Origin of the sequence: Streptomyces sp. NBC_00385, from assembly GCF_035917155.1 — a bacterium.
Classification (GTDB): Bacteria; Actinomycetota; Actinomycetes; order Streptomycetales; family Streptomycetaceae; genus Streptomyces; species Streptomyces poriferorum.
In genome coordinates this window covers 1,980,103-2,036,473 of the sequence record NZ_CP107951.1, presented here as the reverse complement: position 1 = coordinate 2,036,473, position 56,371 = coordinate 1,980,103, and the positions used below count along the sequence as shown (strand labels likewise).

Annotated in this window: 56 protein-coding genes and 5 tRNA genes (3 of these 61 only partly in view); 47 read left to right on the top strand and 14 right to left on the bottom strand. The window is 70.3% G+C overall.

What is annotated here, in order from left to right:
* Position 1, top strand: partial view of a fumarylacetoacetate hydrolase family protein gene (locus tag OG959_RS08845; RefSeq protein ID WP_326657655.1) — a 1-nt sliver only. The gene continues 776 nt to the left of window position 1, outside the view; a 1-nt sliver of its 777-nt coding sequence is all that appears in the window; its start codon lies beyond the left edge, outside the window; only part of the stop codon is in view: it crosses the left edge, with 1 base visible at position 1.
* Positions 1–1,466, top strand: the 3' portion of a protein-coding gene (gltX, locus tag OG959_RS08840; RefSeq protein ID WP_326657654.1) for a glutamate--tRNA ligase. Its footprint begins 7 nt before the window's first position; the window shows 1,466 of its 1,473 coding nt (coding positions 8–1,473); its start codon lies off the left edge, out of view; it ends in the stop codon at positions 1,464–1,466. The genes OG959_RS08845 and gltX overlap by 8 nt, the downstream gene beginning before the upstream one ends.
* Before the next feature lie 92 nt (positions 1,467–1,558).
* Positions 1,559–2,278 (top strand): HAD family hydrolase, encoded by a 720-nt coding sequence (locus tag OG959_RS08835; RefSeq protein ID WP_326657653.1) that lies wholly within the window; start codon positions 1,559–1,561, stop codon positions 2,276–2,278.
* A gap of 86 nt (positions 2,279–2,364) precedes the next feature.
* A tRNA-Gln gene (locus OG959_RS08830) sits at positions 2,365–2,436 on the top strand.
* Between the two features lie 35 nt (positions 2,437–2,471).
* Positions 2,472–2,544: transfer RNA gene (locus OG959_RS08825), tRNA-Glu, on the top strand.
* A 60-nt stretch (positions 2,545–2,604) separates the two neighbouring features.
* Positions 2,605–2,677: transfer RNA gene (locus OG959_RS08820), tRNA-Glu, on the top strand.
* A 12-nt stretch (positions 2,678–2,689) separates the two neighbouring features.
* Positions 2,690–2,761 (top strand) — tRNA-Gln (locus OG959_RS08815).
* 28 nt (positions 2,762–2,789) lie between these two features.
* Positions 2,790–2,862 (top strand) — tRNA-Glu (locus OG959_RS08810).
* 95 nt (positions 2,863–2,957) lie between these two features.
* Here the strand turns inward: OG959_RS08810 and OG959_RS08805 are convergent.
* Positions 2,958–3,599: a MerR family transcriptional regulator gene (locus OG959_RS08805; RefSeq protein ID WP_326657652.1), complete on the bottom strand. Its 642-nt coding sequence runs from the start codon at positions 3,597–3,599 to the stop codon at positions 2,958–2,960.
* An 88-nt stretch (positions 3,600–3,687) separates the two neighbouring features.
* Between OG959_RS08805 and OG959_RS08800 the strand changes: the two genes are divergently transcribed.
* Complete coding sequence (locus tag OG959_RS08800) at positions 3,688–4,185, top strand: DUF4188 domain-containing protein (RefSeq protein WP_326657651.1); 498 nt, start codon at positions 3,688–3,690, stop codon at positions 4,183–4,185.
* Positions 4,186–4,247: 62 nt separating this feature from the next.
* Here the strand turns inward: OG959_RS08800 and ndgR are convergent, their stop codons facing one another.
* Positions 4,248–4,964 carry an IclR family transcriptional regulator NdgR gene (ndgR, locus tag OG959_RS08795; protein WP_003966003.1) on the bottom strand — a complete coding sequence of 239 codons (717 nt, stop codon included), beginning with the start codon at positions 4,962–4,964 and terminating at the stop codon, positions 4,248–4,250.
* A 174-nt stretch (positions 4,965–5,138) separates the two neighbouring features.
* Here ndgR and leuC point away from each other — a divergent pair, with 174 nt between their 5' ends.
* The 4 genes from leuC (at position 5,139) to OG959_RS08775 (ending at position 8,315) form a co-directional block, all read left to right on the top strand.
* Complete coding sequence (gene leuC / locus OG959_RS08790; RefSeq protein WP_326657650.1) at positions 5,139–6,563, top strand: 3-isopropylmalate dehydratase large subunit; 1,425 nt, start codon at positions 5,139–5,141, stop codon at positions 6,561–6,563.
* A 5-nt stretch (positions 6,564–6,568) separates the two neighbouring features.
* Positions 6,569–7,162 (top strand): 3-isopropylmalate dehydratase small subunit, encoded by a 594-nt coding sequence (gene leuD, locus OG959_RS08785; RefSeq protein WP_148021041.1) that lies wholly within the window; start codon positions 6,569–6,571, stop codon positions 7,160–7,162.
* Positions 7,163–7,266: 104 nt separating this feature from the next.
* Positions 7,267–7,494: a hypothetical protein gene (locus OG959_RS08780; protein WP_136330716.1), complete on the top strand. Its 228-nt coding sequence runs from the start codon at positions 7,267–7,269 to the stop codon at positions 7,492–7,494.
* Between the two features lie 143 nt (positions 7,495–7,637).
* On the top strand, positions 7,638–8,315 hold the full coding sequence (locus OG959_RS08775) for an HU family DNA-binding protein (RefSeq protein WP_326657649.1): 678 nt from the start codon (positions 7,638–7,640) through the stop codon (positions 8,313–8,315).
* Positions 8,316–8,398: 83 nt separating this feature from the next.
* On the opposite strand, the gene OG959_RS08770 is transcribed toward OG959_RS08775, so the two are convergent.
* Positions 8,399–8,602 (bottom strand): hypothetical protein, encoded by a 204-nt coding sequence (locus OG959_RS08770; protein WP_326657648.1) that lies wholly within the window; start codon positions 8,600–8,602, stop codon positions 8,399–8,401.
* Between the two features lie 10 nt (positions 8,603–8,612).
* Positions 8,613–9,296: a 2-phospho-L-lactate guanylyltransferase gene (gene cofC / locus OG959_RS08765; protein ID WP_326657647.1), complete on the bottom strand. Its 684-nt coding sequence runs from the start codon at positions 9,294–9,296 to the stop codon at positions 8,613–8,615.
* Between the two features lie 160 nt (positions 9,297–9,456).
* Here cofC and OG959_RS08760 point away from each other — a divergent pair, with 160 nt between their 5' ends.
* The 3 genes from OG959_RS08760 (at position 9,457) to OG959_RS08750 (ending at position 12,451) form a co-directional block, all read left to right on the top strand.
* A complete protein-coding gene (locus tag OG959_RS08760) occupies positions 9,457–10,209 on the top strand; it encodes a lysophospholipid acyltransferase family protein (protein WP_326657646.1) in 753 nt (250 codons plus the stop codon).
* Entirely contained in the window at positions 10,206–11,216 is a 1,011-nt protein-coding gene (locus OG959_RS08755; protein ID WP_326657645.1) for an NAD(P)H-dependent glycerol-3-phosphate dehydrogenase, read from the top strand. The genes OG959_RS08760 and OG959_RS08755 overlap by 4 nt, the downstream gene beginning before the upstream one ends.
* A gap of 77 nt (positions 11,217–11,293) precedes the next feature.
* Entirely contained in the window at positions 11,294–12,451 is a 1,158-nt protein-coding gene (locus OG959_RS08750; RefSeq protein ID WP_219571302.1) for a D-alanine--D-alanine ligase family protein, read from the top strand.
* 69 nt (positions 12,452–12,520) lie between these two features.
* On the opposite strand, the gene OG959_RS08745 is transcribed toward OG959_RS08750, so the two are convergent.
* Positions 12,521–13,009: a DUF3515 domain-containing protein gene (locus tag OG959_RS08745; RefSeq protein WP_326657644.1), complete on the bottom strand. Its 489-nt coding sequence runs from the start codon at positions 13,007–13,009 to the stop codon at positions 12,521–12,523.
* 20 nt (positions 13,010–13,029) lie between these two features.
* On the bottom strand, positions 13,030–13,263 hold the full coding sequence (locus OG959_RS08740; RefSeq protein ID WP_064070330.1) for an Lrp/AsnC family transcriptional regulator: 234 nt from the start codon (positions 13,261–13,263) through the stop codon (positions 13,030–13,032).
* Positions 13,264–13,571: 308 nt separating this feature from the next.
* Between OG959_RS08740 and OG959_RS08735 the strand changes: the two genes are divergently transcribed.
* Positions 13,572–14,543 carry a thiamine-phosphate kinase gene (locus OG959_RS08735; RefSeq protein WP_326657643.1) on the top strand — a complete coding sequence of 324 codons (972 nt, stop codon included), beginning with the start codon at positions 13,572–13,574 and terminating at the stop codon, positions 14,541–14,543.
* 10 nt (positions 14,544–14,553) lie between these two features.
* A complete protein-coding gene (gene thiD, locus OG959_RS08730) occupies positions 14,554–15,363 on the top strand; it encodes a bifunctional hydroxymethylpyrimidine kinase/phosphomethylpyrimidine kinase (RefSeq protein ID WP_326657642.1) in 810 nt (269 codons plus the stop codon).
* 91 nt (positions 15,364–15,454) lie between these two features.
* Here the strand turns inward: thiD and rpmB are convergent, their stop codons facing one another.
* Positions 15,455–15,640 (bottom strand): 50S ribosomal protein L28, encoded by a 186-nt coding sequence (gene rpmB / locus OG959_RS08725; RefSeq protein WP_003965989.1) that lies wholly within the window; start codon positions 15,638–15,640, stop codon positions 15,455–15,457.
* Between the two features lie 257 nt (positions 15,641–15,897).
* On the opposite strand from rpmB, the gene OG959_RS08720 reads away from it, so the two are divergent.
* The 9 genes from OG959_RS08720 (at position 15,898) to mutM (ending at position 26,096) form a co-directional block, all read left to right on the top strand.
* Positions 15,898–17,532 carry a DAK2 domain-containing protein gene (locus OG959_RS08720; protein ID WP_326657641.1) on the top strand — a complete coding sequence of 545 codons (1,635 nt, stop codon included), beginning with the start codon at positions 15,898–15,900 and terminating at the stop codon, positions 17,530–17,532.
* Positions 17,533–17,637: 105 nt separating this feature from the next.
* On the top strand, positions 17,638–20,877 hold the full coding sequence (locus tag OG959_RS08715) for a helicase-related protein (RefSeq protein WP_326657640.1): 3,240 nt from the start codon (positions 17,638–17,640) through the stop codon (positions 20,875–20,877).
* A gap of 118 nt (positions 20,878–20,995) precedes the next feature.
* Positions 20,996–21,580, top strand: a complete 585-nt coding sequence (rsmD, locus tag OG959_RS08710; RefSeq protein WP_326657639.1) for a 16S rRNA (guanine(966)-N(2))-methyltransferase RsmD — start codon at positions 20,996–20,998, stop codon at positions 21,578–21,580.
* Positions 21,581–21,606: 26 nt separating this feature from the next.
* A complete protein-coding gene (gene coaD / locus OG959_RS08705) occupies positions 21,607–22,086 on the top strand; it encodes a pantetheine-phosphate adenylyltransferase (protein WP_187285416.1) in 480 nt (159 codons plus the stop codon).
* Positions 22,087–22,184: 98 nt separating this feature from the next.
* Entirely contained in the window at positions 22,185–23,297 is a 1,113-nt protein-coding gene (locus OG959_RS08700) for a cell division initiation protein (protein ID WP_326657638.1), read from the top strand.
* 214 nt (positions 23,298–23,511) lie between these two features.
* Positions 23,512–24,120, top strand: coding sequence for a YceD family protein (locus OG959_RS08695; RefSeq protein WP_326666283.1), 609 nt, complete (start codon positions 23,512–23,514; stop codon positions 24,118–24,120).
* 2 nt (positions 24,121–24,122) lie between these two features.
* The gene (gene rpmF / locus OG959_RS08690; RefSeq protein ID WP_003965982.1) at positions 24,123–24,296 is read left to right on the top strand and encodes a 50S ribosomal protein L32; all 174 of its coding nucleotides are present in this window, start codon (positions 24,123–24,125) and stop codon (positions 24,294–24,296) included.
* A 19-nt stretch (positions 24,297–24,315) separates the two neighbouring features.
* Entirely contained in the window at positions 24,316–25,137 is an 822-nt protein-coding gene (gene rnc / locus OG959_RS08685) for a ribonuclease III (protein ID WP_148021055.1), read from the top strand.
* Between the two features lie 104 nt (positions 25,138–25,241).
* Positions 25,242–26,096 carry a bifunctional DNA-formamidopyrimidine glycosylase/DNA-(apurinic or apyrimidinic site) lyase gene (mutM, locus tag OG959_RS08680; RefSeq protein ID WP_326657637.1) on the top strand — a complete coding sequence of 285 codons (855 nt, stop codon included), beginning with the start codon at positions 25,242–25,244 and terminating at the stop codon, positions 26,094–26,096.
* Here the strand turns inward: mutM and OG959_RS08675 are convergent.
* Together OG959_RS08675 and OG959_RS08670 are read right to left on the bottom strand one after the other, a co-directional pair.
* On the bottom strand, positions 26,093–26,494 hold the full coding sequence (locus OG959_RS08675) for a winged helix-turn-helix transcriptional regulator (RefSeq protein WP_148021057.1): 402 nt from the start codon (positions 26,492–26,494) through the stop codon (positions 26,093–26,095). The two genes, mutM and OG959_RS08675, sit on opposite strands and share 4 nt — an antisense overlap.
* 126 nt (positions 26,495–26,620) lie before the next feature.
* Positions 26,621–27,586, bottom strand: coding sequence for a CAP domain-containing protein (locus OG959_RS08670; protein ID WP_326657636.1), 966 nt, complete (start codon positions 27,584–27,586; stop codon positions 26,621–26,623).
* A gap of 144 nt (positions 27,587–27,730) precedes the next feature.
* On the opposite strand from OG959_RS08670, the gene OG959_RS08665 reads away from it, so the two are divergent.
* Positions 27,731–28,012, top strand: a complete 282-nt coding sequence (locus OG959_RS08665) for an acylphosphatase (protein ID WP_326657635.1) — start codon at positions 27,731–27,733, stop codon at positions 28,010–28,012.
* A gap of 439 nt (positions 28,013–28,451) precedes the next feature.
* A complete protein-coding gene (locus OG959_RS08660) occupies positions 28,452–28,664 on the top strand; it encodes a hypothetical protein (RefSeq protein WP_018551753.1) in 213 nt (70 codons plus the stop codon).
* Positions 28,665–28,712: 48 nt separating this feature from the next.
* Here OG959_RS08660 and OG959_RS08655 read toward each other — a convergent pair whose 3' ends face one another.
* Positions 28,713–28,853, bottom strand: coding sequence for a hypothetical protein (locus OG959_RS08655; RefSeq protein ID WP_326657634.1), 141 nt, complete (start codon positions 28,851–28,853; stop codon positions 28,713–28,715).
* A gap of 157 nt (positions 28,854–29,010) precedes the next feature.
* Between OG959_RS08655 and OG959_RS08650 the strand changes: the two genes are divergently transcribed.
* Together OG959_RS08650 and OG959_RS08645 are read left to right on the top strand one after the other, a co-directional pair.
* Positions 29,011–32,778 carry an AAA family ATPase gene (locus OG959_RS08650; protein ID WP_326657633.1) on the top strand — a complete coding sequence of 1,256 codons (3,768 nt, stop codon included), beginning with the start codon at positions 29,011–29,013 and terminating at the stop codon, positions 32,776–32,778.
* 209 nt (positions 32,779–32,987) lie between these two features.
* Positions 32,988–34,406 carry a sugar porter family MFS transporter gene (locus tag OG959_RS08645; RefSeq protein WP_326657632.1) on the top strand — a complete coding sequence of 473 codons (1,419 nt, stop codon included), beginning with the start codon at positions 32,988–32,990 and terminating at the stop codon, positions 34,404–34,406.
* A 71-nt stretch (positions 34,407–34,477) separates the two neighbouring features.
* Here OG959_RS08645 and OG959_RS08640 read toward each other — a convergent pair whose 3' ends face one another.
* Complete coding sequence (locus tag OG959_RS08640) at positions 34,478–35,443, bottom strand: LLM class flavin-dependent oxidoreductase (RefSeq protein ID WP_326657631.1); 966 nt, start codon at positions 35,441–35,443, stop codon at positions 34,478–34,480.
* Between the two features lie 63 nt (positions 35,444–35,506).
* Positions 35,507–36,898, bottom strand: coding sequence for a purine-cytosine permease family protein (locus OG959_RS08635; protein ID WP_326657630.1), 1,392 nt, complete (start codon positions 36,896–36,898; stop codon positions 35,507–35,509).
* Between the two features lie 113 nt (positions 36,899–37,011).
* On the opposite strand from OG959_RS08635, the gene ftsY reads away from it, so the two are divergent.
* The gene (gene ftsY, locus OG959_RS08630; protein ID WP_326657629.1) at positions 37,012–38,208 is read left to right on the top strand and encodes a signal recognition particle-docking protein FtsY; all 1,197 of its coding nucleotides are present in this window, start codon (positions 37,012–37,014) and stop codon (positions 38,206–38,208) included.
* A gap of 87 nt (positions 38,209–38,295) precedes the next feature.
* On the opposite strand, the gene OG959_RS08625 is transcribed toward ftsY, so the two are convergent.
* The gene (locus OG959_RS08625; protein ID WP_326657628.1) at positions 38,296–38,955 is read right to left on the bottom strand and encodes a bifunctional DNA primase/polymerase; all 660 of its coding nucleotides are present in this window, start codon (positions 38,953–38,955) and stop codon (positions 38,296–38,298) included.
* A gap of 423 nt (positions 38,956–39,378) precedes the next feature.
* Here OG959_RS08625 and nsdA point away from each other — a divergent pair, with 423 nt between their 5' ends.
* From nsdA to ftsH, 6 genes are all read left to right on the top strand, one after another.
* Positions 39,379–40,854, top strand: coding sequence for a transcriptional repressor NsdA (nsdA, locus tag OG959_RS08620; protein ID WP_326657627.1), 1,476 nt, complete (start codon positions 39,379–39,381; stop codon positions 40,852–40,854).
* A gap of 370 nt (positions 40,855–41,224) precedes the next feature.
* Positions 41,225–42,577, top strand: coding sequence for an ammonium transporter (locus tag OG959_RS08615; protein WP_326657626.1), 1,353 nt, complete (start codon positions 41,225–41,227; stop codon positions 42,575–42,577).
* Positions 42,574–42,912: a P-II family nitrogen regulator gene (locus OG959_RS08610; protein ID WP_136330688.1), complete on the top strand. Its 339-nt coding sequence runs from the start codon at positions 42,574–42,576 to the stop codon at positions 42,910–42,912. Before OG959_RS08615 ends, OG959_RS08610 begins: the two co-directional genes overlap by 4 nt.
* A gap of 31 nt (positions 42,913–42,943) precedes the next feature.
* Positions 42,944–45,397, top strand: a complete 2,454-nt coding sequence (locus tag OG959_RS08605; RefSeq protein ID WP_326657625.1) for a [protein-PII] uridylyltransferase — start codon at positions 42,944–42,946, stop codon at positions 45,395–45,397.
* A gap of 131 nt (positions 45,398–45,528) precedes the next feature.
* On the top strand, positions 45,529–47,082 hold the full coding sequence (ffh, locus tag OG959_RS08600; protein ID WP_219569196.1) for a signal recognition particle protein: 1,554 nt from the start codon (positions 45,529–45,531) through the stop codon (positions 47,080–47,082).
* Between the two features lie 185 nt (positions 47,083–47,267).
* Positions 47,268–49,184, top strand: coding sequence for an ATP-dependent zinc metalloprotease FtsH (ftsH, locus tag OG959_RS08595; RefSeq protein ID WP_326657624.1), 1,917 nt, complete (start codon positions 47,268–47,270; stop codon positions 49,182–49,184).
* Positions 49,185–49,243: 59 nt separating this feature from the next.
* Here the strand turns inward: ftsH and OG959_RS08590 are convergent, their stop codons facing one another.
* On the bottom strand, positions 49,244–50,098 hold the full coding sequence (locus OG959_RS08590; RefSeq protein WP_326657623.1) for an SAM-dependent methyltransferase: 855 nt from the start codon (positions 50,096–50,098) through the stop codon (positions 49,244–49,246).
* A 594-nt stretch (positions 50,099–50,692) separates the two neighbouring features.
* Between OG959_RS08590 and OG959_RS08585 the strand changes: the two genes are divergently transcribed.
* The 9 genes from OG959_RS08585 to lepB (OG959_RS08545) form a co-directional block, all read left to right on the top strand.
* The gene (locus tag OG959_RS08585) at positions 50,693–51,286 is read left to right on the top strand and encodes a hypothetical protein (protein WP_073739095.1); all 594 of its coding nucleotides are present in this window, start codon (positions 50,693–50,695) and stop codon (positions 51,284–51,286) included.
* A 158-nt stretch (positions 51,287–51,444) separates the two neighbouring features.
* Entirely contained in the window at positions 51,445–51,888 is a 444-nt protein-coding gene (gene rpsP, locus OG959_RS08580; RefSeq protein WP_148021156.1) for a 30S ribosomal protein S16, read from the top strand.
* Positions 51,889–51,890: 2 nt separating this feature from the next.
* A complete protein-coding gene (locus OG959_RS08575) occupies positions 51,891–52,130 on the top strand; it encodes an RNA-binding protein (RefSeq protein WP_003980229.1) in 240 nt (79 codons plus the stop codon).
* A 79-nt stretch (positions 52,131–52,209) separates the two neighbouring features.
* Complete coding sequence (gene rimM / locus OG959_RS08570) at positions 52,210–52,815, top strand: ribosome maturation factor RimM (protein ID WP_326657619.1); 606 nt, start codon at positions 52,210–52,212, stop codon at positions 52,813–52,815.
* A complete protein-coding gene (gene trmD / locus OG959_RS08565) occupies positions 52,815–53,636 on the top strand; it encodes a tRNA (guanosine(37)-N1)-methyltransferase TrmD (RefSeq protein WP_148021158.1) in 822 nt (273 codons plus the stop codon). Before rimM ends, trmD begins: the two co-directional genes overlap by 1 nt.
* Positions 53,637–53,762: 126 nt before the next feature.
* Positions 53,763–54,113, top strand: a complete 351-nt coding sequence (gene rplS / locus OG959_RS08560; RefSeq protein ID WP_136329605.1) for a 50S ribosomal protein L19 — start codon at positions 53,763–53,765, stop codon at positions 54,111–54,113.
* Positions 54,114–54,158: 45 nt separating this feature from the next.
* Entirely contained in the window at positions 54,159–54,929 is a 771-nt protein-coding gene (gene lepB / locus OG959_RS08555) for a signal peptidase I (RefSeq protein ID WP_326657618.1), read from the top strand.
* Complete coding sequence (gene lepB, locus OG959_RS08550; protein ID WP_326657617.1) at positions 54,922–56,001, top strand: signal peptidase I; 1,080 nt, start codon at positions 54,922–54,924, stop codon at positions 55,999–56,001. The genes lepB (OG959_RS08555) and lepB (OG959_RS08550) overlap by 8 nt, the downstream gene beginning before the upstream one ends.
* Positions 55,898–56,371 carry the 5' portion of a signal peptidase I gene (gene lepB, locus OG959_RS08545; protein ID WP_326666282.1) on the top strand. 447 nt of this gene lie beyond the right edge of the window, so the window shows 474 of its 921 coding nt (coding positions 1–474); the start codon lies at positions 55,898–55,900; its stop codon lies off the right edge, out of view. Before lepB (OG959_RS08550) ends, lepB (OG959_RS08545) begins: the two co-directional genes overlap by 104 nt.

Sequence of the window (56,371 nt, the reverse complement as noted above, 5' to 3'; positions counted from 1 at the left end):
ACGCACCAGTCCGCGTACGTTTCTGTCCCTCCCCGACCGGCAACCCCCACGTGGGCCTGGTCCGGACAGCTCTCTTCAACTGGGCCTTCGCCCGGCACCACCAGGGCACCCTGGTCTTCCGCATCGAGGACACCGACGCGGCGCGCGACTCCGAGGAGTCGTACCAGCAGCTCCTCGACGCGATGCGCTGGCTCGGCCTCGACTGGGACGAGGGCCCCGAGGTCGGCGGCCCGCACGCCCCGTACCGCCAGTCGCAGCGCATGGACATCTACAAGGATGTCGCCGAGAAGCTCCTCGCCGCCGGCCACGCGTACCACTGCTACTGCACCACCGAGGAGCTCGACGCCCGCCGTGACGCCGCCCGCGCCGCCGGCAAGCCGTCGGGCTACGACGGTCACTGCCGCGACCTGAGCGCGGAGCAGAAGGCCGCGTACGAGGACGGGGGCCGTACGTCCATCGTCCGCTTCCGGATGCCCGACGAGGCCCTCACCTTCACCGACCTGGTCCGTGGCGACATCACCGTCCAGCCGGAGAACGTGCCGGACTACGGCATCGTCCGCGCCAACGGCGCCCCGCTCTACACGCTGGTCAACCCGGTCGACGACGCGCTGATGGAGATCACCCACGTCCTGCGCGGCGAGGACCTGCTCTCCTCCACCCCGCGCCAGATCGCCCTGTACGCGGCGCTCACCGAACTGGGCATCGCCAAGCAGACCCCCGCGTTCGGCCACCTGCCGTACGTCATGGGGGAGGGCAACAAGAAGCTCTCCAAGCGCGACCCCCAGGCCTCGCTGAACCTCTACCGCGAGCGCGGCTTCCTGCGCGAGGGGCTGCTCAACTACCTCTCGCTGCTCGGCTGGTCGATCGCCGAGGACCGGGACATCTTCGACATCGACGAGATGGTCGCGGCGTTCGACATCAAGGACGTCAACGCCAACCCGGCCCGCTTCGATCTCAAGAAGTGCGAGCACATCAACGCCGAGCACATCCGCAAGCTGGATGTGAAGACGTTCACCGAGGCGTGCGGCCCCTGGCTGCAGGCCCCGTTCGCCCCCTGGGCCCCGGAGGCCTTCGACGCGGACGTGTTCGCGGAGATCGCCCCGCACGCCCAGACCCGGGTCACGGTCCTCTCCGAGATCACGGCCAACGTCGACTTCCTCTTCCTCGACGAGCCGGCGACCGACGAGGCGTCCTGGGCCAAGGCGATGAAGGAGGGCTCCGACGCCCTGCTCGTGACGGCCCGCGCCAAGCTGATCGCCGCCGAGTGGAACGCGGAGGCCCTGAAGGCCGCCATCCTCGCCGCCGGCGAGGAGCACGGCCTGAAGCTCGGCAAGGCGCAGGCCCCGGTCCGCGTCGCCGTCACCGGCCGCACGATCGGCCTGCCGCTCTTCGAGTCCCTGGAGATCCTGGGCCGCGAGCGCACCATCGCCCGGATCGACGCGGCACTGGCGAAGCTGGCCGCGTAACGACGCGGACGGACAGGACAGGGACGGGCCCGGCGGCCGCGCACAGCGGCCGCCGGGCCCTCCGTCCGTTCCGGCGCGCGTAGAGTCGGATCATGCCGATCAGAGCTGTCCTCTGGGACGTGGACGACACACTCTTCGACTACACGACGGCCGCAGCCACCGGCATGTCCCGGCATCTCGCGGCCGAGGGGCTGCCCGAGGGATACGCCACCGCCGACGAGGCCCTCGACGCCTGGGGGCGGCTCACCCGGATCCACTGGCAGCGGTTCTCCGACGGGGAGACCGACTGGCAGGGCCAGCGCCGCGACCGGGCCAGGGACTTCCTCGCGCGCCCCCTGGACGACGCGGCGGCCGACGCCTGGTTCGAGCGCCACATCGCCCACTACGAGGCCGCCTGGGCGCTCTTCCCGGACACCGTGCCCACACTCGACGCGCTGACCGGGGTCTACCGGCACGCCGTGCTGTCCAACTCCGCCCTGGAACAGCAGCACCACAAGCTGACCGTGCTCGGGGTGCGCGACCGCTTCGAGACCGTCCTGTGCGCGGCGGAACTGGGCGTCTCCAAGCCTGCCGCCGAGGCGTTTCTCGCCGCCTGCGAGGCGCTGGACCTGCCGCCGGCGGAGGTCGTCTACGTGGGGGACGAACCCGACATCGACGCCCGCGGCGCGATGGCCGCCGGTCTCGCGGGCATCTGGCTGGACCGGTACGGACGGGGCGGACGGCCCGAACTCGTCCGGATCACGGCCCTCGACCAGCTGCCCGGCCTGCTGGCAGGCAATACCCGTTTTGGAGCGCCGGACACCTTCGGGTAATGTTCTTCCTGCGCCGCCCAAGCGGAACGAAAGATCCGGACGGGAAGCGCAGACAGAGACAACACCCCTCAGGGGTTGCGTTTCAGTGGGCTATGGTGTAATTGGCAACACTACGGTTTCTGGTACCGTCATTCTAGGTTCGAGTCCTGGTAGCCCAGCGCAAGACAGCAAGACAAGTAAGTTGCAGGAACAAGCCCCCGTTGTGTAGCGGCCTAGCACGCTGCCCTCTCACGGCAGTAGCGCCGGTTCGAATCCGGTCGGGGGTACAGATCCTTCCCGCGAGAACACCTGGGTCGCACCCACGTTTTCGATGCAGGATCGCTAGGGCCCCCGTTGTGTAGCGGCCTAGCACGCTGCCCTCTCACGGCAGTAGCGCCGGTTCGAATCCGGTCGGGGGTACTTGTAACACCATGGGCTATGGTGTAATTGGCAACACTACGGTTTCTGGTACCGTCATTCTAGGTTCGAGTCCTGGTAGCCCAGCGCAAGGCAAGCAAGTCGCAGTATCCAAGCCCCCGTTGTGTAGCGGCCTAGCACGCTGCCCTCTCACGGCAGTAGCGCCGGTTCAAATCCGGTCGGGGGTACAACAGAGCAGCAGACGAAGGCCCTTCACTCCGGTGAAGGGCCTTCTGCTTGTCCGCGCGGGTCGTTGGCGGCCCGGAATCCGTACAGCGTCGACTCAGAGCCCGTACCGCCGGGCGGACTCCTCCTCCTGGGCCAGCCGGCGCAGGGACGCCAGCAGCGGCTCGTAGAGCACCGCGGCGGCGACCGCCATCTCCACCTGCTCCGACTCGGTCGGATAGGTCTCCATCATGTCCAGGTCGCGGACCGCCACTTCGTGCATCAGGCGCGCGTGGTCCGCCAGGTAGTCGCCCTCGCACGGGTAGCCGAGGCGGATGAGGGTGGCCAGGGACGCGACCAGTGACCGGTGCGCGGGGGAGAGGGAGCCGATCTCCCGCGAGGTCGACCATCCCAGCCGGTCCAGCAGCCGCTCGACCTCGGCGGTGGCGGCCACCGTCTCCGGCGCCTCCTCGTCCGGGTCCGGACCGTGCGGCAGAGACCACAGGGCCGCGCCCAGCCGGATCGTCCGGCCCAGGGACTCGTCGTCCGCGTGGTTCAGCACCTCGCGGGCCGTGGCGACGGGCAGGCGGCCCACCTGGAGCAGTGCCCGGATCAGCCGCAGCCGGCGCACATGGCTGTCGTCGTACTCCGCCTGCGTCGCGCTCACCCGCTGTCCCGGCGGCAACAGTCCCTCGCGCAGGTAGTACTTGATCGTCGCCGTGCTCACGCCGCTCTGCTCACTCAGTTCCGAGAGCCGCATTCCGTCCCCTCCCTTGCGCCGCCTCTTGGGCGGTGCCACGATCCAACCATTGGATAGTTCCACTCTCCAACGAAGCCAGGGGGCCCGCATGTTTGCGAAACCGATTCCGGGACGGACGACCGCGGCGGCCGAAGGGGACGTGGTGATCCTGCTGATCGGCATGCGGATCAACCACTTCCGGGGGGTGCACCACTGGCTCCCGGTCCTTCTCGCGATGCCGCGCCTGCTGCGGGAGTTGAGCCGGGACAAGAGCCGAGGGCTGCTCGGGTACAACCTGCTGACCGGCTCGCCGAGGACGTACTACGTCGTCCAGTACTGGGAGTCGAAGGAGAAGCTCTACGCGTACGCCGCGGCGCCGGACATGCTGCACCGCAAGGCGTGGGCGATGATCAACCGCAAGGAGAAGAAGTCCCGGCAGCACGTGGGGCTGTGGCACGAGACCTATGTCGTGCCCGAGGGCGGCCACGAGTCCATCTACGCGGATATGCCGGCGTACGGACTGGCCGCGGCGACCGGGGCGCTGCCGATCGAGAAGCGGGGCCGCCGTGGGGCGGACCGGTTCGCGCACCGTTCCGGCGCGCAGTGAGGTTCTGGAGGAGGGCCGCCACGACGCTGGGGCGGCTCTGGTGAAGGGGTACGGAGCGAGGCTCAGCCGGTGCGGCGGAGTGCCTCGCTCAGCCGGGCGGCCGAGTCGATGACGGCCTGGGCGTGCATCCGGCCCGGGTGGCGGGTCAGCCGTTCGATCGGTCCGGAGACCGAGACCGCGGCGACCACCCGGTTCGAGGGGCCGCGCACGGGAGCGGAGACCGAGGCGACGCCCGGTTCGCGCTCGCCGATCGACTGGGCCCAGCCCCGGCGCCGTACGCCGGAGAGCGCCGTCGCGGTGAAGCGGGCACCCTGGAGACCGCGGTGGAGGCGCTCGGGCTCCTCCCAGGCCATCAGGATCTGGGCGGAGGAGCCCGCCTTCATGGTGAGCGTGGAGCCGACCGGCACGGTGTCCCGCAGACCGGACAGCCGCTCCGCCGCCGCCACGCAGATGCGCATGTCGCCCTGCCGGCGATAGAGCTGAGCGCTCTCGCCGGTGATGTCGCGGAGGTGGGTGAGCACCGGTCCCGCCGTGGCGAGCAGCCGGTCCTCGCCCGCCGCGGCGGCGAGCTCCGACAGACGGGGGCCGAGAATGAAACGGCCCTGCATGTCCCTTGCCACCATGCGGTGGTGTTCCAGTGCCACGGCCAGCCGATGAGCCGTGGGTCGTGCGAGCCCGGTCGCCGCTACCAGCCCGGCGAGGGTGGCCGGTCCGGACTCCAGGGCGCTCAATACCAGAGCTGCCTTGTCGAGAACGCCGACGCCGCTAGAGTTGTCCATACGACGATACTCGCGTCTCACTCTGTGAAACGCAAGTTCAATTTTCCAGGGAAGTTGCGAACCTGTACGGGCGGCCCCACAACGGCCCGTAGCCACCGCCCCGCACGGGGGTCCGGACGGGGGCGCACCGAATCTCTAGTTGGGCCGGCGACGACGCCGGCCGGAGGGAAAGCGATGGGTAGGACACTCGCGGAGAAGGTTTGGGACGACCATGTCGTCCGGCGCGCCGAAGGTGAGCCCGACCTCCTCTACATCGATCTGCACCTGCTGCACGAGGTGACCAGCCCGCAGGCCTTCGACGGTCTGCGGCAGGCCGGACGCCCGGTGCGGCGCCTCGACCTCACCATCGCCACCGAGGACCACAACACCCCGACCCTCGACATCGACAAGCCGATCGCCGACCCGGTCTCCCGCGCTCAGCTGGAGACCCTGCGCAAGAACTGCGCGGAGTTCGGCGTCCGGCTGCACCCGCTGGGCGACATCGAGCAGGGCGTCGTGCACGTGGTCGGCCCGCAGCTGGGCCTGACCCAGCCCGGCACCACGGTCGTCTGTGGCGACTCCCACACCTCCACGCACGGTGCGTTCGGCGCCCTCGCGTTCGGTATCGGCACCAGCCAGGTCGAGCACGTGCTCGCCACCCAGACGCTGCCCCTGGCCCGCCCGAAGACGATGGCGATCACCGTCGACGGCGAACTGCCCGACAGCGTCACCGCCAAGGACCTGATCCTCGCCATCATCACGCGGATCGGCACCGGCGGCGGCCAGGGCTACATCCTCGAATACCGCGGCTCCGCCATCGAGAAGCTCTCGATGGAGGCCCGGATGACCATCTGCAACATGTCGATCGAGGCCGGTGCGCGGGCGGGCATGATCGCCCCCGACCAGACCACCTTCGACTATCTGCAGGGCCGGGACCACGCCCCGCAGGGCGAGGACTGGGACGCGGCCGTCGCGTACTGGAAGACGCTGCGCACGGACGACGACGCGGTCTTCGACGCCGAGGTGGTCATCGAGGCCGCCGAACTGGCGCCGTTCGTCACCTGGGGCACCAACCCGGGCCAGGGCGCGCCGCTGTCGGCCAACGTCCCCGACCCTGCTTCGTACGAGGACGCATCGGAGCGCAACGCCGCCGAAAAGGCCCTGGAGTACATGGGGTTGACCGCCGGCCAGCCGCTGCGCGAGATCAACGTCGACACCGTCTTCGTAGGCTCCTGCACCAACGGCCGGATCGAGGACCTGCGGAACGCGGCCGCGATCCTGGACGGCCGCAAAGTCGCCGACGGCGTACGGATGCTGGTCGTCCCGGGTTCCGTCCGGGTCGCCCTGCAGGCCGTGGAGGAGGGCCTGGACAAGGTCTTCACCGCCGCCGGCGCCGAATGGCGGCACGCGGGTTGCTCGATGTGCCTGGGTATGAACCCCGACCAGCTGGCCCCCGGCGAGCGCTCCGCCTCGACCTCGAACCGCAACTTCGAGGGCCGGCAGGGCAAGGGCGGCCGTACGCACCTGGTCTCCCCGCAGGTCGCCGCCGCCACCGCCGTGCTGGGCCATCTGGCCTCGCCGGCCGACCTGTCCGACGTCCGTACGCCCGCCGGAGTCTGAGAATCATGGAAGCTTTCACCGCACACACCGGCCGGGCCGTCCCGCTGCGCCGCAGCAACGTCGACACCGACCAGATCATCCCCGCCCACTGGCTGAAGAAGGTCACCCGGGACGGCTTCGAGGACGGACTCTTCGAGGCCTGGCGCAAGGACGAGAACTTCGTCCTCAACCGCCCCGAGCGCAAGGGCGCCTCGGTCCTGGTGGCCGGCCCCGACTTCGGTACCGGCTCGTCCCGCGAGCACGCCGTCTGGGCGCTCCAGAACTACGGCTTCAAGACCGTCATCTCCTCCCGGTTCGCCGACATCTTCCGCGGTAACTCGCTGAAGAACGGGCTGTTGACCGTGGTCCTGGACCAGCAGGTCGTCGACGCCCTCTGGGACCTGGCCGAGGCCGACCCGACGGCCGAGATCACCGTCGACCTGGAGAAGCGGCAGGTCCTCGCCGAGGGCATCACCGCCGACTTCGAGCTCGACGAGAACGCCCGCTGGCGGCTGCTGAACGGTCTGGACGACATCAGCCTCACCCTTCAGAACGAAGCGGACATCGCGGCCTACGAGGCGGCCAGGCCGGCCCACAAGCCCCGTACAATTAACGCCTGAGCAGCGCGTTTCCCGTACTGCGCCCCCTGCCTTCTGGTAGGGGGCGCAGTCGCTTGTTGAGACCCCGTCGGGCGACAACTCGCCCCAGATGGCACAATCGGTGCATGGAACGCGACAGCCAACTCAAGCTTTACGGCCAAGTCGCCGACCAATTGAAGGAAGCGCACTCACGAGTGCGTGCACTGCAAGTCCCGGAGGGCGTACGGATGGCGCTGAACCGGAAGCTGTTGGTCGTCACGGCCGCGGCAAAGCACGATCTACCGGATGCGGCAAGGCGTCTGGACCGGTTGATGAAGGACCTCGATGAGGGCCGATTCCCCGAAGGTGACTGACTCTGCGGAACTGCGCAGCGGTCGACTTCGTTGCGGCACTAGGGTGATTAGCCCGTTTCGTGTTTGATTTGCGGTATATATCTGCCTAACGTGCGAAAAAGCCTGAACAGTTTCGTTCGGGCGATGTCTCCGAAGGGGAAGACGTGAACAAGGCGCAGCTCGTAGAAGCGATTGCCGACAAGGTCGGCGGCCGTCAGCAGGCCGCGGACGCCGTCGATGCGGTGCTCGACGCGATCGTTCGTGCGGTTGTCGCAGGTGACCGGGTTTCGGTCACCGGCTTCGGCTCGTTCGAGAAGGTCGACCGCCCCGCCCGCTACGCCCGCAACCCGCAGACGGGTGAGCGCGTACGGGTCAAGAAGACCTCGGTGCCCCGCTTCCGTGCGGGACAGGGCTTCAAGGACCTGGTGAGCGGCTCGAAGAAGCTCCCCAAGAACGACGTGGCCGTGAAGAAGGCCCCCAAGGGCAGCCTCTCGGGCGGTTCTTCCACCCGTACGACGGCCAAGGCCGCCGCCAAGAAGGCCACCGCGAAGAAGGCCGTGGCCAAGAAGGCCGCCACCGCCAAGAAGGCGGTGGCTCCGGCGAAGAAGACCACCGCCACCGCCAAGAAGGCCACCGCGAAGAAGACGTCCGCGGCGGCGAAGAAGACCACGGCGGCCGCGAAGAAGGCGACCCCGGCGGCGGCGAAGAAGACGGCGACCGCCAAGAAGGCCGTCGCCGCGAAGACCGCGCCCGCCAAGAAGACCACGGCGAAGAAGGCGCCCGCGAAGAAGACCACAGCGCGCAAGACCACGGCCAAGAAGGCCACTGCACGCAAGAAGTGAGGACCGGAACCTCAGGGCTCCTCACACACGCGCCGGGCCGGGCTCCCCTCGGGGAGCCCGGCCCGCGGGCTGTTCCGGGACGCTCAGAACGTCTGCAGCGTGACCAGGGTGATCCGCAGCGCGGCACCCTCGCCCTGTCCCTCGATCCGCACCCGTTGCCCCGGACGCAGCAGCCGCAGGCCGCCGGCGTCGAAGGCCGGGGCGTCGAACTCCACCGGGGTGCCGTCGTCGAGCAGCACACTGCCGGTGCGGGTCTCGGGGTCGTACGTGTACGAGGTCGCCTGCATGGGCGGCAGCCTATCGGTCCGCCGCCCGGACCCCCGCGGCCCAGCGCCCCGCCGTGTACGGGCCGACCCCCAGCGCCAGAGCCGCCCGCAGATCGTCGCCCGTGTCCACGTCCTGGCGCACCGAATCGATACCGGTCAGGGGGATCTCCACCGCCCCCGACGCGAGATGCCGGGCCCTGGACGGGCCGCCGAAAGACGGGCGCAATTCCACGCCCGGCCCAGCGGCGAGAAATGTCGTTCCGATTCCTGCGGCATCGCACACGAAAGCCCGGGGAAAAGCGCCAGAAAATTCGAGTACACGGGACAATTCCGCCGGCCGGAGTGCGGGCAGATCGGCGTTGAGCGCGGCGACGGCCGCCCGCGGCCTGCCCGTGCGCACCACGCGTTCACCGTGTGCGAGCGCGGCGTTGAGCCCGGCCGCCGGGGCGTCGGCCACGATCCGGGCCCCGAGCGCCGCCAGCGCCGCCCCGGCCGTCGTGTCGTCCGTGACGACCACCACATCGGCGACCTCCGGGCAGGACAGCGCGGCCGACACGGTGTCCCGGGCGAACGCCAGGGCCAGCCGGGGCCGCAACAGGGCGCCGGAAGCGGGCGTCAGCCTGCTCTTCGCCCGCGCCAGGGGCTTCAGCGGGACGACCAGTGACCAGGGGCCGGTCGGGTCGGTGTTCGTGGCGGTCTCCCCCTCGGTGCGCATGGCCGCCTATTCTCGCCTGCCGGTGCGACAACCCGGAGGGTCGGTCCGGAAGGTGAGGCGTACGGTGTTCTCGACAGAGCAGGGGCCTGGGGCGAGACTTGACCGTCGGTAGTCGGTCAGGAGTCGGCTCCACAGTCAGGCCATAGAGGAAGGTGTCCGAGTGTCCCGCCGCAGAATCGGCTTCTGGTACCGCCTGGCAGCGGTCATCGCGAAACCGCCGCTGGTGATTCTGTTCAAGCGCGACTGGCGGGGAATGGAACACATTCCGGCCGACGGCGGATTCATCACCGCGGTCAATCACAACTCGTACCTGGACCCGCTTTCGTACGGGCATTTCCAGTACAACACCGGACGGGTGCCGCGGCTCCTTGCCAAGGCGGGCCTCTTCAAGACCCCCTTCGTCGGGATGATGCTGCGCGGCACCGGCCAGATCCCCGTGTACCGCGAGACGACGAACGCGCTGGACGCCTTCCGGGCCGCCGTCGACGCCATCGAGCGCGGCGAGTGCGTCGCCTTCTACCCCGAGGGCACCCTCACCCGTGACCCCGACATGTGGCCCATGGCCGGCAAGACCGGCGCCGCCCGCGTCGCGTTGATGACCCGTGCCCCGGTCATCCCGGTCGCGCAGTGGGGCGCCAACCTGGCGGTGCCGCCCTACGCCACGGAGAACAAGTTCCGCCTCTTCCCCCGCAAGACCCTCCAGGTCCAGGCAGGACCGCCCGTCGACCTCTCCCGGTTCTACGACCTGGAGCCGACGCCCGACGTGCTGCGCGAGGCGACCGAGGTCATCATGCTCGCGGTCACCGCACAGCTGGAGGAGGTGCGCGGCGAGAAGGCGCCCGCCGAGCCCTACGACCACCGCAAGGCCCGAGCACAACAACGGCGCAAGGCCGAAGGAGAGGGACCCAAGTGACGCACCCCGTAAAGGCAGCCGTCTTCGGAACCGGCTCATGGGGTACGGCCTTCGCCATGGTCCTCGCCGACGCGGGCTGCGACGTCACCCTCTGGGCGCGCCGGGCCGAGGTCGCCGAGGCCGTCAACACGACCCGTACCAACCCCGACTACCTGCCGGGCATCGAACTTCCCGCGTCGGTCCGGGCCACCACGGACGCCGCCGAAGCGCTGCGCGGGGCCGACTTCGCGGTCCTCGTCGTGCCGTCCCAGACGCTGCGCGCCAACCTCGCCGACTGGGCCCCGCACCTGGAGCCGCAGACGGTCCTGGTCTCGCTGATGAAGGGCGTCGAACTCGGCACCGCGAAGCGGATGAGCGAGGTCATCGAGGACGTCACGAAGGTCTCCGCCGACCGTATCGCCGTCGTCAGCGGCCCCAACCTCGCCAAGGAGATCGCCGAACGCCGCCCCGCGGCAGCGGTCGTCGCCTGCCAGGACGAGTCCGTCGCACGCCGCCTCCAGGCCGCCTGCCACACCCCGTACTTCCGCCCGTACACGAGCACCGACGTGGTCGGCTGCGAGCTCGGCGGCGCCGTCAAGAACGTCATCGGGCTGGCCGTCGGCATCGCCGACGGCATGGGGCTCGGCGACAACACCAAGGGCTCGCTCATCACCCGCGGCCTGGCCGAGACCATCCGCCTCGGTGTGGCCATGGGCGCCGACCCGCTGACCTTCTCCGGACTCGCGGGCCTCGGCGACCTGGTGGCGACCTGCTCCTCGCCGCTCTCGCGCAACCACACCTTCGGCACCAACCTCGGCCGCGGCATGACGCTCCAGGAGACCATCGCCGTCACCAAGCAGACCGCCGAGGGCGTCAAGTCGTGCGAGTCCGTGCTCGACCTGGCCCGACGGCACGGAGTCGAGATGCCTCTCACCGAGACGGTCGTCGGCATCGTCCACGAGGGCAAGCCGCCCATGGTCGCGGTCAAGGAACTCATGTCGCGCAGCGCCAAGGCCGAACGGCACTGAGAAGCTGACCCCGTTCGGCCCCGGACGGCCCCGGCCGCGCTGACGTGACCCGTACCAGCAGGTACGCTCATCGCGATATGAGCAGCGAGAACCTCCCCCAGAGTACGGAGCAGCAGCTCCGCAAGCCGCGTGTGGCCGTCGTGTTCGGCGGCCGCAGCTCCGAACACGGCATTTCGGTGGTCACGGCCGGTGCGGTCCTGAACGCGATCGACCGGACGAAGTACGACGTCCTGCCGATCGGCATCACGACGGACGGACGCTGGGCGCTCACCGCCGACGAACCCGAACGCATGGCCATCACGGACCGGAAGATGCCCGACGTGGCACAACTGGCCGAGTCCGACGAGGGCGGCGTGGTCCTCTCCGTCGATCCCGGCAGCCGTGAAGTGGTCTACAGCGAGCCCGGATCGGTCCCCAAGGCGCTCGGCGAGGTCGACGTCGTCTTCCCCGTCCTGCACGGTCCCTACGGTGAGGACGGCACGCTCCAGGGCCTCCTGGAGCTCTCCGGCGTACCGTACGTGGGCGCCGGTGTCCTCGCCTCGGCGGTCGGCCAGGACAAGGAGTACATGAAGCGCGTCTTCACCTCCTTCGGGCTCCCCGTCGGGCCGTACGTGGTCGTGCGCCCCCGGGAGTGGGACAACGACCCCCAGGGCGCCCGCAAGCGCATCACGGACTTCGCCGGCGAGCACGGCTGGCCGCTCTTCATCAAGCCCGCCCGGGCCGGCTCCTCCATCGGCATCACCAAGGTCGACGACGCCTCCGGCCTCGACGAGGCGATCGAGGAGGCCCGCCGCCACGACCCCAAGTTCCTTGTGGAGTCGCTGCTGCGGGGCCGCGAGATCGAGTGCGGGGTGCTGGAGTTCGAGGACGGTCCGCGCGCCAGCGTGCCCGCCGAGATCCCGCCGGTCACCTCGCACGACTTCTACGACTTCGAGGCCAAGTACATCGACGCGGCGTCCGGCATCGTGCCCGCCCCGCTCACCGACGAGGAGACCGCCGAGGTCCAGCGGCTCGCGGTCGAGGCCTTCGAGGCCGCCTCCTGCGAGGGGCTGGTGCGTGCCGACTTCTTCCTCACCGAGGACGGCGGATTCGTCATCAACGAGATCAACACCCTGCCGGGCTTCACCCCGATCTCCATGTACCCGCGCATGTGGCAGGAGAGCGGCGTCAGCTACCAGCAGCTGGTGGACCGGCTCATCCAGGCGGCGCTGGACCGGCCGACCGGCCTGCGCTGAGAGGCACCGGCACAGCACAGGGAGTGCCGCCCCGGGCGGAGCGGCACTCCCTGTGCCGGCTGCACGGCCCTAGAGGCTGCTGGGAACCGTCTTCTTGACCGATGCGGCGAAGGCGGCCAGCGGGGTCGCGTCGTGCGCGTACGCCGCCGAGAGCGTGACCTCCACATACGCCTTGCGCAGGGTGGTCGTGAACCGGGGGCCGTCGTCCTCCCGTTGCTCCAGCAGCCAGTTGACGCCGTCGGCCTCGGCGGCCTTCGACTGTGAGTCGTCCATCTTCGCGGGGCGCGCGACACCGCAGCGCAGTACGATCGCCCCGTCCCCCCACCCGGCGGTCAGATCCGAACGGGGCGCGGGATCAGTGCGCTCCAGACCGGCTACGGAACGCGGCAGCTCCTTGTGCAGGGCGCGGCAGTAGGCTGCGGCTTCCGAGGAGGGCGTGGGCACCGTGACCGATGCCGACGGATCCGTGGAAGTGCAGCCCACCGCGGCCAGGAGCACCAGGGCGGCGGACGGACCGAGGAGCACGGGGTGGGGGAGCCGGCGGCAGGAAGATGTCACCGGCCCAGCGTAGACGGGGGCTACAGGTGAACGACCGGACAGGTCAGGGTTCGGGTGATGCCGTCCACCTGCTGGACCTTGGCGACCACCATGCGTCCGAGTTCATCGACCGTGTCGGCCTGGGCCCGCACGATCACGTCGTAGGGGCCGGTGACGTCCTCTGCCTGGATCACTCCCGGAATCTTGGCGATGGTCTCGGCGACTGTCGACGCCTTGCCCACCTCTGTCTGGATAAGGATGTACGCCTGTACCACGGAACCTCCAGGGCGGCCACGAGGATCATGTGGGGGAAAGGGACGCCACGTTATCGCGTTGCCGTGGGCCGCGGGGAGACCTGCGGGCCGGATGACGCCCACAGCGTGGCGTACACAACACACAAGTTGACGTATCTCTTGACAGTACCGACAGCAGTGAAAGCCCGCGACCGCAAGCTCAGCGGCGCGGACGGGGGACAGGCGGGACAGGTGTGCCCGTGACCACCAGGGCGGTGCACGGTCCGGACACCCGGCCGCCGAAGCAGGCCGGACGCGCGTCCGGCCCCATAGATGAGAGGTGAGACTCGGTGAAGGGAACCGTGGGCGAGTTGGGGGAGTTCGGGCTCATCAGGGAACTGACCTCCCGGCTCACCACCACTCCGGCGGTACGGCTGGGCCCCGGCGACGACGCCGCGGTCATCACCGCCCCCGACCGCAGGGTCGTGGCCAGCACGGACATCCTGCTGGAGGGACGGCACTTCCGGCGTGACTGGTCGACGGCGTACGACGTCGGCCGCAAGGCCGCCGCACAGAACCTCGCCGACATCGCCGCCATGGGCGCCGTGCCCACCGCACTGCTCCTCGGCCTCGTCGTCCCCGCCGAACTCCCGGTCACCTGGGCCGGGGAGCTGATGGACGGCATCCGCGACGAGTGCCAGGTCGCGGGGGCGGCCGTGGTCGGCGGCGACGTGGTGCGCGGTGACACCATCACCGTCGCCATTACCGCGCTCGGTGATCTGCGCAACCACGAACCCGTCACCAGGGCGGGCGCCCAGCCCGGCGACGTCGTCGCCGTCACGGGCTGGCTCGGCTGGTCCGCCGCCGGGTACGCCGTGCTCTCGCGCGGATTCCGCTCGCCCCGCGCGTTCGTGGAGGCCCACCGCCGCCCCGAACCGCCGTACCACGCGGGCCCCGCGGCGGCCGGACTCGGCGCCACCGCGATGACGGACGTCAGCGACGGGCTCGTCGCCGACCTCGGCCACATCGCCGAGGCCAGCAAGGTCCGCATCGACCTGCGTTCCGGGCTGATCGACATCCCGTCCCAGATGTCCGACATCGGGCAGGCCGTCGGCGTGGACCCGCTCCAGTGGGTGCTCACCGGCGGCGAGGACCACGCGATCGTCGCGACGTTCCCCCCGGACGTGAAGCTGCCGGCCCGCTGGAAGGTGATCGGAGAGGTCCTCAACCCGTCCGCGCTGCCGCAGGTGACGGTCGACGGGGCGCCCTGGACGAGCAAGAGCGGCTGGGACCACTTCGGTGACATCGAGGACGCCCAGTAGATTGCTGCGTATGCCGATACCTACCGCCGTACCGCCCCGTGTGCTCACCGTCGCCGGATCCGATTCCGGCGGCGGTGCGGGCATCCAGGCCGACCTGAAGACGATGCTGGCGTTCGGCACCCACGGCATGAGCGTGCTGACCGCCGTCACCGCGCAGAACTCGCTGGGTGTCCAGGGCGCCTGGGAACTGCCCGCCGAAGCCGTACGCGCCCAGTACCGCAGCGTCGTGGACGACATCGGGGTGAACGCGGTCAAGACCGGCATGCTGGCGTCGGCGCTGCTCGTCGAGACCGTCGCCGCCCTCCTCGCCGGTACGGACGCCCCCGTAGTCGTCGACCCGGTCGGCGTCTCCAAGCACGGTGACCCGCTGCTGGCCGCCGAGGCGCTCGACTCGGTGCGCACGAAACTACTGCCCGTCGCTACCGTGGCGACCCCGAACCTCGACGAAGTGGCACAGCTCACCGGCATCACGGTCACCGACGAGGCCGGAATGCGGCAGGCCGCGGCCGCCCTGCTCGGATACGGGCCCCGCTGGGTCGTCGTCAAGGGCGGTCATCTGCCGGGCGAACCCGTCGACCTGCTCACGGACGGCGCCGAGGAGCACTGGCTGCGCGCCCCCCGTCACGACAACCGCCACACCCACGGCACGGGCTGCACCCTCGCCTCCGCCATCGCCTGCGGACTGGCCCTGGGCCAGGACGTGCCCACGGCGGTACGGGCCGCGAAGACCTATGTCACCGGCGCGATCATGGCGGGCTTCCCGCTGGGATCGGGGATCGGCCCGGTCGACCACGGGTGGCGGCTGCGGGACGCCCGCTGACCCGCTCCTCGCCACAGCACAGCAAAAAGCCGGTCCACCGAGGTGGACCGGCTTTTTGGGCAACCGGTAGGGCTGCGCTACGACGGGAACGTCAGCGCGCGACCTTGCCGGCCTTGATGCACGAGGTGCAGACGTTGAGCCGCTTCGGCGTCCGCCCGACCACGGCACGCACGCGCTGGATGTTGGGATTCCAGCGACGGGACGTACGGCGGTGCGAGTGCGAAATGCTGTTGCCGAAGCTCGGCCCCTTGCCGCAAACGTCGCAGTTGGCAGCCACGGGTCACTCCAAAACTTCAGATGCACTTACAGTGAATTCCGGCACGCCGGATTCATTGACTGAAGTGGCGGTACCGGGGGATGTTCCCGACTCTCGCCGGGCAACCGAAGCAGCATACAACGGCTGCGTCGGAGATACGAAACTACCATGGGTGCACAGCCGCCCGCCCCGCCCCGGCCGTCGGCCGGAGCCGGTGCCGCGCACTAGTCTGCGGTGCAGCCCGCCGTCCCGGTACGCGTTTCGAGGAGGACCATCAGGTGCCGCAGACCGCCGACGACCTGGACGCCGTCGCGGTGCGTACCTGGTGCTCACTGGCGCTGGACGCACTGGGCCGGGAACGCGAGGCCATCGACGCGATCAACGTGTATCCCGTCGCCGACGGCGACACCGGCACCAATCTCTACCTGACCGTGGAATCCGCGGCGGCGGCCGTCGAGGCGGTCTTCGCCGCCCACGAGACCGGCACCTCGGTCCCCTCCACCGCCGACGCGGTACGCGCCATGGCGCACGGGGCGCTGATCGGGGCCCGCGGGAACTCCGGCACGATCCTGGCGCAACTGCTGCGCGGCATGGCCGAGGTACTGGGCGAGGGAGCGGGCGCCGGGCGGCTGTGCCTCGCGCTGACCAGAGCCGCCGCCTCGGCCCGCGAAGCGGTCGCACACCCCGTCGAGGGCACCGTCCTGACCGTGGCGGCCGCGGCCGCCACCGCCGCGGAACGGGTGGCGGACGGCGCCGGAGCGCCCGCGGTGGTGCGGGCGGCGTACGAAGGGGCGCGGACGGCCCTGGACGCGACCCCGGGACAGCTTGCCGTCCTCGGCCGGGCCGGGGTCGTCGACGCCGGCGGACGGGGGCTGGTGGCGGTGCTCGGCGCGCTGGTCGAGGCGGTTTCGGGCCGGGCCCCGGAACGGGCGTACGAGACTCCGGCCGCTCCGGCTCCGGCCCTCGCGCCCGCCGGGGACTGCTCCGCGGGCGACGGTCCGCAGGACGGGCCGGCCTTCGAGGTCATCTATCTGCTGGAGGCCGGGGACCAGGCGGTGGAGCGGCTGCGCACCCGGCTCGACGGGCTGGGCGACTCCCTCGTGGTGGTCGGCGGCGACGGGCTGTGGAACGTCCATGTGCACGTGGACGACGCGGGAGCGGCGGTGGAGGCCGGTGTCGAGGCCGGGCGGCCGTACCGCATCCGGATCACCCACTTCGCCGCGGACCGGCTGCACGCCCGCCCCGAGCCCGCCCAGCGCGCCGTCGTCGTGGTCGTCCCGGGCGACGGCCTCGGCGGCCTGTGCGCGGAGGCCGGGGCGACGACGGTGCTCGCGCGGCCGGGGGAGCCCCCGGCCAGCGGTGAACTCGTGGACGCCATCCGCCGCGCGCACGCCCGCGAGGTGGTGCTCCTGCCCAACGACGGGGACCTGCGCCACACCGCGGCGGCCGCCGCCGAGCAGGCCAGGACCGAGGGCATCCGGGTCGCCCTCATCCCCACCCGGGCCGCGGTCCAGGGCATCGCGGCCCTGGCCGTCCACGAACCGGACCGCAGCTTCGACGAGGACGTCGTCGCGATGACCGCGGCGGCCGGCGCCACCCGCTACGCCGAACTGGCCGTCGCCGAACGGCAGTCCTGGACCATGGCGGGCATCTGCCAGGCCGGCGACATCCTCGGCCTGATCGACGGTGATGTGGCCGTCATCGGCGAGGACGTCCCCGAGACGGCACGGAAGGTGCTGGACCGGATGCTGGCGGCGGGCGGTGAACTGGTCACCCTGGTCCTCGGGGAGGACGTCCCCGACACCCTGGCCGACACGCTGGAGGAACACGTCCGCGAGGGCTACCTGGCGGTGGACACGGTGGTCTACCGCGGCGGCCGCCAGTGCGCTCCGCTGCTGATCGGCGTGGAGTAGCACCGCCGCGGGCCGCGGGAATCCGGCATCGAGCAGTGCCGCCGCACGCGGGATTCCGGGGTTCCGGCGCTGCCCGGCGGACAACTGTCAGTGGCGTGGTGTGCAATGGATCGCGTGTCTGCGTTCGACGAACCCCTCAAGAAGCTGCTCGGTGGCGCCACCGCGAAGGTGATGGCCGAGCACCTCGACCTGCACACGGTCGGTGATCTCCTGCATCACTACCCGCGGCGGTACGAGGAGCGCGGCCGGCTCACGGCGCTGACCGACCTTCCGCTCGACGAGCACGTGACGGTCGTGGCGCAGGTCGACGACGCCCGCGTGATGACGTTCAACGGCGGCCGGGGCAGGCGCCTCGAAGTGACCCTCACCGACGGCCACGGCCGGCTCCAGCTGGTCTTCTTCGGCCACGGCGTCCACAAGCCGCACAAGGAACTGCTCCCGGGCCGGCGGGCCATGTTCGCCGGCAAGGTGTCCGTCTTCAACCGCAAGATGCAGCTGGCCCACCCCACGTACCAGCTGCTGGACGCCGAGGCCACCGACGAGGCCGGTGCGACCGAGGCCGTCGACGCCTTCGCCGGGAAGCTGCTTCCGATCTACCCCGCCTGCAAACAGCTCGACTCCTGGCGCATCGCCAAGGCGGTCGACGCCGTACTGCCCAGCGCCCAGGAGGCCGTGGACCCGCTCCCGGCCACGCTGCGCGAGGGCCGCGGCTTCACCCCGCTGCCCGAGGCCCTCCTGAAGATCCACCGGCCGCAGACCAAGGCGGACGTCGCCGCGGCCAGGGACCGGCTGAAATGGGACGAGGCCTTCGTCCTCCAGGTCGCCCTGGCCCGCCGCAGGTACGCGGACACCCAGCTGCCCGCCGTCGCCCGCAAGCCGGTCCCCGGCGGACTCCTCGACACCTTCGACGCCAAGCTGCCGTTCACCCTCACCGACGGCCAGCTCAAGGTCTCCAAGGAGATCTTCGACGAGCTGGCCACCGAGCACCCGATGCACCGGCTGCTCCAGGGCGAGGTCGGATCGGGGAAAGCACAGCCGCTCGACTCGCTGGTTCTGACCCCCGAGGGCTACAAGGCTATGGGGAATGTCGTACGGGGCGACGAGGTAGTGGTTCCTACCGGCGAGGTAGCGACGGTCGACGGGGTCTTTCCTCAGGGCGAAAGGGATGTCTGGCGGCTTGTCCTGTCCGATGTCACGGTGGTCGAAGCCGATGACGAGCATTTGTGGATCGTCGGGACCAGTTGTGCATGGGCCCGGGGGGAAACACCCAAGGTGATGACGACGCGCGAGATCAGGATGGACACATACGAGGCCAACGGGTCGTCCAAGTGGTATCTCCCCTCCGCCGCACCGGTCGATCTCACATCGGGGTCGGAACTGCCCCTTGATCCCTACGTTTTCGGACTTCTGCTCGGGGACGGCTCATTCCGCCACAACCTCCGTCTGTCCACGGCCGATGACGAGATCCTGGACGCAGCGCGATCCGCACTCGGACCTGACTGCGAACTGGTGCCCGTGCCCGGCTCTACGTGCGACTACACGATCCGGATGACGGGGCCGAGGAGCGGATCACAAGGGAACCCGCTGATCAGCGTGTTGCGTGCGCTGAAACTGTGGGGTTCCACGGCGCACCACAAATTCATCCCGCCCGTATTCAAGAACACGTCGATCAAGCATCGGCTTGCTGTCTTGCAGGGGCTCATGGACACGGACGGGACCGTGGACGCTCAGGGTGTGTGTGTCTCGTTCAGCTCGGCCTCTCGGCAGTTGGCCGATGACGTGGCCTGGCTCGTTCGTTCACTCGGTGGACGTGCCAGGGTGCATCCGAAGCAGGCGGCTTTCGACGTGTCGATTGCCATGCCCGCCGAGTACGTGCCGTTTCGGCTTGCTCGCAAGGCATCTCGCATGCGGACTCGGCCGGAATACCACACGTTCCGGCGTGGAATTCGCTCGGTCGAGTACGTCGGTCGCAAGCCGGTCCAGTGCATCAGCGTCGCGCACCCCAGCCATGCGTACGTCACCGACCACTTCACGGTCACGCACAACACGATGGTCGCGCTGCGCGCCATGCTCGGCACCGTCGACGCCGGCGGACAGGCCGCCATGCTCGCGCCCACGGAGGTCCTCGCGCAGCAGCACCACCGGTCGATCACCGAGATGATGGGGGAGCTGGCCGAGGGCGGCATGCTGGGCGGCTCCGACCAGGGCACGAAGGTGGTGCTGCTCACCGGATCGATGGGCATGGCCGCCCGTCGGCAGGCTCTCCTCGACCTGGTCACCGGCGAGGCCGGGATCGTCATCGGAACGCATGCGCTGATCGAGGACAAGGTGCAGTTCCACGACCTGGGACTGGTCGTCGTCGACGAGCAGCACCGCTTCGGCGTGGAACAGCGCGACGCCCTGCGCTCCAAGGGCAAGCAGCCGCCGCATCTGCTCGTCATGACCGCCACCCCCATTCCGCGAACGGTCGCCATGACCGTCTTCGGCGACCTGGAGACCTCGGTCCTGGACCAGCTGCCGGCCGGCCGCTCGCCGATCGCCACCCATGTCGTCCCCGCCAAGGACAAACCCCACTTCCTCAGCAGGGCCTGGGAACGGGTCCGCGAAGAGGTGGAGAACGGCCACCAGGCCTACGTGGTCTGCCCCCGCATCGGCGACGACGAGGACGACGCCAAGAAGAAGGGGAAGAAGAAGGCCGACGAGGAGAAGGCCGGGAAGGAGGGGGACAAACGCCCTCCGCTCGCCGTCCTGGAGATCGCCGAGCAGCTGGCCAAGGGCCCGCTCACGGGTCTGCGCGTCGAGGTGCTGCACGGCAGGATGCACCCCGATGCCAAGGACGACGTGATGCGGCGCTTCGCCGCGGGCGAGGTGGACGTCCTGGTGGCCACCACCGTCATCGAGGTCGGGGTCAACGTTCCCAACGCCACCGCGATGGTGATCATGGACGCCGACCGGTTCGGCGTCTCCCAGCTCCACCAGCTGCGCGGCCGGGTCGGCCGGGGATCCGCCCCCGGCCTGTGCCTGCTGGTCAGCGAGGCCCACGAGGCGAGCCCCGCCCGCGCCCGGCTCTCCGCCGTCGCCGCCACCCTCGACGGCTTCGAGCTCTCCCGGATCGACCTCGAACAGCGGCGCGAGGGCGACGTCCTCGGCCAGGCCCAGTCCGGGGTCCGCTCCTCGCTCCGGGTCCTTAGCGTCATCGACGACGAGGAGGTCATCGCCGCCGCCCGGCAGGAGGCCGTCACGGTCGTGGCGGCCGACCCGGACCTGGAGCACCTGCCCGAACTGCGGATCGCGCTCGATGCCCTGCTCGACAAGGACCGCGAGGAGTACCTCGACAAGGGGTGACGTGCCGGGGGAGGGGTGGGCGCCCGGGGGAGCTCCGTCCGCCCCGACGCCATATCGTGGGTGGCACGGCGCCCGCAGCACCCTGCGCGCCGCCCCCCGACCCGAGGAACAGACACCCATGACCCGCGTGATCGCAGGCGTGGCCGGCGGACGCCGCCTGGCCGTCCCGCCCGGCACCGGCACCCGCCCCACCTCGGACCGGGCGCGCGAGGGCCTGTTCTCCACCTGGCAGGCGCTCCTCGGCACCCTCGACGGCATCCGGATCGCCGACCTCTACGCGGGCTCGGGGGCCGTCGGCCTCGAAGCGCTCTCCCGCGGAGCGGTCCACGCCCTGCTCGTCGAGGCCGACGCCAAGGCCGTCCGCACCGTCCGCGACAACGTCCGCACCCTGGGCCTGCCCGGCGCCGAGGTCCGCGCCGGCAAAGCGGAACAGATCGTGACAGGACCGGCGCCCGCGGACCCGTACGACGTGGTCTTCCTCGATCCTCCCTACGCCGTCACCGACGACGATCTTGGCGAGATCCTGCTCACACTCCGTGCCCAGGGGTGGCTCACAGGCGATGCGCTCGTCACGGTAGAACGCAGCACCAGAGGCGGAGAATTCAGCTGGCCCAAGGGATTCGAGCCATTGCGGGCCCGTCGCTACGGCGAGGGAACGCTTTGGTACGGTCGCGCCGCCGCTACGTGCGAAGACGCACGATGACCGGACCGGAGAGCGAGGGAATCAAGTTGCGCCGCGCCGTCTGCCCGGGGTCGTTCGACCCCATCACCAACGGACATCTCGACATCATCGGCCGTGCCTCGAAGCTGTACGACGTCGTACATGTCGCGGTGATGATCAACCAGTCCAAGAAGGGCCTGTTCACGGTCGACGAGCGGATCGAGCTGATCCGTCAGGTCACCGCGGACTTCGGTAACGTCCAGGTCGAGGCCTTCCACGGGCTGCTGGTCGACTTCTGCAAGCAGCGCGACATCCCGGCGATCGTGAAGGGCCTGCGGGCCGTCAGCGACTTCGACTACGAACTCCAGATGGCCCAGATGAACAACGGGCTCTCGGGCGTCGAAACGCTCTTCGTGCCGACCAACCCGACCTACAGTTTCCTGTCGTCCTCCCTGGTCAAGGAGGTGGCGACCTGGGGCGGAGACGTCTCGCACCTGCTGCCTCCGCTGGTCCACGAGGCACTGACCGAGCGCCTCGCTCAGCAGTGAGGCGCTGACAGTCCGTCACCAGGTGTCGGGCGGGGGCCGACTGGCCGTACAGTCGTCCCGTCCGTCTCCAATCGGCAGTAGAGAGTGGCGAGCACACGGTGGACGTGCAGAAGAAGCTCGACGAGATCGTCGAAGCGGTCGGGAACGCCCGGTCCATGCCCATGTCGGCGTCCTGCGTGGTCAACCGCGCCGAACTGCTCTCGATGCTCGAAGAGGTGCGCGAGGCCCTGCCCGGCTCGCTCGCACAGGCCGCGCAGGTCATCGGCGGTCACGAGCAACTCGTCGAGCAGGCCCGCCAGGAAGCGGGGCGGATCATCGAGAGCGCCCACGCCGAGCGCGGCTCGCTCATCTCCGGCACGGAGATCGCCCGGCAGTCCCAGGCGGAGGCCGACCGGATCCTCGGTGAGGCCCGCAAGGACGCCGAGGAGGTCCGCGCCGAGGCCGACGAGTACGTCGACAGCAAGCTCGCCAACTTCGAGGTCGTCCTCACCAAGACGATCGGCTCGGTCGACCGGGGCCGCGAGAAGCTCCTCGGCCGGGGCCAGGGCTTCGACGAGCAGGGCTACGAGGACCCGGACTTTGCCGAGGCCCCCGAGCGCAGCGCCGACCCGGCCACGCTCCAGCGCCGGGCCGACGAGTACGTGGACACCAAGCTCGGTGCCTTCGAGGCGGTGCTCGCCAAGACCCTGGAGGCCGTCGGCCGCGGCCGGCAGAAGCTGCACGGCCGGGTCGCCACCGACGACCTCGGTGCGCACATGGCCGCGCAGGACGCCGCGGGCGCCCAGGGCCGCACCAGCGACGAGGACCACTGGGCCGGCCTCGCCGAGATCGCCACTCCGGAGCCGCTTCCCGTGCCCCAGCAGCACAGCGAGCCGCAGTACCCGGCGCAGCCGGAGCCGCAGTACGCGCAGACGTACGCGTACCAGGAGCAGCCGCAGGACGCGTACCAGGGCCAGGCCCAGCAGCCCGACCCGTACGCCGGCTATCAGCAGCAGCCCGACCCGTACGCGGGGTACCAGCAGCAGGGCTACGACCCCAGCCAGGTCCAGGTGCCCATGCCGGCGCAGGGTTACGACGCCTGGCAGCAGCCGGTACAGGCCCAGCAGCAGCCCCTCCAGCAGCACGGCGAGGGCGCACTGGACGAGACCAGTCTGTTCGACACCAGCATGATCGACCTGGAACAGCTCCGACGGTACGAACAGGAGCGCTGAGCGCTCCCGGGGCCGGGTCCCGGCCCCGGATCAGGGGCGGATTGGGAGCTGGGCGGTGTGTCCAGTATCCTGGCTCTTCGGTCGCGCGTATGTCCGCGATCCCGGCTGCCCGCTTCGATTCCGAACCGGTCGGCCCACCCCCACCACGCGTGATGCGCATGATTCGAAAGCAGGAAAAGCCCTGAACGGCCACCTCGACCACCGAAACCCTCTCGTGTTCGATACGCACGAGCTGGGTCGGCGTCCCGGTGCCCTCAAGCGGCTGACCCGCTCGGCGGACGCCCCCAAGGATCTCGGTATCGACGGGGTCATCGGTGTGCCGGAAGGCGCACCGGTGGAGCTGGACGTCCGCCTCGAATCGGTCATGGAAGGTGTGCTTGTCACAGGCACCGCCCGTGCATCCGCCGAGGGGGAGTGCGTAAGGTGTCTGGAGCCGCTGAGCCTTCAGGTGGAGGCGGACTTCCAGGAGATGTTCTCGTACCCTGACGCCGATGACCGGAACCGCAGCAAGACCGCGGACCCGGTCGACGACGCCGAGGACGACGAGGACAGGTTCTTCCTCGAGGACGGCTTGTTCGACCTCGAGTCAGTGCTGCGTGATGCGGTGGTGCTCGCACTGCCGATGCAGCCGGTGTGCACGGAGACCTGTGCCGGTCTGTGTTCCGAATGCGGAATCAGGCTGGACGAGAATCCGGGCCACCACCACGATGTCGTCGATGCTCGATGGGCGGCATTGCAAGGACTCGCCGAGACCGTTCAGGACGGCGAGAAGGACAACATGGGCGGCGCCGATCCCGGCGTCGACGAGAAGCAGGAGAAGTAGCCGTGGCTGTTCCGAAGCGGAAGATGTCGCGCAGCAACACGCGCCACCGCCGGTCGCAGTGGAAGGCTGCGGTCCCCACCCTGGTTTCGTGCGAGCGTTGCCAGGAGCCGAAGCTGCAGCACATCGCGTGCCCCAGCTGCGGCACGTACAACAAGCGCCAGGTCCTCGAGGTCTGAGCGGCTGGTGAGAGGCCCGATGTCTGAGTTGTCCCACGCCAAGAAGCAGGCAGACAACGTCAACACAGCCTCGTCCCACACGCTTCTGGAAGGGCGGCTCGGGTACCACCTCGAGTCCGCCCTTCTGGTGCGTGCGCTGACCCATCGTTCGTACGCGTACGAGAACGGCGGTCTGCCCACCAACGAGCGGCTCGAATTCCTCGGGGATTCGGTGCTCGGCCTGGTGGTCACGGACACGCTGTACCGCACTCACCCCGACCTGCCTGAAGGCCAGCTGGCCAAATTGCGGGCCGCGGTGGTCAACTCGCGTGCGCTTGCGGAAGTGGGCCGCGGCCTCGAACTCGGCTCCTTCATCCGGCTCGGCCGCGGTGAAGAGGGCACGGGTGGCCGGGACAAGGCGTCCATCCTCGCCGACACCCTTGAAGCGGTGATCGGTGCGGTCTATCTCGATCAGGGCCTCGACGTGGCCTCGGAGCTGGTTCACCGGCTCTTCGACCCGTTGATCGACAGGTCCTCGAACCTCGGTGCCGGCCTGGACTGGAAGACCAGTCTCCAGGAGCTCACCGCGAGCGAGAGCCTCGGAGTCCCCGAGTACCTCGTCACGGAGACCGGCCCGGACCACGAGAAGACCTTTACTGCTGCTGCTCGCGTCGGTGGTGTCTCGTACGGCACCGGCACCGGCCGTAGCAAGAAGGAAGCGGAGCAGCAGGCGGCAGAATCCGCCTGGCGCGAGATCAGCGCCGCCGCGGAAGCACGGGAGGCCGCGGAGAAGTCCGCTGCCGACGGAGGGGCCGCCGACACCCCTGCCGACCCGGCGTCCACGGACGTTGCTCCTGCCTGACCCCGAGAAACCCCTCGGTGCCCAGCGCACCGGGGGGTTCTCTCTGTTCCGACCCGCTTCCGAACCGTCCTGCGGGCGCTTCGGACCACTCTTCAGGAGCGCCCGTGCCCGAGCTGCCCGAGGTCGAAGTCGTCCGGCGGGGTCTTGAGCGATGGGTCGCCGGGCGCACGGTCGGCCAGGTCGAGGTCCTGCACCCCCGTGCGGTCCGCCGGCATCTCGCGGGCGGTGCGGACTTCACGGCCCGGCTCGGCGGCGTCCGTCTCGGGACGGCGATGCGCCGCGGCAAGTATCTGTGGGTGCCGCTCGACGACGCGGCCACCTCGCTCCTCGGCCACCTGGGCATGAGCGGCCAACTGCTCGTACAGCCCGCGGGCGCACCCGACGAGAAGCATCTGCGGATCAGGATCCGCTTCGACGACACCGTCGGCACCGAGCTGCGCTTCGTCGACCAGCGCACCTTCGGCGGGCTCTCCCTCCACGAGAACACCGCCGAGGGACTGCCCGACACCATCGCGCACATCGCCCGCGATCCGCTGGACCCGGCCTTCGACGACGCCGCGTTCCACACCGCGCTGCGGCTGCGCCGTACGACGGTCAAGCGCGCCCTGCTCGACCAGTCGCTGATCAGTGGCGTCGGCAACATCTACGCGGACGAGGCGCTCTGGCGCGCCAGGCTGCACTACGACCGGGCGACGGCGACTCTGACCCGCCCCAAGTCGGCCGAGCTGCTCGGCCACATCCGCGACGTGATGAACGCGGCGCTGGCGCAGGGCGGCACGAGCTTCGACAGCCTCTACGTGAACGTGAACGGCGAGTCCGGCTACTTCGACCGCTCGCTCGATGCCTACGGCCGCGAGGACGAGCCGTGCCACCGCTGCGGTACGCCGATGCGACGCCGCGCCTGGATGAACCGGTCGAGCTACTTCTGCCCCCGCTGCCAGCGCCCGCCGCGCGTCTAGCGGATCTCGTGGGCCCGGTCGTACCGTTCCCGGGCCACCAGGACCTCGGACATCCTGCTCTCGACGAGCCCGATGAGGCCGAGCAGCCGTTCGGCCACCTGCCGCCCCAGGGCGGTGAGCTCGTAGTCGACCCGTGGCGGATTGGTCGGCTGTGCCTCGCGGTGCACCAGACCGTCGCGCTCCAGCGCGTGCAGTGTCTGGGAGAGCATCTTCTCGCTCACCCCGTCGACGCGGCGCCGCAGGGCGTTGAACCTGAGGCTGCCCTCGTACAGGGCGCCGAGCGTCAGGCCGCCCCAGCGGCCGGTGATGTGCTCCAGCGTGCCGCGCGAGACGCACTGCTTGGAGAACACGTCGAAGGGGAGTGCGGCGTCCGGGCCGCTCTCGCCGGTCTCTTCCATGAAAACCAGCGTACGCCCGCACAGCGCTGTCCACGGGGTTGCGCATTCCGTGGGTGAGCGAGTGGGGCGTACGGGATTGGTGCGGGACGGGCGGGGTCAGAGGTCGTCAGGGAACCTGAGGAGACCTCAGAAGCCGAAGTCCTGGGTCCACCAGGGGCCGCCGGAACCGAAGTGGACTCCGACGCCGAGCGTCTTGTAGTCGCAGTTGAGAATGTTTGCGCGGTGGCCTTCGCTGTTCATCCAGGCCTCCATCACTGCCTCGGCGTCGGCCTGGCCGCGGGCGATGTTCTCGCCGCCGAGACCCGAGACGCCGGCCTTGGCGGCACGGTCCCACGGGGACTGTCCGTCCGGGTCGGTGTGGTCGAAGAACCCGCGGGCAGCCATGTCGTCGCTGAAGCTCTGGGCGAGCGAGGCCAGCGAGGAGCTCGCGGTCACCGGGCTGCAGCCGACCTTGGAACGCTCCTGGTTGACCAGGGCGAGCACGGCGGCCTGGGCCGAGGTGGGGGCGGCCGGTGCGGTGGTCTTGCGGGCGGCCGGCGCGGAGGTCGATGCCTTGGCCGTCGGCTTGGCCGGGCTCGACGCGGAAGCCGGCGCCGAGCTCTTCGTGGTTCCGGCCGTGGGGGTCTTCGAGGCGGAGCGCCGCGCCTGCTCCGTGGCGGTGGCCGCCGCTGCCTTCGTCTTCGTCGGCTCGGACGTCTTCGAGGGGGACGCGGACGGCGTGCCGGCCTTGGAGGAGGCCGACTTCGTGGGTGCCTGGGGGCGCTCGGTGCCGCGGCTCGCGGGGGTCGAGGCGGAAGCGCGGCCGGCGGGTGCGGTCGTGGAGCCGCCCTGCGTCAGCAGGTCCGGGGCCCCCTCGGAGCGCACCTGGTCGGCGGCCGGGCCGCCACTCACGTTGTAGTTGTCGCCGCCGGGCAGCAGTCCGGAGGCGACCGCCACCGCTCCGACGGCCATGGCCGCGGAGACGCCGATCAGTCCCGTACGTACCGGCAGGCCGGACCGCTTCCTGCGGCGCGCCCCCCGGTTCTGGCCTGCGGTTCCCTCAGCGGTCCGTTCAGCGGCGGGAGCTGCGGCGGAGCGTCGATGGCGTCCCATCTGCTGTGCCCTTCTGACGATCTGGACGCCGTTGTCGGCGCACCCTGGCTCACCCGATCGAGTGAAGCTATTGCGAGGGGACTGTACGCCATCGCGTTTCGGCGAGAAGTGCTCCGAGAGCAATTGGCCGGTTAGCGTTCGGGCATGAACGAAGATGTACGGCTCACCGCCTGGGTACGCGGCCGAGTACAGCAAGTAGGGTTCCGCTGGTTCACCAGGGCAAACGCTTTGGAGATCGGTGGCCTCACCGGATTCGCCCTCAATCTCGACGACGGCAGAGTGCAGGTTGTGGCAGAAGGGCCGCGTGAGAATTGCCACCGTCTCCTGGATTGGCTGCGCTCGCACGACACACCCGGCCGCGTTGACGGAGTCACTGAGATCTGGGACACGCCGCGGGGCGGATATGAGGGATTCGCGATCCGCTGATCCGGTCTCCGGGAGGGGGAGGAACACGGCTCGTGTTCGGGCTGTGTTCGAGGCGCGGCGAGGGGTGACGGCGAAGGGCGCGGTCATGCGTACACATGAAATGACCTGCGGAATGACCCGGTGGTTGCCAAGATTCCGTTGCCATGCCAGGCTGCGGCAGTAAGGATGATCTCCGTGCCCCTGAGGGCCCCGCTGGAGAGTCGCGCCGCATGATCGTCAAGCCGCGCGCCCCCGGGACGCCCACCTCTACAGGGTGTGATCGTGTTGACCGTCAAACTTTTTGGTGAGACGCTGAAATCCCCGCGCACCTTAGCTGTTCGGCAGAGCTGTTTGGCAGCAGAACAGCAGTGAACACAGAGCACTGCCGAGCACCGCGGGTGCGATTCCCTCACGACCCACACCGCATCGGTCGGTCACTCAGTGTGGAGGACCATCCATCATGGCAAAGGCGCTTCTCGGTTACGTCGGCGGTTCCGATCCGCGACTCCTCGCCGAGATGCGACGGCTTCAGCAGCGCGTCCAGGATCTTGAGTCCGAGCTTGTACGGATTCAGGACGAAAACGACGCGCTCAACGCCGCCGCCCAGCACCAAGAGTCGCTGCTCGACAGCATCGACATCGACGTACCTCAGGCGGAGCCGGCGCTGACCTGACCAGGGCCCCAAGGGGCCGGTCGGGCTGCACGCGTCAGCCGCACGGGATCATCGCCGGATCGTCACCGGATCATTGAAGATCAATTGCTTTTGATCTGCTTCTTCATGTGCCTCGTCACTGATCCGGGCACGCGCGCCTTCATGGAGGCGGCGGATCCGGCGACACTGCTGGAGATCCACCAGCAGCATTGCACAAGATTTGCAGGGGACGCTTCGGCGTCCCTTCTTTCTTTTCCCCTTCCGAACCGCGCCCGTCCCGCCCCGGACGTACACCCCTTCCCTTACCGTCTGATGTGCCCTGCACCTTCATCAGCGAAACCGAGAGCGAAAGGTAGAGTCCGGCGGCGTGCATCTCAAGGCCCTGACCCTGCGTGGTTTCAAGTCGTTCGCCTCCGCCACCACCCTGCGGTTCGAACCCGGGATCACCTGTGTGGTCGGCCCCAACGGGTCGGGCAAGTCCAATGTGGTGGACGCGCTCTCCTGGGTCATGGGGGAGCAGGGCGCCAAATCCCTGCGCGGCGGCAAGATGGAAGACGTGATCTTCGCCGGCACCACCGGGCGGCCGCCGCTCGGCCGGGCGGAAGTATCGCTGACCATCGACAATTCCGACGGCGCACTGCCCATCGAGTACGCCGAAGTGACGATCACTCGGATCATGTTCCGCAACGGCGGCAGCGAATACCAGATCAACGGCGACACCTGCCGGCTGCTGGACATCCAGGAACTCCTCTCCGACTCCGGTATCGGCCGCGAGATGCACGTCATCGTCGGCCAGGGCCAGCTGGACTCCGTGCTCCACGCGGACCCGATGGGACGCCGCGCCTTCATCGAGGAGGCCGCCGGCGTCCTCAAGCACCGCAAGCGCAAGGAGAAGGCGCTGCGGAAGCTGGACGCGATGGGGGCGAACCTGGCCCGGGTGCAGGACCTCACCGACGAACTGCGGCGGCAGCTGAAGCCCCTCGGCCGCCAGGCCGCGGTGGCCCGCCGGGCCGCCGTCATCCAGGCCGACCTGCGCGACGCCCGGCTGCGCCTCCTCGCCGACGACCTGGTGCGCCTGCACACCGCCCTGCGCAGTGAGATCGCCGACGAGGCGGCGCTGAAACAGCGCCGCGAGGCGGCCGAGGCGGAACTGAAGGCGGCTCTTGGACGCGAGGCCGAACTGGAGGGCGAGGTACGGCGGCTGACGCCCCGGCTCCAGCGGGCCCAGCAGACCTGGTACGAACTGTCGCAGCTGGCCGAACGCGTACGCGGCACCGTCTCGCTCGCCGACGCCCGGGTGAAGAGTGCCACCGCGCCGCCCGAGGAGGAGCGACGCGGACGGGACCCGGAGGACATGGAGCGCGAGGCGGCCCGGATTCGTGAGCAGGAGGCGGAGCTGACCGCCGCGCTGGAGGCGGCGGAGTACGCGCTGGAGGACACCGCGTCCCACCGGGCCGAACTGGAACGGGAACTCGCGGCCGAGGAACGCAGGCTCAAGGACGCGGCCCGCGCGCTCGCCGACCGCCGCGAAGGACTCGCCCGGCTGAACGGTCAGGTCAACGCGGCCCGCAGCCGTGCCGGTTCGGCGCAGTCGGAGATCGACCGGCTGGCCGCCTCGCGCGACGAGGCGCGGGAGCGGGCGGCCCGGGCCCAGGAGGAGTACGAGCAGCTGAAGGCCGAGGTCGACGGCCTGGACGCCGGGGACACGGAGCTGGGCGAGCGCTACGAGGCCGCCCGGCGCGAACTGAAGGAGGCGGAGGGCGTGCTCTCCGCGGCCCGGGACGACCTCACCGGCGCCGAACGCGAGCGCGCGGCGGTCGCGGCCCGCCATGACGCACTGGCCCTCGGGCTGCGCCGGAAGGACGGCACGGGTGTGCTGCTCGGCGCCCGGGACCGGCTGACCGGGCTGCTCGGACCGGCGGCGGAACTGCTCACCGTGGCCCCGGGACACGAGATCGCGGTGGCGGCGGCGCTGGGCGCGGCGGCGGACGCGGTCGCGGTGACGGACGCGGCCACGGCGGCGGAGGCGATCCGGCTGCTCCGCAAGCAGGACGCGGGACGCGCGTCCCTGCTGCTCGGCGGCGGAGGTGCGAGCCAGGGCAGCGCCGGGCCCGGCGGCTCCGAAGCCGTGGGGCACGTACCCGGTCAGGGGCCCGGTGCCGCCCATGTCCCCGGGCAGAGCGTGGAGCCCGCACCGCGCCCGCCGGAAGTCACCGCACCCCCCGCCCCCCGCGGAGCGGCGGAGGCGGAGGGAGCCGGGCGTTCGGACGGGGCGGAGGCGGAGGGAGCCGGGCGTCCTGTCGCCGTGACTCTCACCGGCCTCGGTGCCCCCGCCGTCGCCGATCTCGTCAGCGGTCCCGTCGAACTGATGGCCGCGGTCCGCAGGATGGTGCGGGACATGGTGGTCGTCGGGACGCTGGAGGACGCCGAGGACCTGGTCGCCGCCCATCCGGAGCTGACGGCGGTGACCGGCGAGGGAGACGTGCTCGCGGCGCACTTCGCGCACGGCGGCTCGGCGGGGGCGCCCAGCCTCCTGGAGGTCCAGGCGTCCGTGGACGAGGCCGCGGCGGAGCTCGCCGAACTCGCCGTGCGGTGCGCGGAGCTGGCCGGGACGCAGCGGAACGCGGCTCAGCGGCGCGGCGACTGCGCGGCGCTCGTCGAGGAGCTGGGGGAGCGCCGCCGGGCCGCGGAGCGGGAGAAGTCCGGGGTGGCCCAACAGCTCGGCCGGCTGGCCGGACAGGCCCGCGGCGCCGCCGGGGAGGCCGAGCGGATGACCGCGTCCGCCGCCCGCGCCCAGGAGGCCCTGGAGCGCGCGACCCAGGAGGCCGAGGAGCTGGCCGAGCGGCTGCTGGTGGCCGAGGAGGCGGCGGAGGACGGTGCGGACGAGGAACCCGACACCGCCGTGCGCGACCGGCTCGCCGCCGACGGTGCGAACGCCCGCCAGACCGAGATGGAGGCCCGGCTCCAGGTCCGTACCCACGAGGAACGGGTCAAGGCCCTCGCCGGGCGCGCCGACTCCCTCGACCGGGGCGCCCGTGCCGAACGCGAGGCCCGGGCCCGCGTCGAGCAGCGCCGGGCCAGGCTGCGCCACGAGGCCGCGGTGGCGTCGGCCGTCGCGTCCGGCGCCCGTCAGCTGCTCGCTCACGTCGAGGTGTCCGTCGTACGGGCGGAGGAGGAGCGGGCCGCCGCGGAGGCGTCGAAGGCCGAGCGGGAGCGGGAGCTGGCGGCCGAACGCCACCGGGGCCGCGAGCTCAAGGGCGAGCTCGACAAGCTGACGGACTCGGTCCACCGGGGAGAGGTGCTCGGTGCCGAGAAGCGGCTGCGGATAGAGCAGCTGGAGGCGAAGGCCCTGGAGGAGCTGGGCGTGGAGCCGGCCGGTCTGGCGGCGGAGTACGGACCGGACCAGCTCGTCCCGCCGTCCCCCGCGGCCGAGGGGGAGGAGCTGCCGGAGGATCCGGAGCACCCGCGGAACCAGCCGAAGCCGTTCGTCCGGGCCGAGCAGGAGAAGCGGCTGCGGTCGGCCGAACGGGCGTATCAGCAACTCGGGAAGGTGAATCCGCTCGCTCTGGAGGAGTTCTCGGCGCTGGAGGAGCGGCACAAGTTCCTCTCCGAGCAGCTGGAGGACCTGAAGAAGACCCGGGCCGATCTGATGCAGGTCATCAAGGAGGTCGACGAGCGGGTCGAGCAGGTCTTCACCGAGGCGTACCGGGACACGGCCAGGGAGTTCGAGGGCGTCTTCTCGCGCCTCTTCCCGGGGGGTGAGGGGCGGCTCATCCTGACCGATCCGGACAACATGCTGGCGACCGGTGTGGACGTCGAGGCCAGGCCGCCGGGCAAGAAGGTCAAGCGGCTCTCCCTGCTGTCGGGCGGGGAAAGGTCGCTGACGGCCGTGGCGTTGCTGGTCTCGATCTTCAAGGCCAGGCCGAGCCCGTTCTATGTGATGGACGAGGTCGAGGCGGCGCTCGACGACACCAACCTGCAGCGGCTGATCCGGATCATGGAGGAGCTCCAGGAGAGCTCGCAGCTCATCGTGATCACGCACCAGAAGCGGACGATGGAGGTCGCCGACGCGCTGTACGGCGTCTCGATGCAGGGTGACGGAGTGTCCAAGGTGATCAGTCAGCGGCTGCGCTGAGCCTTTACCTAATCTTCAAGGCTTCAACGCACCTTTTGGGTGCTCCTGGGTAGATGTCTGTCCAGGCCCACATCTTGACTTCATAACTTGAACGCATAGTCTCTGCAACGTCGTTTTTACCTTCAAGTGGTGGCAGTCATGAAGTTGTGCGCCACTGAGAAGAGCTCACCCCCCACGCCTGACGCTGCGGCCAGGCCCCAGGAGTTCACGTGACCAGCACATCGCAGGGACCAGAGTCCGGAGCCCGGACGGCCCATCCGGAACACATCGGCCATGTCATCTTCATCACGGCTGCCGCTGCGATGGGTGGCTTCCTCTTCGGCTACGACAGTTCCGTCATCAACGGCGCCGTCGAAGCGATCCGCGACCGGTACGACATCGGCTCCGGCACACTCGCCCAGGTCATCGCCATCGCCTTGATCGGCTGTGCGATCGGCGCCGCCACGGCGGGCCGGATCGCCGACCGTATCGGGCGCATCCGCTGTATGCAGATCGCCTCGGTGCTCTTCACCATCAGCGCCGTGGGCTCCGCGCTCCCGTTCGCGCTCTGGGACCTGGCGATGTGGCGCATCATCGGCGGCTTCGCCATCGGCATGGCCTCGGTGATCGGCCCGGCGTACATCGCCGAAGTCTCGCCGCCCGCCTACCGCGGCCGGCTCGGCTCCTTCCAGCAGGCGGCGATCGTCATCGGCATCGCCATCTCCCAGCTGGTCAACTACGGCATCCTGCAGATCGCCGACGGCGACCAGCGCGGCAAGATCGGCGGCCTGGAAGCCTGGCAGTGGATGCTCGGCGTGATGGTCGTGCCCGCCGTGCTCTACGGGCTGCTGTCGTTCGCCATCCCGGAGTCGCCCCGCTTCCTGATCTCCGTCGGCAAGAAGGACCGGGCCCGGAAGATCCTCGAAGAGGTCGAGGGCAAGAACATCGACCTCGACGCCCGGGTCACCGAGATCGAGACCGCGATGCACCGCGAGCACAAGTCGAGCTTCAAGGACCTGCTCGGCAGCCGCTTCGGCTTCCTGCCCATCGTCTGGGTCGGTATCGGCCTGTCGGTGTTCCAGCAGCTCGTCGGCATCAACGTGGCGTTCTACTACTCGGCGACGCTGTGGCAGTCCGTCGGCATCGACCCGACCGACTCGTTCTTCTACTCGTTCACGACCTCGATCATCAACATCATCGGTACGGTGATCGCGATGGTCCTGGTGGACCGGGTGGGCCGCCGCCCGCTGGCCCTCATCGGCTCCTGCGGTATGGCCGTCGCCCTCGCCTTCGAGGCCTGGGCCTTCTCCGCCGACCTCGTCGACGGCAAGCTGCCGGACACCCAGGGCCTGGTGGCGCTGATCGCCGCGCACGTCTTCGTACTGTTCTTCGCCCTCTCGTGGGGCGTCGTGGTCTGGGTCTTCCTCGGCGAGATGTTCCCGAACCGGATCCGTGCCGCCGCGCTCGGCGTCGCCGCCTCCGCGCAGTGGATCGCCAACTGGGCGATCACCGCGAGCTTCCCGAGCCTCGCCGACTGGAACCTGTCGGGCACGTACATCATCTACGCCTGCTTCGCCACGCTCTCGATCCCCTTCGTCATCAAGTTCGTGAAGGAGACCAAGGGCAAGGCGCTGGAGGAGATGGGTTAGTCCCCGCTGCCCCCTCCTCGTCACCCGTACGGCCCCGGCTCGCACCCGCGAACCGGGGCCGTACGCGCACCTCACCCCCCGGTCGCCCCGCAGAACAACCGCAGGCTGCGCCACCCCTCCTCGACCGGCATGCCGCCGCACAGCGGGTGCAGCACCAGGCTGTCCAGCTCCCCGGCGAGAGCCGCGCAGGCCTCCGGTGTGACGATCCGGTAGACGCCCTCGGCCCGGAGCTCCGCCACGGTCGTCGCCGCCGAGCGGACGGCCGAACGAATGTCCTTCGACTGCCAGGAGGCGTATGTGCGCGCCTCGTGCAGGAAGTGCTCCCCGTACGTGGCCCAGCTCCGGTCCGGGTCCTCTGACACGTGCAGCAACGGCGTCTCGGCCGAGGGCATCATGCAGAAGCCCTCCGTACCGTGCTCCGCCCGCTGCTCGTGGTAGTACGCCTCCAGCTCCGGCAGATGCGCACTCGGGAACAGCGGCAGCCCCAGCCGGGCCGCCCGCCGCGCCGCCGCCCGCGAGCTGCCGCCCACCAGCAGCAGCGGATGCGGGCGGGTGTACGGACGCGGGGTGACCGTGACCGTACGGCCGCGGAACTCGAACGGCTCGCCCGTCCACGCCTTCAACAGGGTCTCCAGCACCTCGTCCTGGAGCCGGCCCCGCCTGCCCCACTCGACGCCCGCCCGCTCGTACTCCTCGGGCCGGTAGCCGATCCCCGCGACCGTGACCAGCCGGCCCGCGCTCAGCAGATCGAGCACCGCGATGTCCTCGGCGAGCCGCAACGGGTCGTGCAGCGGCCCGATGACCGCGGAGACCGTGACCGCGATCCGGCGGGTGGCCCCGAAGACGGCACCGGCGAGGACGAACGGGGACGGCAGCCAGGAGTTGGCGGCCCCGTGGTGCTCCTCGGTCTGCACCGTGTCGACGCCGTGCTCGTCGGCGTAGGCGGTCATGTCGAGCGCCGCACGGTAGCGGGCCGAGAGGGACCCCGGGGTGGCGTCGGGGTCGACGAGGTTGAACCGGACGACGGTGAAGGCCATGACGCTGTCCCCCTGGGTCCTGCCGGGCGGGCTGGGCGAGGCCGGACCTTAGCTGACGCAGCGTCAGAAGTGTAGAGGTGCGGTCGCCCGACGTGCGGCGGGCCGCGGCAGCGCCGCGTACAGACCGCCGGAGACGAGGATCGTGACCGCCCAGCCGAGCCCGTTGCGCCCCGTCCACGTCGTCGCGAGCGGACCGGTGAACCATTCCACGCCGGTGAACAGCAGGCCCACCACCAGGCCCACCGCCCAGGCCGCCACCGCGGTCCACGCGAAGCCGCCCGCGTACCAGTAGGCGCTGGTGGACGTGGTGTCCATGAGCGCCTCGGGGTCGTAGGTGCGCCCCCGCAGCTGATCCATGCCGAAGACGCCGATCCAGGCCGAGAACGTCACCGCCAGCAGATTCAGGAAGGAGACGAACGAATCGACGAAACTGCTCGCCACGAGCATCAGCAGCGACCCCAGGAACAGGCTGATCGCCGCATTCACACCGACGGCCCAGGCGCGCGGGATCATGAATCCCAGGGTCTGCGCGGTGAATCCGGCCGAATACATCGACATGGCGTTGATCAGCACCATGCCGAGCACGGCGACGGCCAGATACGGAACCGAGAGCCAGTCGGGCAGCAGCACCCCGATGAACGCGACCGGGTCACGGGTGACGGCGAGGCCCGGCGTACCGACCGCCATCACCGCCCCCATCAGCACCATCGGCAGAAACACGATTCCCGCGCCGCCCACCGTCGCCGCGACCATCGCCCGCCCGGACGCGGTGCGCGGAAGGTATCGGGTGAAATCCGGCCCCGTGGGAGCCCAGCTGATGCCGCCCGCCGCCAGGGTGCCGATCCCCGCGATCATCGCCGACGTCGGACCGGCGGGCCGGTCCAGTACCGCGGGCCAGGCCGTCGCTCCGGCCAGGTGTACCAGGACCAGCACGCTGAACCCGCCGAAGAGGTACGCGGACCAGGTGCAGCACAGCCGCAGCGCCCGCATGCCGAGCCCCGACAGGAGGAAGCTGCTCGCGACGAAGGCGAACAGGGTCACCACGATCAGCGTCGAAGTGCTCCGGATACCGAAGAGCAGGCCGAGCACGGCCAGCAGCGCGTACGCGCCGGTGACCGCGTTCACCGTCTCCCACCCCCAGCGGGCCACCCAGATCAGCGCACCGGGCGCCAGATTGCCCCGCTGGCCGAAGACGGCCCGGGAGAGTGCCATGCCGGGGGCGCCGCCGCTGCGCCCCGCGATGGAGATCAGTCCGACCAGGCCGAACGAGACGGCCGGAGCCGAGACCGCGACGACCAGCACCTGCCACAGGCTCAGCCCGTCGAAGACGACGAGCCCCGCCCCGATGGTGAGCAGCAGCACGGTCATGTTGGCCGCCACCCAGGTGGGGAAGAGGGCCCGTGCCCGGCCGGTGCGCTCGCTGTCGGGCACGGGCTCCAGCCCACGGGTCTCCACGGCCAGGATCGTACCTTTTCCGGCATACGGTGTGTAATGCCCCGCGCACTCGGCCCCCTGGGGGACCGTGCATCCCTCGCTCGCCGCCGCACGTGACCGATACTGGGTGGGTTATGGAATTCGTCATCCTTGCTGTAGTCATCGCCCTGGTCGCGGTCGGCGTGATCAGCGGGCTCGTGGTCAGCAGCCGCAAGAAGAGGCAGCTGCCCCCGGCACCGTCGAGCACGCCGACCATCACTCCTCCCGCCGAGCCCCATGTCGGCGAGGAGGCCGAGACGCCGCGCGACACCTCGCGCCGCACCATCGAGGAGGTCGGCCTTCCGCCCGAGGAGGCCCCGGAAACCGCGGAACCCGAGACGCCCGCCGCCCCCGCGCTGGACGTCCCCGAGCCCACCGCCGGCCGTCTCGTACGGCTGCGGGCCAGGCTCGCCCGCTCGCAGAACTCTCTCGGCAAGGGGCTGCTCACGCTCCTGTCCCGGGACAACCTCGACGAGGACACCTGGGAGGAGATCGAGGACACCCTCCTCACCGCCGACGTCGGCGTCGCTCCCACCCAGGAACTGGTCGAACGGCTCCGCGAGCGCGTCCGCGTGCTCGGCACCCGTACCCCCGAGGAGCTGCGCAAGCTGCTGCGCGAGGAGCTCCTCACCCTGCTCGGCACCGACTTCGACCGCGCGGTCAAGACGGAGGGCGGGGCGGAGACCCCCGGCGTCGTCATGGTCGTCGGCGTCAACGGCACCGGCAAGACCACCACCACCGGCAAGCTGGCCCGGGTGCTCGTGGCCGACGGCCGCAGCGTCGTGCTAGGCGCGGCCGACACCTTCCGTGCCGCCGCCGCCGACCAGCTCCAGACCTGGGGCGAGCGCGTCGGTGCCCGCACGGTGCGCGGACCCGAGGGCGGCGACCCGGCGTCGATCGCCTTCGACGCCGTGAAGGAAGGCATCGCCGAGGGCGCCGACGTCGTGCTCATCGACACGGCGGGCCGGCTGCACACCAAGACCGGCCTGATGGACGAGCTCGGGAAGGTCAAGCGGGTCGTCGAGAAGCACGGACCGCTCGACGAGATCCTGCTCGTCCTCGACGCCACCACCGGCCAGAACGGCCTGGTGCAGGCGCGGGTGTTCGCCGAGGTCGTCGACATCACCGGCATCGTCCTCACCAAGCTCGACGGCACCGCCAAGGGCGGCATCGTCATCGCCGTCCAGCGCGAGCTGGGCGTACCGGTGAAGCTGGTCGGGCTCGGCGAGGGGCCGGACGATCTGGCTCCGTTCGAGCCGGAGGCGTTCGTGGACGCCCTGATCGGGGACTGAACCCCCGTACCGCTACAGCGAGGAGCCCGGCCGCACGCACCGTGCGGCCGGGCTCCTCGCTGTAGCGGCCGCGCTGTCGGACCGCCGTCAGCCGCAGGGCGCCAGCCGGTGGCAGATGTACGCCAGCGTGCCCAGCAGCAGCCGGGCCTGCGGGGGCGCCGCCGCGGTGTCCAGGGCCGGTGGGCGCAGCCAGCGGACCGGGCCGAGGCCGCCCTCGTCGGACGGGGGCGCGGTGATGTGGGCTCCGGATCCGAACGCCCGCAGGTCCAGGCCCGCGTCGTCCCAGCCCATCCGGTACAGCAGCCGGGGCAGCTCGGCGGCCGCGCCCGGCGCGACGAAGAACTGCGCCCGGCCGGCCGGGGTCACCGCCACCGGGCCCAGCGGCAGCCCCATCCGCTCCATCCGCACCAGCGCCCGGCGCCCCGCCTGCTCCGCGACATCGAGCACATCGAAGGTGCGGCCCACGGGCAGCAGCATCGAGGCCCCTGGTACCTCGGCCCACGCGCGCGCCGCCGTGTCGAGCGTCGCCCCGGCGGGAACCTCCTGCGCGAAGTCCAGCGGATGGGCGCCCGGGGAGAGGCAATCCGCTTCCCCGCACGAGCAGTTGCCGTCCGCGGCGCGTGCGCCTGGCACGACGGCCCAGCCCCACAGTCCCGTGTACTCGGCCACCGCGGTGCCCTCGGCCGCACGGCCGCGGCGCCGCGCGCCGGATCGCCTCTCACGGATGCCGCCGATCGTGAAGCCCATGCCCCCTCCAACGGGTCCAACGCGCCAGTGGTTACGAACCGGAGTGCTGACGTGACACGCCGTCGTTCCTGGCGACCGGTGCGAGCGAGGGGTGCGCCCCCGGGGTGCGAGACTTCGCGCGCGCCCCTGAATGCATCCCTGCGCCTACCGCTGGTCGCTGTCTGTCAAGTGAATCGCGCCCAGCCGTGGTGGCGTTCATTCGAAGGGGTGGCGAATGGTGGCGTTTCTGTAAACGCCCTCGCCGAGGGGGTGATCGTAGGATTACCGTCGGTACACGAAGCATGGAAGTATGTGCGCCCATGGGTATGCCGGAGGCAACCCGATTTTCTGTTCGATGGTGGGCAACCTGCATACGGGCAGCATCGGTTCACGGCATTCTGATAGAGGTTCGCGCGACAGTATTCGGCGGATGGGGGCGTTCCAGTGAGTGGCAGCGGCGCAGGCGATTCGAATGCCGGTAAGCGCCCCAACGGGCAATTGGGATCATGGTTCGTGCGCAGCGGCTGGTCGAAGGGCGAGCTCGCCCGGCAGGTGAACCGCAGAGCGCGCCAGATGGGCGCCCACCACATCAGCACCGACACCTCACGGGTGCGGCGCTGGCTCGACGGTGAGCAGCCGCGCGAACCGATCCCGCGCATCCTGTCCGAGCTGTTCTCCGAACGCTTCGGTTCCGTCGTCGCCGTCGAGGACCTGGGGCTGCGCGCCGCCCACCAGGCCCCCTCCGTGGCCGGCGTCGATCTGCCCTGGGCCGGCCCCCAGACCGTCGCCCTGCTCAGCGAGTTCTCCCGCAGCGACCTGATGCTCGCCCGCCGCGGATTCCTCGGCAGCTCCCTCGCGCTCGCCGCCGGACCCGCTCTCATCGAACCCATGCAGCGCTGGCTGGTTCCCGTCGCCGCCGGCGGGCCCGTCGAGCCGGAGTCGGACGCCGCCGCCCGCCGCCCGTCCCGCCTCTCCGGCCCCGAGCTCGACCTGCTGGAATCCACCACCGCGATGTTCCGCCAGTGGGACGCCCAGTGCGGCGGCGGACTGCGCCGCAAGGCCGTCGTCGGCCAGCTCCACGAGGTCACCGACCTGCTCCAGGAGCCGCAGCCGGCCGCCACCGCGAAGCGCCTCTTCCGCTGCGCCGCCGAACTGGCCGAACTGGCGGGCTGGATGAGTTACGACGTCGGCCTCCAGCCCACCGCCCAGAAGTACTTCGTGCTCGCCCTGCATGCCTCGAAGGAGGCCGGCGACAAACCACTGGGCTCGTACGTCCTGTCCAGCATGAGCCGCCAGATGATCCACCTCGGCCGCCCCGACGACGCGCTCGAACTCATCCACCTCGCGCAGTACGGCAGCCGCGACTGCGCCACCGCGCGGACCCAGGCCATGCTGTATGCGATGGAGGCCCGCGCCTACGCCAACATGGGCCAGCCCAGCAAGTGCAAGCGTGCCGTGCGGATGGCCGAGGACACCTTCCTCGACGCGGGGATCGACGGCGAGCCCGAGCCCGACTGGATCCGCTTCTTCTCCGAGGCAGAGCTCAACGGCGAGAACTCCCACTCCTACCGTGACCTGGCCTATGTGGCCGGCCGCAGCCCCACGTACGCCTCGCTCGCCGAACCCGTCATGCAGCGGGCGGTCGAGCTCTTCGGCGACGACGACGAGCACCAGCGGTCGTACGCGCTCAATCTGGTGGGCCTCGCCACCGTCCACCTCCTCAAGCGCGAACCCGAGCAGTCCACCGTGCTGGCGGAGAAGGCGCTGCGCGTCGCCAGGAAGGTCCGTTCGGAGCGGGTCAACACCCGGCTGCGCAAGACCGTCGACACCGCTGCCAGGGACTTCGGGGACATTCCCGAGGTCGCCCGGGTCACCGACCTCCTCTCCGAACAACTGCCCGAGACCGCCGAAGCGGTCTGAGCGGCACCTCTGCCCCGGCCACGACGGCCACCCCGCACCGACCGACTTCGGCTCCCCCGATTGCCTGGTCAGCGGGTGGTCGTCGTGGCCGGTTCGTGTGGTCGTTCCCCTGCCGGAGCGTCGTAACCGCACCGTATGCGGCTCCGGCCGCAGAGTAGGCCCGAGCGCGGGTACGGCACGGGCGGTTCATGGGGACGTAACACGACGGTCCTCTTAGTCACTGCGGCGAAACATCGTGTGGCATCGGCGGAAACGGCGCTGGGTGAATCTCATGCCCATAACCGGCCCGCACCTTTTCCCCAGTGGTCCCGCACGTGGATACGTCCCCACCGCCCCCGCACGCGGCCGCACCGACGACGAGGAGACGCCGATGCCCCCAGGCATCACGACGCTTGCAGCAGACGCCCCGACGCTGTCTGCCGCCAACACCGGGTTCATGCTCATCTGCTCGGCCCTGGTGATGCTCATGACCCCGGCCCTGGCCTTCTTCTACGGAGGCATGGTCCGCGTCAAGAGCACCCTCAACATGCTGATGATGAGCTTCATCAGCCTCGGGATCGTGACGATCCTGTGGGTGCTCTACGGATTCAGCCTCGCCTTCGGCACCGACGCCGGCTCGATCATCGGATGGAGCCAGGACTTCGTCGGCCTCAGCGGCATCGGTGTCACGGAACTCTGGGACGGCTACACCATCCCGGTGTACGTCTTCGCCGTGTTCCAGCTGATGTTCGCCGTGCTCACCCCGGCCCTGATAAGCGGTGCGCTCGCCGACCGGGTCAAGTTCACCTCGTGGGCGCTCTTCATCACCCTCTGGGTCACCGTCGTCTACTTCCCGGTCGCGCACTGGGTCTGGGGCGCGGGCGGCTGGCTCTTCGAGCTCGGCGTCATCGACTTCGCCGGTGGTACGGCCGTCCACATCAACGCGGGCGCCGCGGCCCTCGGCGTGATCCTCGTCATCGGCAAGCGCGTCGGCTTCAAGAAGGACCCGATGCGGCCGCACAGCCTGCCGCTCGTCATGCTCGGCGCCGGTCTCCTCTGGTTCGGCTGGTTCGGCTTCAACGCCGGCTCGTGGCTCGGCAACGACGACGGTGTCGGCGCGGTCATGTTCGTCAACACGCAGGTCGCCACCGCCGCCGCGATGCTCGCCTGGCTCGGCTACGAGAAGCTCCGCCACGGCTCCTTCACCACCCTCGGTGCCGCATCCGGCGCCGTCGCCGGACTCGTCGCCATCACCCCGGCCGGCGGCGCGGTCAGCCCGCTCGGTGCCATCGCGGTCGGTGCCATCGCCGGTGTGCTGTGCGCCATGGCGGTCGGCCTCAAGTACAGGTTCGGCTACGACGACTCCCTGGACGTCGTCGGTGTCCACCTCGTCGGCGGCGTCGTCGGCTCCCTGCTCATCGGCTTCTTCGCCACCGGCGGGGTCCAGTCCGACGCCAAGGGGCTCTTCTACGGCGGCGGACTCGACCAGCTCGGCAAGCAGGCCGTCGGTGTCTTCGCAGTCCTCGCGTACTCTCTGGTCGTCTCCGCGATCCTCGCCTTCCTGCTCGACAAGACCATCGGGATGCGGGTCGAGGAGGACGACGAGGTCTCCGGTATCGACCAGGTCGAACACGCCGAGACGGCGTACGACTTCAGCGGCGCGGGCGGCGGTTCGTCCTCCCGCTCCACGCCCCCCGCGCCCGGCACCACGGCAGCCCCGACGAACAAGAAGGTGGACGCATGAAGCTCATCACCGCAGTCGTGAAGCCCCACCGGCTTGACGAGATCAAGGAGGCCCTCCAGGCCTTCGGCGTCCAGGGCCTCACGGTCACGGAGGCCAGCGGCTACGGGCGTCAGCGCGGCCACACCGAGGTCTACCGGGGCGCCGAGTACACCGTCGACCTCGTCCCGAAGATCCGCATCGAGGTCCTGGTCGAGGACGAGGACTCCGAACAGCTCATCGACGTCGTCGTGAAGGCCGCCCGGACGGGCAAGATCGGTGACGGCAAGGTCTGGAGCGTCCCGGTCGAGACCGCGATCCGGGTACGCACCGGCGAACGCGGCCCGGACGCACTCTGACCGACTGTTCCGCACACGGAAAGGCAGCTGGGTGACGAGCACCGAAGTGACCACCGAATCCGAGGAATCGGGACCCAGCGGCTACGCGGCGGCCCGGCTGCATCTTCTTCAGCAGAAGGTGCAGTCCGGGCCGCCGCGCCGTGCGGCCCTCGCCACGCTCACCGACGAGTGGCTGACCGGCCTCTTCAACGCCGCTGCCGAGCACGCGGGTGTCCGGGGCGCCGCCCTCGTCGCCGTCGGCGGCTACGGCCGCGGCGAACTCTCCCCGCGCAGCGACCTCGACCTCCTGCTCCTCCACGACGGCAGCGCCGACGCCGGAGCGGTGGCCGCCCTCGCCGACCGCGTCTGGTACCCCGTCTGGGACCTGGGCCTCGCCCTCGACCACTCCGTGCGTACCCCCGCCGAAGCCCGCAAGACCGCCGGCGAGGACCTCAAGGTCCAGCTCGGACTGCTCGACGCCCGGCCCGTCGCCGGAGACCTCGGCCTCGTCGCCTCCCTGCGCACCGCGATCCTCGCCGACTGGCGCAACCAGGCCCCCAAGCGCCTGCCCGCACTCGACGAGCTCTGCCGCGAACGGGCCGAACGCCAGGGTGAGCTCCAGTTCCTCCTGGAACCCGACCTCAAGGAGGCCCGGGGCGGGCTGCGCGATGCCACCGCCCTGCGCGCCGTCGCCGCCTCCTGGGTCGCCGACGCCCCCCGCGAGGGACTCGCCGAGGCCCGCCGGGTCCTCCTCGACGCCCGCGACGCCCTCCACCTCACCACCGGCCGCGCCACCGACCGCCTCGCCCTCCAGGAGCAGGACCAGGTCGCCGCCGCCCTCGGCCTCCTCGACGCCGACGCGCTGCTGCGCCAGGTCTACGAGGCCGCCCGCACCGTCTCGTACGCCACCGACGTCACCTGGCGCGAGGTCAACCGGGTGCTGCGCGCCCGCTCGGCCCGTCCGAGGCTGCGCGCCATGCTGGGCGGTGGCCGCGCCCCGGCCACCGACCGGACCCCGCTCGCCGACGGCGTCGTCGAGGCCGACGGCGAGGTCGTGCTGGCCCGCACCGCCCGTCCGGAACGCGACCCGGTCCTCGTCCTGCGGGCGGCCGCGGCGGCGGCGCAGTCCGAGCTCCCGCTCTCCCGCCATGTCGTACGCCACCTCGCCACCGCCGCCAAACCGCTGCCGGTGCCGTGGCCGGCCGAGGCCCGGGAGGAACTCGTCACTCTTCTCGGCGCGGGCGAGGCCACCGTCCCCGTCTGGGAGGCGCTGGAGGCCGAGGGGCTCATCACCCGGCTCCTGCCCGACTGGGAACGGGTCCACTGCCGCCCCCAGCGCAACCCCGTCCACACCTGGACCGTGGACCGCCACCTCGTCGAGACGGCCGTCCGCGCCTCCTCCCTCACCCGCCGCGTCGGCCGCCCCGACCTCCTGCTGGTGGCCGCCCTGCTCCACGACATCGGCAAGGGCTGGCCCGGTGACCACTCCGTAGCCGGCGAGGTCATCGCCCGCGACATGGCAGCCCGGATCGGCTTCGACCAGCACGACGTGGGCGTCATCGCCACCCTCGTACGCCACCACCTGCTGCTCATCGAGACCGCCACCCGCCGCGACCTCGACGACCCGGCCACCGTCCGTTCCGTCGCCACCGCCGTCGGGAGCGCCGCCACCCTGGAGCTCCTGCACGCGCTCACCGAGGCCGACGCGCTCGCCACCGGGCCCGCCGCCTGGTCCACCTGGCGCGCCTCCCTCGTCACCGACCTCGTCAAGCGCGTCGCGGCCGTCCTCGCCGGGGAAGCACCCGAGGAACCCGCGCCCGAGGCGCCCAGTGCCGAACAGGAGCGCCTGGCCATCGAGGCCCTGCGCACCGGCGAACCCGTCCTCGCCCTGCACACCCAGGCCGAGGCCCCGCACGAGGACGGCGGGCCCGAACCCGTCGGCGTCGAACTCCTCATCGCCCTTCCCGACCGGCCCGGTGTCCTCCCCGCCGCCGCCGGGGTCCTCGCCCTGCACCGCCTGACCGTCCGCGCCGCCGACCTGAGGGCCGTCGAGCTCCCCACGGAACTGGGCGAGAGGGCGGACCTGCTCCTGCTCAGCTGGCGCGTCGCGGCCGAGTACGGCTCCCTGCCCCAGGCCGCCCGGCTGCGCGCCGACCTCGTCCGTGCCCTGGACGGCTCGCTGGACATCCGGGCCCGTCTCGCCGAGCGGGAGGCGGCCTACCCGCGACGCCGCGGAGTGAAGGCCCCGCCGCCGAGGGTGACGGTCGCGGCGGGCGGCTCGCAGCTGGCCACGGTGATCGAGGTGCGTGCCCAGGACGCCCCCGGTCTGCTGCACCGGATCGGCCGGGCGCTGGAACAGAGCGCGGTACGGGTGCGCAGCGCGCATGTGTCGACGCTGGGGGCGAACGCGGTGGACACGGTCTACGTCACGGACGCGGAGGGTGAGCCGCTGTCCGCGGAGCGGGCCGCGGAGCTGGCCCGGGAGATCGAGAAGGCGCTCGGCTGAGCCCCCGCACTCCGTGAAAAGGCCCTCGTCCGTCACGTAAACCGGGCGAGGGCTTTGCGTTCTCCGGCGTCCGGATACCCTGGGGGACGACTACCTGCCCCCGCCCCCGACCCTGAGGACCGACGAGCGCCGTGTTCGATACTCTCTCCGACCGCCTTGCCGCGACTTTCAAGAACCTCAGGGGCAAGGGCCGCTTGTCCGAGGCGGACATCGACGCCACGGCTCGCGAGATCCGTATCGCCCTGCTGGAGGCGGATGTCGCTCTGCCCGTCGTCCGGGCCTTCATCGCCAACGTGAAGGAGCGGGCGCGTGGCGTCGAGGTCTCCCAGGCGCTGAATCCGGCCCAGCAGGTCGTCAAGATCGTCAACGAGGAGCTCGTCTCCATCCTCGGTGGCGAGACCCGTCGGCTGCGGTTCGCCAAGACCGCGCCCACCGTGATCATGCTGGCCGGCCTCCAGGGTGCCGGCAAGACGACCCTCGCCGGAAAGCTCGGCGTCTGGCTCAAGGGCCAGGGCCACTCCCCGCTGCTCGTCGCCTGTGACCTCCAGCGCCCCAACGCCGTGAACCAGCTGAGCGTCGTCGCCGACCGCGCAGGCGTCGCGGTGTACGCGCCGGAGCCGGGCAACGGCGTGGGCGACCCGGTCCAGGTCGCCAAGGACTCGATCGAATACGCCCGGACCAAGCAGTTCGACGTCGTCGTCGTCGACACCGCCGGCCGCCTCGGTATCGACCAGGAACTGATGCAGCAGGCCGCGGACATCCGCGACGCCGTCAGCCCCGACGAGATCCTCTTCGTCGTCGACGCGATGATCGGTCAGGACGCGGTCAACACCGCCGAGGCCTTCCGCGACGGCGTCGGCTTCGACGGTGTGGTCCTCTCCAAGCTCGACGGTGACGCCCGTGGTGGTGCGGCCCTGTCGATCGCCCACGTCACGGGCAAGCAGATCATGTTCGCGTCGAACGGTGAGAAGCTCGAGGACTTCGACGCCTTCCACCCCGACCGCATGGCGTCCCGCATCCTCGACATGGGTGACCTGCTCACCCTGATCGAGCAGGCGGAGAAGACCTTCAGCCAGGAAGAGGCCGCTCAAATGGCCTCCAAGCTGGCGTCCAGCAAGGGCGGGAAGGACTTCACGCTCGACGACTTCCTGGCCCAGATGGAACAGGTCCGGAAGATGGGCTCCATCTCCAAGCTGCTCGGGATGCTGCCCGGCATGGGGCAGATCAAGGACCAGATCAACAACATCGACGAGCGCGACGTCGACCGCACCGCCGCGATCATCAAGTCGATGACCCCGAAGGAGCGCGCCGAGCCGACCATCATCAACGGCTCGCGGCGGGCCCGTATCGCCAAGGGTTCCGGTGTGGACGTCAGCGCCGTGAAGAACCTGGTCGAGCGGTTCTTCGAGGCCCGCAAGATGATGTCGAAGATGGCGCAGGGCGGCGGCATGCCGGGTATGCCCGGGATGCCGGGCATGGGTGGCGGTCCCGGCCGGCAGAAGAAGCAGGTCAAGCAGGCCAAGGGCAAGCGCAAGAGCGGTAACCCGATGAAGCGCAAGGCCGAGGAAGCGGCCGAGGCGGCCCGCCGTGAGCAGGCGGCGCAGGGCGGGGCGTTCGGTCTGCCGGCCGGCCAGGAGGACAAGAACTTCGAGCTGCCGGACGAGTTCAAGAAGTTCATGGGCTGACCGGCCCGCCGAGTCGCGACCCGGTTGTCACGTCCCTGAGGGGGCGCCCGCTTCACGGCGGGCGCCCCCTCAGGCGTGTGGGCGGGGGCGGATCCCTCCATGGGCCCAGCGGGCCGGCGCTCCGAGGGCTTTGCCTGGACTTCTCCCTTAATGTCGGCTCAATGGCTGTCGGCAGAGGAGACCGCGTGACCAATCCCGTACCTCCCCGCGACCGCACCGACCAGCCCTGGCGCTCCGAGGGTGCGCCGAAGCCCCCGCCACCGGGCCGGAAGATGCCGGGAGGCTGGGGCGGTCTTCTGCTGACCGCGCTGGCCGTCTATCTGATCGCCAATCTGGTGCTCTCCTTCTTCAACGGCAGGGACGAGCCGACGATCGCGTACACGGAGTTCAGCAAGCAGGTCACCGCGGGCAACGTCTCCAAGATCTACTCCAAGGGTGACGCCATCCAGGGGCAGCTGAAGAAGGAGGCGAAGGTCCCGGGAAGCGACGACAAGTACACCAAGTTCGTCACCCAGCGGCCCGCCTTCGCCGATGACGACCTCTGGGCGGAGCTCGTCAAGGACGACGTCACGGTCACGGCGGAACCGGTCGTCAAGGAGCGCAGCTTCCTCGCCAACCTGCTGATCTCGCTGGCACCGATGCTGCTGCTCGTCCTGCTGTGGGTGTTCATCGCCCGCCGGATGTCGCGCGGCGGGCCGGGGGGCGGCATGGGCGGCTTCGGCCGCAAGGCCCCGCCGAAACCGGTGGAGCTGGAAGGGGACCGGCGTACGACGTTCAAGGACGTGGCGGGCATTGACGAGGTCGAGGGCGAGCTCAACGATGTCGTCGACTTCCTGAAGAATCCGGACGCCTACCGGAAGATGGGCGCCCGGATGCCCGGAGGAGTACTGCTCGCGGGTCCGCCCGGCACCGGGAAGACGCTGCTGGCGAGAGCGGTCGCGGGGGAGGCGGGGGTGCCCTTCTTCTCAGCCTCGGCCTCCGAGTTCATCGAGATGATCGTCGGGGTCGGCGCCGGCCGGGTCCGGGAACTGTTCGCCGAGGCGCGCAAGGTCGCTCCCGCCATCGTCTTCATCGACGAGATCGACACCATCGGACGGGTCCGCGGCGGCGGCTCGGGCATGGGCGGGCACGACGAGCGCGAGCAGACGCTCAACCAGATCCTCACGGAGATGGACGGCTTCTCCGGGTCGGAGGGCGTCGTGGTGCTCGCGGCGACCAACCGCGCCGACGTGCTCGACCCGGCGCTCACCCGGCCCGGCCGCTTCGACCGGATCGTCCAGGTCAGCCCGCCGGACAAGAACGGCCGGGAGGCGATCCTGGAGATCCACACTCGCCGGATCCCGATGGCCCCGGACGTGGACCTGGCCCAGGTGGCCCGTACGACTCCGGGAATGACCGGCGCGGACCTCGCGAACCTCGCCAACGAGGCCGCGCTGCTCGCCGTGAAGCGGGGGCGGCCCGAAGTGGACGGCGCCGACTTCTCGGACGCGCTGGAGAAGGTCCAGCTCGGGGCGGAGCGCTCGCTCGTCATGTCGGACGAGGAGCGCCGCAGGACGGCCTACCACGAGAGCGGGCACGCGCTGCTGGGCATGCTCCAGCCGGGTGCGGACCCGGTCCGCAAGGTGACCATCGTGCCGCGCGGGCGGGCGCTCGGCGTCACGCTCTCGACGCCGGACGCCGACAAGTACGCGTACACCGAGGAGTACCTTCGCGGCCGGATCATCGGCGCGCTGGGCGGCATGGCGGCCGAGCAGGTGGTCTTCGAGGTCATCACCACGGGCGCGGAAAGCGACCTGGAGCAGGTCACCCAGCTCGCCCGGGGCATGGTGGGCCGGTGGGGCATGAGCCACAAGGTGGGCCGCCTGACAGCGGTCCCGGGCGACGCCCAGCAGGCGTACGGCCTGTCGGCGGCGCCCGCGACACTGGACGCGGTGGACGGCGAGATGCGCCGCATCGTCGACGAGTGCTACGAGACGGCCTGCCGGATGCTGCGTGAGAACCGGGACCGGCTGGACTCGCTGTCCGCGGCGCTGCTGGCGAACGAGACGCTCGACGAAGCGGACGCCTACCGGGCGGCCGGGATCACTCGGCTGGCGAAGTAGCCCCTCAGGCGCCGGCCCGCACCCGGGCCGGCCGCCGTCCTGCGAGGTTCTGTGAGGTCCTAAGTGGTGCAGACGAGGTAGCGGAACACGTTCGGCATCCACACCGTGCCGTCCCGGCGCAGATGCGGATGCAGGGCCTCCGCGACCTCCTTCTCCACCTGGGACCGGTCCGTCGCCCGTACCGCGGCGTCGAAGAGCCGTGTCGACAGCAGGCCCCGTACCGCGCTGTCCACGTCCGCGTAGCCGAACGGGCACGCCACCCGCCCCGAGCCGTCCGGATTCAGCCCGGCCCGGAACGCCACGTTCTCCAGGTCGTCCCGCCGCGCACCACGCCCGCCGGCGGCACGCGCCGCGCCCGGGCCCTCCGCGAGCCGGGTCGCCACCCGCAGCACGGCATCGGTGGCGCACCGCTCGGGCGGCCCCCAGCCGGTCAGGACGACCGTGCTGCGCCGGCCCGCCGCGGGTACCGCGGCGCCGAGGGTCCGCACCAGCTCCTCCCCATCATCGGGGGAGCAGCCGATCGGGGTGAAGGCGGTGATCAGGTTGTAGGGCTCATGGCCGGGCGCCGGGGCCGGAACGGACTCCAGGAGCTGCGGTCCGGCGGACCCGGACCCGCTCTCCTCCTCCGGACCGGGCAGCAGCCGGATCCGGGCGAGTGACAGACGGTCGAGGTCGGGATCGACGCCGGTGACCCGGGCTCCGTGGCCGGCCGCGATCAGCAGCGCGAGCCCCGATCCGCAACCGAGCGAGAGCATGCGCGTGGCGGGCCCGACTTCGAGCCGCGTGTACACCGCCTCGTAGAGCGGCGCGAGCATCCGCTCCTGGATCTCGGCCCAGTCGCGGGCACGGGAACCGGTGTCCACGGACGCGGACGGCTCCGCCTGCGTGTGGTGCCGGACGAGCGTTGGTGTCATGGAATGCGCCCCAATCCGCCGAGATGCCGGTCATACCGGTCGGCCGTACCGATCGGTCGAGCCTGAATGGACGATCTCCCCGTGGTCGTACGTCCGCGCTTCCCCCGTATGCCAGAGAACTGCGCATCCGCCGCCGCGTCCAGGGGTCTACGGGCAATGGTTGCCCGCGGTGGCGGCGCGCGATGCGCCCGGAGCCGGGGCGCCCGTGGACAGGGGCGCCCGGCGTCTCCGCTTTCCCGTGCTGCGGTCCAGTCTCACCCGGCGCGCGGGGGCGGGCACGTCGAGCGCTCCGGCCCGGGCCCGGCGGCGCCTGCGGGGCTGCTCGGGGGAGGGGTGCGGGGCGGACGGTGTGCCGCGGGTACTGTCGGTGTCAGGGCCCGGCGCCCGTGCCGCCGGCGGGCGGGCGTACGCGCCGTCTACGCGCCGGGGCGTACCCGGCGCTACGTACCACCTTGGTGTGAGCTGTGCGTCTTCTCCGCAGATCAGCGCACCCGCCCTCGTCAGGACGCATGAACGGCAACTGACTGGTACGTGCAAAATATTTGGGATGGCCCGGAATCGGAACACCGGGGCACTCGCGCTCGTTGTCACGACGTGAGCACGACACCACCTGTACTTGCCGCAGAGCTGGCACAGGCGTGGGCCGACATTCAGCGGTACCACCCCGAGCTGCCCGATCTTGCCGCGCCCGAGTCCCTGATCGGAGAGTCCTCGTCCGCCTGTGGCGCCGAGCTCTCCTTCGAGCGACTGCTCCATGAGGCAGTCCACGGCATTGCCGCCGCCCGAGGTGTCCGTGACACCTCGCGCGCCGGCCGATACCACAACCGTCGATTCCTCGCGATCGCCGAGGAGCTGGGCCTCGATCACGCCGAGGAACCCCACCCCAGCAGTGGCTTCTCACTGGTCACGCTCAATCCCGAAGCCAAGCGCCGGTACCGGCCGACGATGGAACGGCTGCAGCGCGCCCTCAAGGCGCACACCGTGGCCACCGCCGCCGACACCAAGCGCTCCTTCCGCGGGCCCGCGGCCCGGCACGGCTCCTCCGGAGGAGGCGTCCGGGTCAAGGCCGTCTGCGACTGCGGTCGCAACGTGCGCGTCGTCCCGTCGGTCCTCGCGCAGGCCCCGATCGTCTGCGGCGGCTGCGGAAAGCCGTTCCGGATCCCGGAGGCAGTGGTCGCGGTGGGGTGAGGCGACGGGGTGTGGCACAATGGCTAGCTGTACTCGACAGTCGCATAGGACCCCTCTCTCCTCCGGCTGACGCGTCCATCGGGCACTCCGAGTACCGCAACCCCACGTGGCATCTTCGTTGTGCCCAACCACGTCATAGACCAGGAGACACCACTTCCGTGGCAGTCAAGATCAAGCTGAAGCGTCTGGGCAAGATCCGTTCGCCTCACTACCGCATCGTCGTCGCCGACTCCCGTACCCGCCGTGACGGCCGGGCCATCGAGGAGATCGGCCTGTACCACCCGGTACAGAACCCCTCGCGCATCGAGGTCAACGCAGAGCGTGCGCAGTACTGGCTCTCCGTCGGCGCCCAGCCGACCGAGCCGGTTCTCGCCATCCTGAAGCTCACCGGTGACTGGCAGGCGCACAAGGGCCTCCCGGCCCCCGCGCCGCTGCTGCAGCCGGAGCCCAAGGCTGACAAGCGCGCTCTGTTCGAGGCCCTCACCAAGGACGCCGGCGAGGAGTCCAAGGGCGAGGCCATCACGCAGAAGGCGAAGAAGGCCGACAAGAAGGCGGACGAGGCTGCTGACGCTGCCGCGCCCGCCGAGTCGACCGAGGCCTGAGCATGCTCGAGGAGGCTCTCGAGCACCTCGTGAAAGGCATCGTCGACAACCCCGACGACGTGCAGGTCGCCTCGCGCACCCTGCGTCGTGGTCGTGTGCTCGAGGTTCGGGTCCATCCCGATGACCTCGGAAAGGTGATCGGCCGCAACGGCCGCACCGCACGCGCGCTGCGTACCGTCGTGGGCGCCATCGGCGGCCGTGGTATCCGCGTCGACCTCGTCGACGTGGACCAGGTTCGCTGACAGAGTTGAACACCGGCACGGGCCGGGGAGGGCCATGCGCCCACCCCGGCCCGTCGTCGTACGACAGGAGAGACACAAGGTGCAGTTGGTAGTCGCGCGGATCGGTCGCGCCCACGGCATCAAGGGCGAGGTCACCGTCGAGGTGCGCACGGACGAGCCGGAGCTCCGGCTCGGTCCCGGCGCCGTACTGGCCACCGAGCCGGCCTCCACGGGGCCGCTGACGATCGAGACCGGCCGGGTGCACAGCGGCAGGCTGCTGCTGCGTTTCGAGGGCGTACGGGACCGTACGGCCGCCGAGGCGCTGCGCAACACGCTGCTGATCGCCGAGGTCGACCCGGCTGAGCTTCCGGAGGACCCCGAGGAGTTCTACGACCATCAGCTGATGGACCTCGACGTCGTCCTCGCCGACGGCACCGAGATCGGCCGGATCACCGAGATCACGCACCTGCCGTCCCAGGACCTCTTCATCGTGGAGCGTCCCGACGGCACCGAGGTCATGATCCCGTTCGTCGAGGAGATCGTCGCCGAGATCGACCTGGAGGAGCAGCGTGCGGTGATCACGCCGCCGCCCGGGCTGATCGACGAGAGCCAGGCGATCGTGGTGTCGACGCGCGACGAGGAAGCGGACTCCGTCGAGGACGGGTCCTCGCAGGCCGGTTCCGGCGAAGCCGGGAAAGACGCCTGATGCGCCTCGACGTCGTCACGATCTTCCCCGAGTACCTGGAACCGCTGAACGTCTCGCTCGTCGGCAAGGCCCGCGCCCGCGGGCGCCTCGACGTGCAGGTGCACGATCTGCGGGAGTGGACGTACGACCGCCACAACACGGTCGACGACACCCCCTACGGCGGCGGCCCCGGCATGGTCATGAAGACCGAGCCCTGGGGTGACGCGCTGGACGAGGCACTGGCGGACGGGTACGAGTCCGGGGCGCACTCCCCGGTGCTCGTGGTCCCCACGCCGAGCGGCCGGCCGTTCACCCAGGAGCTCGCCGTCGAGCTGTCCGAGCGGCCCTGGCTGATCTTCACCCCGGCGCGCTACGAGGGTATCGACCGGCGGGTGACGGAGGAGTACGCCACCCGGATGCCGGTCGTCGAGGTGTCCATCGGCGACTACGTGCTGGCCGGCGGCGAGGCCGCGGTGCTGGTCATCACGGAGGCGGTGGCCCGGCTGCTGCCCGGCGTCCTCGGCAACGCCGAGTCGCACCGGGACGACTCCTTCGCTCCGGGCGCGATGGCCAACCTGCTGGAGGGCCCCGTCTACACCAAGCCGCCCGAGTGGCGCGGCCGGGGCATCCCGGACGTGCTGCTCAGCGGTCACCACGGGCGGATCGCGCGCTGGCGCCGGGACGAGGCCTTCCGCCGTACCGCGCTCAACCGGCCCGATCTGATCGAGCGTTGCGAGGCGAGCGCCTTCGACAAGAAGGACCGCGAGATGCTCTCCATCCTCGGCTGGTCACCGGAGCCGGGCGGCCGATTTTGGCGCAGGCCCCAGGCCGTGGAAGAATAGGCCGCTGCTGTACGTCCGCGTGCGCCCCTGCCACAGGGGGAAAGACGCCCGTCCGACGCGATCAGCACCCCGAACTCACCACTCTCCCGTCGATGACCTGTGGCATCGGCGAAGAAAGCAGACACCATGGCTTCCCTGCTCGATGACGTCAACGCCGCTTCGCTGCGTACCGACGTCCCCGCGTTCCGCCCCGGCGACACCGTCAACGTCCACGTCCGCGTGATCGAGGGCAACCGCTCCCGTATCCAGCAGTTCAAGGGCATTGTCATCCGCCGCCAGGGCGCGGGCATCAGCGAGACCTTCACGGTCCGCAAGGTCTCCTTCCAGGTCGGCGTCGAGCGCACCTTCCCGGTGCACAGCCCGATCTTCGAGAAGATCGAGCTCATCACCCGCGGTGACGTGCGTCGCGCCAAGCTGTACTTCCTCCGTGAGCTGCGCGGCAAGGCCGCGAAGATCAAGGAGAAGCGCGACCGCTGAGCTGACTGCCTGGTCCACAGGACGGCCGGATAAGCTCTGGCCCCGATGGACACGGAAGCAGAGCACCTGGAGCGCGACCGCTCCTCCGCACCCACTACGGGATCGGAGGAGGGGTCGCGCTTCTCGCGTATCACGAACCGTTGCGCCGCCACGGTGTCGTGGCGGCGCACCCTCGCGCTCGGGGCCGTCTGTTCGGTCGGCGTGCTGCTCTTCAGCACCTTCGTGGTGCAGCCCTTCCTGATCCCCAGTGGCTCGATGGAGTCCACTTTGCAGATCGGGGACCGGGTGCTCGTCAACAAACTGGCGTACCGTTTCGGCTCCGTACCCCAGCGCGGCGACGTGGTGGTCTTTGACGGCACTGGATCCTTCGTCCAGGAGACGCCGCCGGAGAACCCTGTGACCGGGCTGCTGCACGGCGCGGCGGCTTCCCTGGGGCTCGCGGAGCCCGCCGAGACCGACTTCGTGAAACGGGTGGTGGGCGTGGGGGGTGACCGGGTGGTCTGCTGCGACAAACGCGGGCGGGTCGAGGTGAACGGCCGGCCGGTGAACGAGGACTACCTGTTCGCGGGGGACGCGCCGTCCCGGGCGCCCTTCGACATCGTCGTGCCCGACGGCACGCTCTGGATGATGGGCGACCACCGGAGCAACTCCCGCGACTCCCGCGACCACCTGGGCGAACCGGGCGGCGGCATGGTGCCCGTCGACAAGGTGATCGGCAGGGCCGACTGGCTCGGCTGGCCGCTGGGCCGGCTGGGGGCCGTTCCCGACACCGCGGCGTTCGACGGCATACCCGCTCCCGGTCCGGCGCATGGGTAACCGCGGGCGGAGGCACGGCGCCGCGGATCCGGAGATCCCGCTGCCCACCGGCACCCGGCCGACAGCCGCGCGCTCGCTGCCCACCCGCGCGGAGCGGCGCAAGCTGGCCCGCAAGGTGAAGCGGAAGCGGCGCAGGTCGGCGGTGAAGGAGATACCCCTCCTCATTACCGTGGCCCTGCTGATCGCCCTGGTCCTCAAGACGTTTCTGGTGCAGGCCTTCGTGATTCCGTCGGGGTCGATGGAACAGACCATCCGGATCGGTGACAGGGTCCTCGTGGACAAGCTGACGCCCTGGTTCGGGTCGAAGCCGGAGCGCGGCGACGTCGTCGTGTTCAAAAACCCCTCCGACTGGCCGCCGCCGAACCCGGTGGGGGAGTCCAAGGAGTCCCCGGTCGTCATCAAGCAGGTGAAGGAGGTGCTGACCTTCATCGGTCTGCTGCCGTCCGACGACGAGCAGGACCTGATCAAGCGGGTGGTCGCCGTGGGTGGCGACACGGTGAAGTGCTGCGAGCAGGACGGCAGGCTCATCGTGAACGGGGTGGCGGTCGACGAGCCCTACATCTACCCCGGAGATTCGCCCTCCACGATCAAATTCGAGGTAAAGGTTCCAGCCGGGAGAATCTTCGTGATGGGGGACCATCGCTCCAATTCCGCCGATTCGCGTTTCCACTTGGACAAGACGGGTCACGGCACGGTTTCCGAGGATGCCGTGGTGGGGCGTGCCGTGGTGATCGCCTGGCCCCTGGGGCACTGGCGCCAGCTGGAGGAACGTTCGGCGTTCTCCTCGGTTCCGGACGCGCGCGCCGGGACGGCTGCTGCCACCCGGCCGTCGAATAGTGTGTCCCCGGATCCCAACGGATTGATCCGGCTCCCGACCCCTGCGGAACTCCCGCTCGTTATGGGAGTGGTGGGCCTGCACCGGCTAGGGCGCAGGCGGCGGCACGGAATAAGGAGTGGATGTGGGGGATTTGGCGGTCGGCGCGCGATCCGGACACGACGAGCCCGAGGACCGGCCGGGCAATCCGGAGAACGCCGAGTCCGCCGGGACGACGGCGGACCCGGCGGAGAGTGACGGCAGCTCCCCGGGCAGCGGCAGCACGGCGCAGAAGAAGCCCCGCTCCTTCTGGAAGGAACTGCCCCTTCTCATCGGCATCGCGCTCATCCTCGCGCTGCTGATCAAGACTTTCCTGGTGCAGGCGTTCTCGATCCCGTCGGACTCGATGCAGAACACGCTGCAGCGGGGCGACCGGGTGCTGGTGGACAAGCTGACGCCGTGGTTCGGCTCGGAGCCGGAGCGCGGTGAAGTGGTCGTCTTCCACGACCCGGGCGGCTGGCTGGAGGACACCGCCGCACCCGACCCGAACGTGGTGCAGAAGTTCCTCAGCTTCATCGGCCTGATGCCGTCGGCCGAGGAGAAGGACCTGATCAAGCGCGTCATCGCG

What these genes read in the sequence shown, in the direction of transcription:
- ftsY (WP_326657629.1), top strand. Translation starts at nt 37,012, where the DNA reads ATGGAATTCGTCATCCTTGCTGTAGTCATCGCCCTGGTCGCGGTCGGC.
- OG959_RS08575 (WP_003980229.1), top strand. Translation starts at nt 51,891, where the DNA reads ATGCTCGAGGAGGCTCTCGAGCACCTCGTGAAAGGCATCGTCGACAAC.
- leuC (WP_326657650.1), top strand. Translation starts at nt 5,139, where the DNA reads ATGGGTAGGACACTCGCGGAGAAGGTTTGGGACGACCATGTCGTCCGG.
- rnc (WP_148021055.1), top strand. Translation starts at nt 24,316, where the DNA reads ATGTCTGAGTTGTCCCACGCCAAGAAGCAGGCAGACAACGTCAACACA.
- OG959_RS08800 (WP_326657651.1), top strand. Translation starts at nt 3,688, where the DNA reads ATGTTTGCGAAACCGATTCCGGGACGGACGACCGCGGCGGCCGAAGGG.
- rplS (WP_136329605.1), top strand. Translation starts at nt 53,763, where the DNA reads ATGGCTTCCCTGCTCGATGACGTCAACGCCGCTTCGCTGCGTACCGAC.
- trmD (WP_148021158.1), top strand. Translation starts at nt 52,815, where the DNA reads ATGCGCCTCGACGTCGTCACGATCTTCCCCGAGTACCTGGAACCGCTG.
- ndgR (WP_003966003.1), bottom strand. Translation starts at nt 4,964, where the DNA reads ATGGACAACTCTAGCGGCGTCGGCGTTCTCGACAAGGCAGCTCTGGTA.
- thiD (WP_326657642.1), top strand. Translation starts at nt 14,554, where the DNA reads ATGCCGATACCTACCGCCGTACCGCCCCGTGTGCTCACCGTCGCCGGA.
- OG959_RS08750 (WP_219571302.1), top strand. Translation starts at nt 11,294, where the DNA reads ATGAGCAGCGAGAACCTCCCCCAGAGTACGGAGCAGCAGCTCCGCAAG.
- OG959_RS08675 (WP_148021057.1), bottom strand. Translation starts at nt 26,494, where the DNA reads ATGGAAGAGACCGGCGAGAGCGGCCCGGACGCCGCACTCCCCTTCGAC.
- rsmD (WP_326657639.1), top strand. Translation starts at nt 20,996, where the DNA reads ATGACCCGCGTGATCGCAGGCGTGGCCGGCGGACGCCGCCTGGCCGTC.
- OG959_RS08835 (WP_326657653.1), top strand. Translation starts at nt 1,559, where the DNA reads ATGCCGATCAGAGCTGTCCTCTGGGACGTGGACGACACACTCTTCGAC.
- OG959_RS08660 (WP_018551753.1), top strand. Translation starts at nt 28,452, where the DNA reads ATGGCAAAGGCGCTTCTCGGTTACGTCGGCGGTTCCGATCCGCGACTC.
- OG959_RS08715 (WP_326657640.1), top strand. Translation starts at nt 17,638, where the DNA reads ATGGATCGCGTGTCTGCGTTCGACGAACCCCTCAAGAAGCTGCTCGGT.
- OG959_RS08640 (WP_326657631.1), bottom strand. Translation starts at nt 35,443, where the DNA reads ATGGCCTTCACCGTCGTCCGGTTCAACCTCGTCGACCCCGACGCCACC.
- OG959_RS08615 (WP_326657626.1), top strand. Translation starts at nt 41,225, where the DNA reads ATGCCCCCAGGCATCACGACGCTTGCAGCAGACGCCCCGACGCTGTCT.
- OG959_RS08805 (WP_326657652.1), bottom strand. Translation starts at nt 3,599, where the DNA reads ATGCGGCTCTCGGAACTGAGTGAGCAGAGCGGCGTGAGCACGGCGACG.
- OG959_RS08590 (WP_326657623.1), bottom strand. Translation starts at nt 50,098, where the DNA reads ATGACACCAACGCTCGTCCGGCACCACACGCAGGCGGAGCCGTCCGCG.
- OG959_RS08655 (WP_326657634.1), bottom strand. Translation starts at nt 28,853, where the DNA reads ATGCTGCTGGTGGATCTCCAGCAGTGTCGCCGGATCCGCCGCCTCCAT.
- lepB (WP_326657617.1), top strand. Translation starts at nt 54,922, where the DNA reads ATGGGTAACCGCGGGCGGAGGCACGGCGCCGCGGATCCGGAGATCCCG.
- cofC (WP_326657647.1), bottom strand. Translation starts at nt 9,296, where the DNA reads ATGCGCACCGAGGGGGAGACCGCCACGAACACCGACCCGACCGGCCCC.
- OG959_RS08780 (WP_136330716.1), top strand. Translation starts at nt 7,267, where the DNA reads ATGGAACGCGACAGCCAACTCAAGCTTTACGGCCAAGTCGCCGACCAA.
- lepB (WP_326657618.1), top strand. Translation starts at nt 54,159, where the DNA reads ATGGACACGGAAGCAGAGCACCTGGAGCGCGACCGCTCCTCCGCACCC.
- leuD (WP_148021041.1), top strand. Translation starts at nt 6,569, where the DNA reads ATGGAAGCTTTCACCGCACACACCGGCCGGGCCGTCCCGCTGCGCCGC.
- OG959_RS08625 (WP_326657628.1), bottom strand. Translation starts at nt 38,955, where the DNA reads ATGGGCTTCACGATCGGCGGCATCCGTGAGAGGCGATCCGGCGCGCGG.
- OG959_RS08610 (WP_136330688.1), top strand. Translation starts at nt 42,574, where the DNA reads ATGAAGCTCATCACCGCAGTCGTGAAGCCCCACCGGCTTGACGAGATC.
- OG959_RS08670 (WP_326657636.1), bottom strand. Translation starts at nt 27,586, where the DNA reads ATGGGACGCCATCGACGCTCCGCCGCAGCTCCCGCCGCTGAACGGACC.
- OG959_RS08770 (WP_326657648.1), bottom strand. Translation starts at nt 8,602, where the DNA reads ATGCAGGCGACCTCGTACACGTACGACCCCGAGACCCGCACCGGCAGT.
- OG959_RS08665 (WP_326657635.1), top strand. Translation starts at nt 27,731, where the DNA reads ATGAACGAAGATGTACGGCTCACCGCCTGGGTACGCGGCCGAGTACAG.